The 54,782-nt window shown below is 63.6% G+C and carries 66 protein-coding genes and 1 tRNA gene (1 of these 67 running past the window's edge); 60 read left to right on the forward strand and 7 right to left on the reverse strand.

Annotated elements, in window-relative coordinates; genetic code table 11:
* From NN5_RS11065 to NN5_RS11080, 4 genes are all read left to right on the forward strand, one after another.
* Nucleotides 1-445: Ros/MucR family transcriptional regulator (locus NN5_RS11065; RefSeq protein ID WP_157081106.1), on the forward strand; the 445-nt coding region annotated here is incomplete at its 5' end.
* 52 nt (nt 446-497) lie between these two features.
* Nucleotides 498-773 carry an HU family DNA-binding protein gene (locus NN5_RS11070; RefSeq protein WP_013833533.1) on the forward strand — a complete coding sequence of 92 codons (276 nt, stop codon included), beginning with the start codon at nt 498-500 and terminating at the stop codon, nt 771-773.
* A gap of 423 nt (nt 774-1,196) precedes the next feature.
* Nucleotides 1,197-1,409 carry an excisionase family protein gene (gene xisR, locus NN5_RS11075; RefSeq protein WP_013833534.1) on the forward strand — a complete coding sequence of 71 codons (213 nt, stop codon included), beginning with the start codon at nt 1,197-1,199 and terminating at the stop codon, nt 1,407-1,409.
* A complete protein-coding gene (locus NN5_RS11080) occupies nt 1,379-2,539 on the forward strand; it encodes a tyrosine-type recombinase/integrase (RefSeq protein WP_013833535.1) in 1,161 nt (386 codons plus the stop codon). The genes xisR and NN5_RS11080 overlap by 31 nt, the downstream gene beginning before the upstream one ends.
* Nucleotides 2,540-2,588: 49 nt before the next feature.
* Here NN5_RS11080 and NN5_RS11085 read toward each other — a convergent pair.
* A tRNA-Glu gene (locus tag NN5_RS11085) sits at nt 2,589-2,663 on the reverse strand.
* A gap of 697 nt (nt 2,664-3,360) precedes the next feature.
* On the opposite strand from NN5_RS11085, the gene NN5_RS25825 reads away from it, so the two are divergent.
* The 11 genes from NN5_RS25825 to NN5_RS11140 all read left to right on the forward strand — a co-directional run bounded on the left by NN5_RS25825 (nt 3,361) and on the right by NN5_RS11140 (nt 11,354).
* Nucleotides 3,361-3,705 (forward strand): winged helix DNA-binding protein, encoded by a 345-nt coding sequence (locus tag NN5_RS25825; protein ID WP_157081107.1) that lies wholly within the window; start codon nt 3,361-3,363, stop codon nt 3,703-3,705.
* Between the two features lie 184 nt (nt 3,706-3,889).
* Nucleotides 3,890-4,870 (forward strand): DUF7146 domain-containing protein, encoded by a 981-nt coding sequence (locus NN5_RS11095; protein WP_021688198.1) that lies wholly within the window; start codon nt 3,890-3,892, stop codon nt 4,868-4,870.
* 36 nt (nt 4,871-4,906) lie between these two features.
* Nucleotides 4,907-6,544 carry a PRTRC system ParB family protein gene (locus NN5_RS11100; protein ID WP_021688197.1) on the forward strand — a complete coding sequence of 546 codons (1,638 nt, stop codon included), beginning with the start codon at nt 4,907-4,909 and terminating at the stop codon, nt 6,542-6,544.
* Between the two features lie 37 nt (nt 6,545-6,581).
* Nucleotides 6,582-7,019 (forward strand): PRTRC system protein E, encoded by a 438-nt coding sequence (locus tag NN5_RS11105; RefSeq protein ID WP_013846913.1) that lies wholly within the window; start codon nt 6,582-6,584, stop codon nt 7,017-7,019.
* A gap of 49 nt (nt 7,020-7,068) precedes the next feature.
* Entirely contained in the window at nt 7,069-7,275 is a 207-nt protein-coding gene (locus tag NN5_RS11110; RefSeq protein ID WP_013846912.1) for a PRTRC system protein C, read from the forward strand.
* 219 nt (nt 7,276-7,494) lie between these two features.
* On the forward strand, nt 7,495-8,442 hold the full coding sequence (locus NN5_RS11115) for a hypothetical protein (RefSeq protein ID WP_021688196.1): 948 nt from the start codon (nt 7,495-7,497) through the stop codon (nt 8,440-8,442).
* Nucleotides 8,443-8,450: 8 nt separating this feature from the next.
* Nucleotides 8,451-9,281 (forward strand): PRTRC system protein B, encoded by an 831-nt coding sequence (locus NN5_RS11120; protein ID WP_021688195.1) that lies wholly within the window; start codon nt 8,451-8,453, stop codon nt 9,279-9,281.
* Entirely contained in the window at nt 9,278-9,937 is a 660-nt protein-coding gene (locus tag NN5_RS11125) for a PRTRC system protein A (protein WP_021688194.1), read from the forward strand. Before NN5_RS11120 ends, NN5_RS11125 begins: the two co-directional genes overlap by 4 nt.
* On the forward strand, nt 9,927-10,685 hold the full coding sequence (locus NN5_RS11130) for a PRTRC system ThiF family protein (RefSeq protein ID WP_021688193.1): 759 nt from the start codon (nt 9,927-9,929) through the stop codon (nt 10,683-10,685). Before NN5_RS11125 ends, NN5_RS11130 begins: the two co-directional genes overlap by 11 nt.
* Before the next feature lie 112 nt (nt 10,686-10,797).
* Nucleotides 10,798-11,073, forward strand: a complete 276-nt coding sequence (locus NN5_RS11135) for a hypothetical protein (protein ID WP_013846907.1) — start codon at nt 10,798-10,800, stop codon at nt 11,071-11,073.
* Nucleotides 11,070-11,354, forward strand: a complete 285-nt coding sequence (locus tag NN5_RS11140) for a hypothetical protein (RefSeq protein WP_021688191.1) — start codon at nt 11,070-11,072, stop codon at nt 11,352-11,354. Before NN5_RS11135 ends, NN5_RS11140 begins: the two co-directional genes overlap by 4 nt.
* A 99-nt stretch (nt 11,355-11,453) precedes the next feature.
* Here the strand turns inward: NN5_RS11140 and NN5_RS26875 are convergent, their stop codons facing one another.
* A complete protein-coding gene (locus NN5_RS26875; protein WP_226949048.1) occupies nt 11,454-11,648 on the reverse strand; it encodes a hypothetical protein in 195 nt (64 codons plus the stop codon).
* 254 nt (nt 11,649-11,902) lie between these two features.
* Between NN5_RS26875 and NN5_RS11150 the strand changes: the two genes are divergently transcribed.
* From NN5_RS11150 to NN5_RS11295, 32 genes are all read left to right on the forward strand, one after another.
* On the forward strand, nt 11,903-13,141 hold the full coding sequence (locus tag NN5_RS11150) for a hypothetical protein (RefSeq protein WP_021688189.1): 1,239 nt from the start codon (nt 11,903-11,905) through the stop codon (nt 13,139-13,141).
* Nucleotides 13,142-13,261: 120 nt separating this feature from the next.
* Nucleotides 13,262-18,433, forward strand: a complete 5,172-nt coding sequence (locus tag NN5_RS11155; RefSeq protein ID WP_030090518.1) for a helicase-like domain-containing protein — start codon at nt 13,262-13,264, stop codon at nt 18,431-18,433.
* Nucleotides 18,434-18,660: 227 nt separating this feature from the next.
* On the forward strand, nt 18,661-18,939 hold the full coding sequence (locus NN5_RS11160) for a type II toxin-antitoxin system TacA family antitoxin (RefSeq protein WP_030090519.1): 279 nt from the start codon (nt 18,661-18,663) through the stop codon (nt 18,937-18,939).
* Complete coding sequence (locus tag NN5_RS11165; RefSeq protein ID WP_030090520.1) at nt 18,936-19,463, forward strand: hypothetical protein; 528 nt, start codon at nt 18,936-18,938, stop codon at nt 19,461-19,463. The genes NN5_RS11160 and NN5_RS11165 overlap by 4 nt, the downstream gene beginning before the upstream one ends.
* 335 nt (nt 19,464-19,798) lie before the next feature.
* Nucleotides 19,799-20,140, forward strand: a complete 342-nt coding sequence (locus tag NN5_RS11170; protein ID WP_021688185.1) for a sigma factor-like helix-turn-helix DNA-binding protein — start codon at nt 19,799-19,801, stop codon at nt 20,138-20,140.
* A gap of 427 nt (nt 20,141-20,567) precedes the next feature.
* A complete protein-coding gene (locus NN5_RS11175; RefSeq protein ID WP_021688184.1) occupies nt 20,568-21,788 on the forward strand; it encodes a hypothetical protein in 1,221 nt (406 codons plus the stop codon).
* Between the two features lie 9 nt (nt 21,789-21,797).
* Nucleotides 21,798-21,938 (forward strand): DUF5983 family protein, encoded by a 141-nt coding sequence (locus NN5_RS27415; protein ID WP_157034366.1) that lies wholly within the window; start codon nt 21,798-21,800, stop codon nt 21,936-21,938.
* A gap of 73 nt (nt 21,939-22,011) precedes the next feature.
* Nucleotides 22,012-22,659, forward strand: a complete 648-nt coding sequence (locus NN5_RS11180) for a hypothetical protein (RefSeq protein ID WP_021688183.1) — start codon at nt 22,012-22,014, stop codon at nt 22,657-22,659.
* Nucleotides 22,660-22,670: 11 nt separating this feature from the next.
* Entirely contained in the window at nt 22,671-23,132 is a 462-nt protein-coding gene (locus NN5_RS11185) for a hypothetical protein (RefSeq protein ID WP_021688182.1), read from the forward strand.
* A gap of 43 nt (nt 23,133-23,175) precedes the next feature.
* Nucleotides 23,176-23,931, forward strand: a complete 756-nt coding sequence (locus tag NN5_RS11190) for a hypothetical protein (protein WP_021688181.1) — start codon at nt 23,176-23,178, stop codon at nt 23,929-23,931.
* A 5-nt stretch (nt 23,932-23,936) separates the two neighbouring features.
* Complete coding sequence (locus tag NN5_RS11195; RefSeq protein ID WP_021688180.1) at nt 23,937-24,416, forward strand: hypothetical protein; 480 nt, start codon at nt 23,937-23,939, stop codon at nt 24,414-24,416.
* A gap of 108 nt (nt 24,417-24,524) precedes the next feature.
* A complete protein-coding gene (locus NN5_RS11200; RefSeq protein WP_021688179.1) occupies nt 24,525-24,926 on the forward strand; it encodes a hypothetical protein in 402 nt (133 codons plus the stop codon).
* Nucleotides 24,927-25,066: 140 nt separating this feature from the next.
* The gene (locus tag NN5_RS11205; RefSeq protein WP_021688178.1) at nt 25,067-25,261 is read left to right on the forward strand and encodes a hypothetical protein; all 195 of its coding nucleotides are present in this window, start codon (nt 25,067-25,069) and stop codon (nt 25,259-25,261) included.
* Between the two features lie 132 nt (nt 25,262-25,393).
* A complete protein-coding gene (locus tag NN5_RS11210; protein WP_021688177.1) occupies nt 25,394-26,878 on the forward strand; it encodes a DUF3560 domain-containing protein in 1,485 nt (494 codons plus the stop codon).
* Nucleotides 26,875-27,381, forward strand: coding sequence for a hypothetical protein (locus NN5_RS26530; RefSeq protein WP_021688176.1), 507 nt, complete (start codon nt 26,875-26,877; stop codon nt 27,379-27,381). Before NN5_RS11210 ends, NN5_RS26530 begins: the two co-directional genes overlap by 4 nt.
* Nucleotides 27,382-27,383: 2 nt before the next feature.
* Nucleotides 27,384-27,824: a hypothetical protein gene (locus NN5_RS11220; RefSeq protein WP_021688175.1), complete on the forward strand. Its 441-nt coding sequence runs from the start codon at nt 27,384-27,386 to the stop codon at nt 27,822-27,824.
* A 147-nt stretch (nt 27,825-27,971) separates the two neighbouring features.
* Nucleotides 27,972-29,672: an ATP-binding protein gene (locus NN5_RS11225; protein WP_021688174.1), complete on the forward strand. Its 1,701-nt coding sequence runs from the start codon at nt 27,972-27,974 to the stop codon at nt 29,670-29,672.
* 72 nt (nt 29,673-29,744) lie between these two features.
* Nucleotides 29,745-30,335: a DUF1419 domain-containing protein gene (locus NN5_RS11230; RefSeq protein ID WP_021688173.1), complete on the forward strand. Its 591-nt coding sequence runs from the start codon at nt 29,745-29,747 to the stop codon at nt 30,333-30,335.
* A gap of 44 nt (nt 30,336-30,379) precedes the next feature.
* Nucleotides 30,380-30,739, forward strand: a complete 360-nt coding sequence (locus NN5_RS11235) for a hypothetical protein (protein ID WP_040714537.1) — start codon at nt 30,380-30,382, stop codon at nt 30,737-30,739.
* Nucleotides 30,732-30,866 carry a hypothetical protein gene (locus NN5_RS27185; protein ID WP_257721801.1) on the forward strand — a complete coding sequence of 45 codons (135 nt, stop codon included), beginning with the start codon at nt 30,732-30,734 and terminating at the stop codon, nt 30,864-30,866. The genes NN5_RS11235 and NN5_RS27185 overlap by 8 nt, the downstream gene beginning before the upstream one ends.
* A gap of 138 nt (nt 30,867-31,004) precedes the next feature.
* A complete protein-coding gene (locus tag NN5_RS11240) occupies nt 31,005-31,544 on the forward strand; it encodes a hypothetical protein (RefSeq protein WP_021688171.1) in 540 nt (179 codons plus the stop codon).
* On the forward strand, nt 31,541-31,906 hold the full coding sequence (locus NN5_RS11245; protein WP_021688170.1) for a DUF6283 family protein: 366 nt from the start codon (nt 31,541-31,543) through the stop codon (nt 31,904-31,906). The genes NN5_RS11240 and NN5_RS11245 overlap by 4 nt, the downstream gene beginning before the upstream one ends.
* Before the next feature lie 83 nt (nt 31,907-31,989).
* Entirely contained in the window at nt 31,990-32,412 is a 423-nt protein-coding gene (locus NN5_RS11250) for a hypothetical protein (RefSeq protein WP_021688169.1), read from the forward strand.
* Nucleotides 32,409-32,609, forward strand: coding sequence for a hypothetical protein (locus tag NN5_RS11255; protein WP_021688168.1), 201 nt, complete (start codon nt 32,409-32,411; stop codon nt 32,607-32,609). Before NN5_RS11250 ends, NN5_RS11255 begins: the two co-directional genes overlap by 4 nt.
* A 64-nt stretch (nt 32,610-32,673) precedes the next feature.
* Complete coding sequence (locus NN5_RS11260; protein ID WP_021688167.1) at nt 32,674-32,862, forward strand: hypothetical protein; 189 nt, start codon at nt 32,674-32,676, stop codon at nt 32,860-32,862.
* Between the two features lie 28 nt (nt 32,863-32,890).
* On the forward strand, nt 32,891-33,085 hold the full coding sequence (locus tag NN5_RS11265) for a hypothetical protein (protein WP_021688166.1): 195 nt from the start codon (nt 32,891-32,893) through the stop codon (nt 33,083-33,085).
* Entirely contained in the window at nt 33,082-33,630 is a 549-nt protein-coding gene (locus tag NN5_RS11270) for a hypothetical protein (RefSeq protein ID WP_021688165.1), read from the forward strand. Before NN5_RS11265 ends, NN5_RS11270 begins: the two co-directional genes overlap by 4 nt.
* Nucleotides 33,631-33,705: 75 nt before the next feature.
* Nucleotides 33,706-34,221 (forward strand): hypothetical protein, encoded by a 516-nt coding sequence (locus tag NN5_RS11275; RefSeq protein WP_021688164.1) that lies wholly within the window; start codon nt 33,706-33,708, stop codon nt 34,219-34,221.
* Nucleotides 34,222-34,299: 78 nt separating this feature from the next.
* Nucleotides 34,300-34,701: a hypothetical protein gene (locus NN5_RS11280; protein WP_021688163.1), complete on the forward strand. Its 402-nt coding sequence runs from the start codon at nt 34,300-34,302 to the stop codon at nt 34,699-34,701.
* 270 nt (nt 34,702-34,971) lie between these two features.
* Nucleotides 34,972-35,424, forward strand: a complete 453-nt coding sequence (locus tag NN5_RS26535; protein ID WP_021688162.1) for a hypothetical protein — start codon at nt 34,972-34,974, stop codon at nt 35,422-35,424.
* A 117-nt stretch (nt 35,425-35,541) separates the two neighbouring features.
* The gene (locus NN5_RS11290) at nt 35,542-35,793 is read left to right on the forward strand and encodes a type II toxin-antitoxin system prevent-host-death family antitoxin (protein WP_030090526.1); all 252 of its coding nucleotides are present in this window, start codon (nt 35,542-35,544) and stop codon (nt 35,791-35,793) included.
* Complete coding sequence (locus NN5_RS11295) at nt 35,783-36,205, forward strand: putative toxin-antitoxin system toxin component, PIN family (RefSeq protein ID WP_021688160.1); 423 nt, start codon at nt 35,783-35,785, stop codon at nt 36,203-36,205. Before NN5_RS11290 ends, NN5_RS11295 begins: the two co-directional genes overlap by 11 nt.
* Nucleotides 36,206-36,231: 26 nt before the next feature.
* Here NN5_RS11295 and NN5_RS26310 read toward each other — a convergent pair whose 3' ends face one another.
* Both NN5_RS26310 and NN5_RS11300 read right to left on the reverse strand, forming a co-directional pair.
* Nucleotides 36,232-36,381 carry a hypothetical protein gene (locus NN5_RS26310; protein WP_021688159.1) on the reverse strand — a complete coding sequence of 50 codons (150 nt, stop codon included), beginning with the start codon at nt 36,379-36,381 and terminating at the stop codon, nt 36,232-36,234.
* Nucleotides 36,382-36,673: 292 nt separating this feature from the next.
* A complete protein-coding gene (locus NN5_RS11300) occupies nt 36,674-37,069 on the reverse strand; it encodes a hypothetical protein (RefSeq protein WP_021688158.1) in 396 nt (131 codons plus the stop codon).
* Nucleotides 37,070-37,155: 86 nt separating this feature from the next.
* Between NN5_RS11300 and NN5_RS11305 the strand changes: the two genes are divergently transcribed.
* The 3 genes from NN5_RS11305 (at nt 37,156) to NN5_RS11315 (ending at nt 39,571) form a co-directional block, all read left to right on the forward strand.
* Complete coding sequence (locus tag NN5_RS11305; protein WP_030090527.1) at nt 37,156-37,410, forward strand: DUF5818 domain-containing protein; 255 nt, start codon at nt 37,156-37,158, stop codon at nt 37,408-37,410.
* A 574-nt stretch (nt 37,411-37,984) separates the two neighbouring features.
* Nucleotides 37,985-38,464: a DUF736 domain-containing protein gene (locus NN5_RS11310; RefSeq protein ID WP_021688156.1), complete on the forward strand. Its 480-nt coding sequence runs from the start codon at nt 37,985-37,987 to the stop codon at nt 38,462-38,464.
* A gap of 81 nt (nt 38,465-38,545) precedes the next feature.
* The gene (locus NN5_RS11315; protein ID WP_021688155.1) at nt 38,546-39,571 is read left to right on the forward strand and encodes a DUF2493 domain-containing protein; all 1,026 of its coding nucleotides are present in this window, start codon (nt 38,546-38,548) and stop codon (nt 39,569-39,571) included.
* A 164-nt stretch (nt 39,572-39,735) separates the two neighbouring features.
* On the opposite strand, the gene NN5_RS11320 is transcribed toward NN5_RS11315, so the two are convergent.
* Nucleotides 39,736-40,059, reverse strand: a complete 324-nt coding sequence (locus NN5_RS11320; protein ID WP_021688154.1) for a hypothetical protein — start codon at nt 40,057-40,059, stop codon at nt 39,736-39,738.
* 465 nt (nt 40,060-40,524) lie between these two features.
* Here NN5_RS11320 and NN5_RS11325 point away from each other — a divergent pair, with 465 nt between their 5' ends.
* From NN5_RS11325 to NN5_RS11345, 5 genes are all read left to right on the forward strand, one after another.
* Entirely contained in the window at nt 40,525-40,824 is a 300-nt protein-coding gene (locus tag NN5_RS11325) for a ribbon-helix-helix domain-containing protein (RefSeq protein ID WP_013846862.1), read from the forward strand.
* Nucleotides 40,825-40,996: 172 nt separating this feature from the next.
* Complete coding sequence (locus NN5_RS11330; RefSeq protein ID WP_021243122.1) at nt 40,997-43,147, forward strand: type IV secretion system DNA-binding domain-containing protein; 2,151 nt, start codon at nt 40,997-40,999, stop codon at nt 43,145-43,147.
* The gene (gene mobF / locus NN5_RS11335) at nt 43,144-46,137 is read left to right on the forward strand and encodes a MobF family relaxase (RefSeq protein WP_021243121.1); all 2,994 of its coding nucleotides are present in this window, start codon (nt 43,144-43,146) and stop codon (nt 46,135-46,137) included. The genes NN5_RS11330 and mobF overlap by 4 nt, the downstream gene beginning before the upstream one ends.
* Before the next feature lie 9 nt (nt 46,138-46,146).
* The gene (locus NN5_RS11340) at nt 46,147-46,737 is read left to right on the forward strand and encodes a restriction endonuclease (RefSeq protein WP_021688151.1); all 591 of its coding nucleotides are present in this window, start codon (nt 46,147-46,149) and stop codon (nt 46,735-46,737) included.
* Complete coding sequence (locus NN5_RS11345) at nt 46,734-47,291, forward strand: lytic transglycosylase domain-containing protein (RefSeq protein ID WP_021688150.1); 558 nt, start codon at nt 46,734-46,736, stop codon at nt 47,289-47,291. The genes NN5_RS11340 and NN5_RS11345 overlap by 4 nt, the downstream gene beginning before the upstream one ends.
* A gap of 244 nt (nt 47,292-47,535) precedes the next feature.
* Here NN5_RS11345 and NN5_RS27280 read toward each other — a convergent pair whose 3' ends face one another.
* Nucleotides 47,536-48,099 (reverse strand): GTP-binding protein, encoded by a 564-nt coding sequence (locus NN5_RS27280; protein ID WP_171905943.1) that lies wholly within the window; start codon nt 48,097-48,099, stop codon nt 47,536-47,538.
* On the opposite strand from NN5_RS27280, the gene NN5_RS27285 reads away from it, so the two are divergent.
* The 5 genes from NN5_RS27285 (at nt 48,040) to NN5_RS11365 (ending at nt 54,405) form a co-directional block, all read left to right on the forward strand.
* Complete coding sequence (locus tag NN5_RS27285; RefSeq protein WP_373280335.1) at nt 48,040-48,609, forward strand: superoxide dismutase family protein; 570 nt, start codon at nt 48,040-48,042, stop codon at nt 48,607-48,609. The genes NN5_RS27280 and NN5_RS27285 overlap by 60 nt on opposite strands.
* Entirely contained in the window at nt 48,606-48,782 is a 177-nt protein-coding gene (locus tag NN5_RS25835; protein ID WP_021688148.1) for a hypothetical protein, read from the forward strand. The genes NN5_RS27285 and NN5_RS25835 overlap by 4 nt, the downstream gene beginning before the upstream one ends.
* Nucleotides 48,783-48,835: 53 nt before the next feature.
* Nucleotides 48,836-49,564, forward strand: coding sequence for a helix-turn-helix transcriptional regulator (locus NN5_RS11355; protein ID WP_021243116.1), 729 nt, complete (start codon nt 48,836-48,838; stop codon nt 49,562-49,564).
* Nucleotides 49,565-50,248: 684 nt separating this feature from the next.
* The gene (locus NN5_RS26605) at nt 50,249-53,101 is read left to right on the forward strand and encodes a DUF8426 domain-containing protein (RefSeq protein WP_021688147.1); all 2,853 of its coding nucleotides are present in this window, start codon (nt 50,249-50,251) and stop codon (nt 53,099-53,101) included.
* Nucleotides 53,098-54,405, forward strand: coding sequence for an McrC family protein (locus NN5_RS11365; protein ID WP_021243114.1), 1,308 nt, complete (start codon nt 53,098-53,100; stop codon nt 54,403-54,405). The genes NN5_RS26605 and NN5_RS11365 overlap by 4 nt, the downstream gene beginning before the upstream one ends.
* A gap of 280 nt (nt 54,406-54,685) precedes the next feature.
* Here the strand turns inward: NN5_RS11365 and NN5_RS11370 are convergent, their stop codons facing one another.
* On the reverse strand, nt 54,686-54,782 hold the final stretch of the coding sequence (locus NN5_RS11370; RefSeq protein ID WP_021243113.1) for an IS701 family transposase. The gene runs 1,160 nt beyond the window's last position; 97 of the gene's 1,257 nt are visible here — the last part of the coding sequence; its start codon lies off the right edge, out of view; the stop codon is at nt 54,686-54,688.

Here is a 54,782-nt window from a genome sequence, read left to right on the forward strand (position 1 = left end):
AACAGCCGATATCGTTTCCGCGCATGTTTCCAACAATAATTTGTCTATTGCCGATGTGCCGGCGTTGATTGTCAACGTTCATGCCTCGCTTGCTGGACTGGGTGCCGCGGATGAACCTGCAGCGGCTGAACAGGAGCCAGCGGTTTCGATCAGGCGATCGGTCAAGCCGGACTACATTGTCTGCCTCGAGGACGGCAAGAAACTGAAGATGCTCAAGCGCCATCTGATGACGCATTACCAGCTGACGCCTGACCAGTACCGCGCCAAGTGGAACCTGCCGACCGACTATCCCATGGTCGCGCCCGACTATGCCGAGCGGCGGCGCGCGCTGGCGAAGAAGATCGGCCTTGGCCGCAAGCCGGGTAAGGTTGCAGCGAAAGCACCGCCCGCGCCGATGGCGAAGGCACCCCGCAAGAAACTATCCGCTACTCCTTTTCAAGGCTGAGGAACGCTCGTCATTCCTGGGCCTCTGGATCACCACCGACTGGAGAAATTTGATGAACAATGCCGAACTCGCCGAACTGGTCGCCACCGCCAACGATCTTACCAAGGCGGATGCCCGCAAGATCGTCGATTCCGTGTTTGTCTCGATCGGCGAAGCCGCGGCGCGTGGTGAAGAGGTCGCTTTGAATGCGTTCGGGAAGTTCAAGGTGAAGCATACTCCGGCACGCGAAGGCCGTAACCCGGCCAATGGCGAGACAATAATGATCGCGGCCTCCAGGAAGCTGACCTTCTCGGCAGCGAAGGCGGTGAAGGACAAACTTAACGGATGATCCTTCGCACCGACTCTTGACCTTCGGCAACCGTCGTCGCGCAAGCAGCCTCCCGTCCCCGACGGGGGGCTGTCGTCATTTACGATTTCTATCGTCGCTGGCGCAATTTCCATTCTCGTAACGAGTTCGCCATCATAACGGCTGCGGCAATCGAGTGCGGCAAATCGTCCTTCACGCGGTCTGCCGATTTCCATATCATCAAAGTGCTTCATGGCCGTTCGGCAGGGTTTCGGAAGGAAACCTGTCGGTGCAACTGTCCGGCCAAATTTCTCCACATCGGTCGCCGCTTGCCAGTTCCATGGCCAATTTTTGGTCGCGGAACGCGGTTCCCGGATACGGGCTTTGTCTTGGTCCCGACCCCACGGAGGGAGGGGGAAAAGACATAGCGGCACGCTTCGGGTGTCTTCCTGGCGCGCCATCATCATGACCGCAGAGACTGGCGTCGTTCATGCCCGCTATGTTCGCATCAAGAAGTTCGCGGAATTGACCGGCTACACGGAGAAGGCGATCTACCACAAGATCGAGAACGGCACCTGGCTTCAGGGCCGTCACTATCGCCGTGCGCCCGACGGCCATATCTGCATAGACATGGAAGGATTCTACCGATGGGTAGAAGGGGCCGCGGGTCCGGTGTAGAGCCGTTGAAATCCTGCATACGCGTTACATTCGTCTGGCTTGGCAGGCGCTGCCGGGAAACGCTCGACCTTCAGCCTACGCCCGCCAACATCAAGGCCGCAGAGCGGTTGATGGCGAAGGTGTTCCAGGAGATCGAACTCGGGGTCTTCGACTACGAAACCACATTCCCGAAATCTGCTCAGACGGCCGGGGTGCGGGGGTTCACGACCATTGCCAGGGAGTGGCTCGAAACCGTGACGGCGGAAAAATCGACCATGCAAGGCTACACGGCGGCAATCGAGAAGATTTGGGGGCCGGCATTCGGCGAGCGCCAGTTGGCCAGCATCAAGCCCAGCGAGATCAAGCGAGAAATCGCCAAGCTGGCCAAGCGTGTCAGCGGAAAGACCGTCAACAACAACCTTATTCCTTTGCGCGCCATTTTTGCCACTGCGGTCGACGATGGGATTATCGACCGATCTCCCCTCGAGCGGATTCGTAACCTCAGCCATCAGGCGCCGATGCCCGATCCATTCGACCGCGAGGAGATGGAGCGGATCCTTGTCTACCTACGCGACTACTTCGACCAGCAAGTCTGGAACTGGTACGAATTCGCCTTCGGAACGGGTATGCGACCGAGTGAACAGATAGTCGTCCAGTGGAGCGACATCGACTGGAAACGCCGGACCATCCGCGTTCAGCGAGCCCGCGTACGTCACGTCCTCAAGTCGACCAAGACCCGAAGCGCTCGAGATGTCGATCTCACCAGCCGTATGATCGCCGTGCTCCAACGGCAGAAAGTACACAGCTTCATGCGGGGTGCGGATACACCGGTCTTCATCAATCCGGTGACGAACACGCCGTGGCCGGACGTACAGGATCAGCGCAAACTTTATTTTCATCCCGCCCTGCGGGCATTGGGCATCCGGAGCCGCGATGCCTATCAGACGCGTCATACTTACGCGACGACGGCGCTCATGGCGGGCGTGAACCCTGCCTACATCTCACGGCAATTAGGTCATCGCAGCGCGGCCATGCTGTTCAAGCATTATTCGAAGTGGATCGACGGTGCTGACGGCGGGCGAGAAGCAGCGAAACTCGAGGTTCTCTACAGCAGCGATGAAGGTGGCTCGGCAAGGGCCGAACAGGCGTAAGCCGCGCCGAATTGGGTGTCGCTGCCGGTGGTATTGCGACGTGCTTTGGTGGTGACCCCTACGAGAATCGAACTCGTGTTTCAGCCGTGAGAGGGCCGCGTCCTAACCGCTAGACGAAGGGGCCAAATGCCGCAAAATTCTATTGCAAAAAACGCAATACTCCCACGACGCTCCCACGGAGCAAGTACATATGCAGCGAAATCAGCCACATAAGTGGTGACCCCTACGGGACTCGAACCGGGCCTTCGGGGTAATACAGGGTAACGCAGGGGAAGCAAGCCCTTGATTTGCGGTGCGCCAATTGCCCTCCACTCCCCTCCATTACCCTAAATGTGCCACGAAATGTGCCACGGTAATGCTGCTGGATGGGTTCCTCACGCTTCTTGCCTTTCAGGCGCAGACCGCACGCTAATGTGTCGACTTTGGCTTCGCGTTCGCTTCACGATCCGCCAGTTGCCCGCGCGTCGATGCTGGGCAGGCAATGTGGGAATATCCCGCAATGTTAACCAATTCGGTATCGAAATTCCCCTCCAAAAGGCACCTTGCCGGACAGGAGGATTCGAGCATCATGCCTGTTGGACTACTTTGTTCAGGATAGCGGGGGGCAACCAGACGTTGGGGCATCGGCACGGTTCGCCATGATGCTACCCAAATGGGATGGAGAGCAAATGCCCATGCGACACGATGCCCGAATTGACCCCATGCTGGACGACACAGGCCGTCCGGCTGTTTTCGCACCTCTATGCAGGTCGATCATTAGCGCAAGAGCGGCGTCGGCCACCATGTTCGGCTCTCTCTGCGCCGACCCAGGATGCGAAATGTTGCTCGATCTCTACTGGCGCGACAGCCAGGGATTGAAGACTTCTCTGACCAGCTTCTGCCTCGCGTCGAAAGCATCGGAGATGACCGGTCGGCGATGCCTTGGCGAGATGGAGGCGCAAGGCATAGTCGAGCGCTTCCCTGATCCCTTCGATAAACGCCGGATATATGTCCAGCTGACCGCCGCCGGGCGGGATAAGATGGATGCGTGTTTCCAGACCTTGCTGTCCGGATATGCGCAAACCTGTCACGACTGCGCCCGCAAATGCGGCGACGTTCCAGACGGGACCCGGCAGGAAGTCCCGTTCTGCATTGCGATAGACGGCGTCCGGCGGTTCCGACGGTAGAAGTTCAGCGTCGGTATCAGTGGTCAGCAAATAGGCCAGCGTAGCGTGCAGCACTGCGCCGGTGAAACGGGGACGCGCTGCCCGTTGATCCGACCTGAGATCACATTGGCAGCGAGCGTCGGCCGCGGCCTGAAGAGAAGGAGGAGTGGGGCGAGGGAGTTTTCCCTATGCTGGAGTTCCTCCCATGGCCCTGTCGCGCACGAGCGCCGATCCTCGTCTCCATGCCGCTGCCGCCAGCATCGTCAAATCACTCGGTGGAACATGGAAGCCATCGGGCGCGATGTGCCGTTGCCCGGCGCATGACGACCATCGCCCGAGCCTTTCGGTCCGGGTCGGCGAGCATAGCATATTGTTCAAATGCTTTGCCGGCTGTTCCACGATCGATGTCATTCGCGCGCTGCGCAGCGACAGGCGCCCTATACCGACGGCCGATGCTGAAACGGAATTCGCACGCGCGGATGGCAGCGAGCGACGGTTGGCCGGCCGGATCCGTTCGCTCTGGAAGGAAGCGCGTGCCGTTACCGATACGCCGGCGGGCGTCTATATGGCGACGCGTGGTTTCAACGAGCCGCATCCGGCGCTGCGCTACCATGATCATGTGCCGCTCGGCCGGGGCGCCGACGTCCGTTTCCGTCCGGCGCTGCTCGCCGCCGTTGAAGCCGACACCGGCGTCATAGCACTCGAACGGCTGTTCCTCGACCCCCGGACCGGATTGCCGGCCACTGATCTCGATCCGCCCAAACTGATGCTGGGTCGCCCGCACGGTGGCACCGTCCGTTTCGGGGCCGCCACCGATGTGCTGGGGCTGGCTGAGGGCTGGGAGACCGCCTGGTCCGCTCATTTGCTGCTCGGCATCCCTGTCTGGGCCGCGCTTGGTGCCGACCGCTTCCCCCTGGTCACTGTGCCTGAGCGGGTCGAACGCCTCTTCCTCCTTCACGACAACGACCTTTCCGGTCGGCGCGGCGCGGCGCGGGCGAAACAGGCGCATGCGCGAGACGGCCGGTCGATCGAGCCGCTGCCTCCACCGCCGGGCTTCAATGACTGGAACGACCTCTACCGGGCGAGGGGAAGGGGGAGGGAGATGGTTGCGGAATGCAGACTGATGATCAGCCGCGTCCCGCACATTCCGACACGCGCAGCGGCATGGGCGTCCAGCCAACCCTGAACGCGAGCCTGCTACAATCCACACAGGAGACGAGCCTTGACCTCGCTACAACCGAGCTATCCCTCCACGCTGCCGCTCGCCAGTATCGTGAAGGGCGACAATCCCCGCCGGTATTTCGACCGGAAGAAGCACGAGGAGATGGTGGCTTCCATCCGGCAGCGCGGCATACTCCAGCCCATATTGCTCCGGCCGAAGGACGACGTCTATGCCATCGTCGCCGGCGAGCGCCGGTACAGGGCAGGGCTGGAAGTCTATGGGCTCGACGGCGAAGTGCCGGTCATCATCCGCGTGATGACGGACCAGGAAGCGCTCGATGCCGCGATCGCCGAGAATGACGACCGTGACGATCCGTCGGAGACCGAGCAGGCCGATGCCGCCGTCCGCTACCTCGCGGCATGCAACGGCGACCGCGCCGAGGCCGCACGGCGACTGGCCTGGTCCCGCGCCAAGCTTGATCGCCGCCTGGCGCTCGCTGAACTCACCGACGCCGCTAAGACCGCCCTCGATGAGCGCCGGATCAAGGTTGGTCACGCCGAACTGCTCGCCGTCATCCCCAAGGACAAGCAGGACACGGCCCTCGACACGATCCTGCGCCTGAATCTTGACGTGAACGATACGCGCAAGGAACTGATGCGCATCACGCATAGCCTCGCGAGCGCCTGTTTCGACAAGACCGAGTGCGCCACCTGTCCGTTCAACTCGGCGGCGCAGCAAGTCCTTTTCGAAACCCATGTCGATGATGGCCATTGCACCAATCCGGGATGCTTCAAGCTCAAGACCGAAGCCGCCGAGGTGATCCGTTTCGAGGAAAAGGAGCGCGCCGCGAAGGCGGCCAGGAGAGCGATGCCTCCTGCTGCCGATGATGCCGACGCTGATGCGCAGGACGATGTCACCGTCGAACCCGCGCCATCGATGGATCTCCAGCCGCAGCCGGAACGCGGCGCCATATCATCCAGTGCTGTCGAAAACCGCGAGCCTCCCCCGCCACGCACTGCCGAGACCGTGCCGGCCGCGTCGACGGCGCATAAGCCGACCGTCACGGCCAGGTCGATCGCGACCCGAACCGCCGAGCTTCGCGAGGCGACATGGCGAACCGCGCTTGCCCGTGCGCTCGCGGGCAATGCTGTCCACGCCCGGACCACGATCCTTGTGGCGGCGATGTCGGGCACGCTTTCGCAGATCAAGCCCGACACGCTGACGTCCCGCGCTGGCATCCTCGTCGGCGCCTCGTTCCCGGACCTCGACTTCAAGGGCAAGATCGCGGAAATCCGGGCGCTTGCCGATGCGCGGGCCGCCAATGTGCTGGCCGTCATCGGCGGCGCTTACGCCAAGGATGTGCTCAGCTTCGATCATGTCGCGGACCTTGCGAGAGTGTTCGAGGTCGACTTGCGCGAGACGTGGCAGGTCGATCAGACCTTTCTCGAGCGCTACACAAAGGAAGAGCTCAAGTTCATCGCCCAGGAATGCGGCCTGATCGCGCATGTCGGCGAGAAACGGTTCGCCAAGCTGCTCGCATCGAAAAAGACCGAGCTTGTCACCAGCATGCTCAATCGCATCGGGTTCGATTGGGCGGGACGTCTGCCGGGCTGCATGACGCTCGATGGCGCCTATGGACCGCCCCCGGATCGTGCTGCCCAGCCGGCCGACGCTCCCATCTCGCAAATCGCCGCCTGACCGACACCCTCACCCTTCCAGACAAGGACCAACGCCCATGTTGATTGCCAACCTGCTGCCGCTTCTCGCCAACTATTCGCTCGGTTTCGATCTTGTCGCCGGCCCCGACGATACCGTCACGCTGACCGTCATTCCCCGCAAGGCGGAAGGCGCGAAGCACGGTCTCGAATCCGGCGAGACCCGCCCGATCTCGATCACCGCAACCGCCGTGGAGATCGATGCGGAACTTGGCCGTGGATCGGACGGCGCACTCGGCCAGCTCATCGCTACGCGCAAGACCCTTGCCGACCAGATCGCCGATCAGCGCCAGGCGGCCGAGGACGCAAGGATCGCCGCAGCGGAGGCCGCGAAGGCCAAGGCCGCCACGAAGGCCGCGACAGCAAAGACGACGGTGCCTGTGAGTCCTCCGAAGCTCCAGCACGCGGTCACCCCGCCGGTCGACGCCAAACCGGACCAACCCGCCACCTTGTTCTGACCGGACTCCGCTCAAATCTCGCCACGACCCAAGCCGGGAGTTTTACCTCATGCAGATCAACCATCTCACCCGCGCGTACCGCTATGACGGCATCGACCTTCCGGTTCCGCCGCATCTCGCCAACGATCCCGACGGTCTGCGTGCCTACCATGCCACGCTCTACCCCGCGGTTCTCAACGCCGAGATGGTCGACGCCGGCGTGTCGGGCGGCGCTCACGTCACCGAATACCGGCGCGCCGTCGGCACCAAGGGCTGACCGTGGCGCGCGGCAGCAGCGCGGCGATCCCGTCCGCAGTTCGTAAAACGCTCATCGAATGGATCGAGCCCGGCAATGGCGACACATCCGAATTCACCCAGCCAATCTGCAGCGAGCAAACCCAGGCGCTCCACGCGTGCATCCTTCTCGCGTCCGGGGACGGCGGGAGCAAGGCTCCCAGGCCGCTCCCGCCGCCACCGGGCCTGCGCCTTCCACCCCTTGGCTGACCTCGCGGGGCGGGCCGTTGCACTGTCCGGCGACATTCCCGCCCTCTTCGATGCTCCACTGGCGTCCCATCACAAGCTGATAGGCCGCTGGGCCACGTCTCGGGAAACGACGGCTAAACGCTATACTCGCGACCAGGCGCGCCAGCGCATCGAACGACTGTTCGACAAGGCGGTGCTCGACATTCTGGGCTCCGTCGAATTCGCGGACTTCAGGGTCGCGGTTCTTCACGGGAACGAAGGTTATCCGCCGGCTATCGCGGTGATCTGCGACAGCATGGGGCAACTCGACCTCGGATGGATCGAAGACAGCGATGCGCCCATTCCCTGGCGCGCCGCAGCCTACAAGGCCCTCGACGATATGCTGGGCCGCGCCCTTCCGATCTTCGGCTACCAGGACCTCTTCGATGAAATCTCTATGTACTATTGGGACGGCGCGACCGATGATGAAACCGCGCGGCAGTGGATCGTCGAATATCAGGGCATGGATCCTGACGATATCGAGGAACTCACTCTGCCATCCAACATGGAGTCTCGCCGGCCCGATTGGATGATCGCGGCAAACGCGGGGGCATCGGCGGAACTTCCGAACGGCTTACACCGGAAACTGGAGGAACTCCGCAAGGCGTACGCCGCTCTCGGGAAACTCCGACCGGAGCGCAGCGCCTGGCAATTCGATATCGAGATTGCCCAAGAGTATCTCCCCGGCATCGAGGAATGCTCGACATTGCCCCCGCTGACGCTCGTTCCGGTCGAGCAGTTCGCACGCGAGGTCGATGACGTCGGACGCCACGGGATGGAATACGGCTTCATGGACATCGCCGGCTTCTGCCCTTTGCCAGATTCAGTCCCGATCGACGACTGGTTCGCGTCCTTGCGTGTCGGCGCGCGGTTCCTGCTCGCCGCGCAGGACCTGATCCAGCTCGATCCAGCCAACCTTTGAGGTTCCTTATGTCCGACCACCGCACCCAGTTCGAAGCGACCGCCGGCGGCCTCGCGCTGACCAACGCCATTCTCCTTTACCGCAGCCAGCCGATCCGCAACGCCAGTCCCTATGCCACCGCTCGCGCGGGCGCCGCCGCATTCGCCAGCATCCATGCGATCGAGCATGACGATGAGGGAAAGCCGATCATCGGCGCGGGCACATCGCTGTCGCGCGCGCATCTGCGTCAATGGACCGAGGCCCTGGGCCGGACCGTTCTTCCCGAATTCCTGCCTGACAATGTGCTGGTCGCTCATCCCGACATGCTCGCATGGTGGATCCCGACCCAGGTTCGCCCGGCCTATTTCGCTCTCACGGATCCGCCCGCCGGCCTGCAGGTGCTCGCCGCGCGAACCACTATGCCGGTCCCGTATCCGCCGCATCTGTTCATCGCGACCCGATCGGGGTTCGGCGTTTACGCCTTGCCGGCAAACGAACGCCCCGGCATCGATACCCCGGTGCTGCACTCGCCGGTGCTCAATGTCTATCTCGACGGGCAACTTTGCTGGGGCAACATTCCGAAGCCAAAAACGCTGACGACAGCCTCCATCCCGGAATTCGAGCGCGGGGTGTTCGATAGCTGGTCCACCCACCCCAATCCCGGACAGGAACTGACCATCACCGGCAAAGGTGGTCTGGTTCGGCTCTGGGACGACCTCGCCGCGCGCAAGGCGAAGCGCTTTCCGGTCAGGCGTCTCAGGCCATTCGATCCCGGTCGGACACGACAGGCCTCCCGGCGAGCAACCCGGACCGATCAGATGACTCTCGGAAAGCTCCTTGCGAGAGGGGCGAACCAATGACCGTGCTTGCTGACGATCCCACTGCGGCCGCGGTCCTTGCCGCCGTGCCCTGTTATCCGGTCCCGCCACAGGGACGCTCGCCCGCCCTCGCTATGCTGCGCGCCGCCCGCGCCGGACGCGGCCTTGCGATCGGGATAGACGGCGTCATGCTCATCCTGCGCCGGCCCTGGCTGGAACTGGATTTCCCGATCACGCCGCCGCTTTCCCTCCATATGCCCTATGGCAGCACGGGCGCCTGTCGCGCCGAACTGCGCTGCGGGCTCATTCCACGCGAGCATCTCGATCATATTCTCGATCATTTTCGCGCAGCCTTGCCCAATGAAGCCGCGGCGTTCGTCCTCTGGAACGAAGCGACCCGGGAATTCGCGGTGGACCTTCCTGTCATCGACGAAGCCACACCCTCGCGCCTCGTCTATCGCACGCCGATTCCGCAGCCCGATTGGCATGTTGTCTGCGATTTTCACAGCCACGGGGTCGGTCCCGCCTTCTTCAGCACCACCGACGATGCCGATGACGCCCATGCGACGAAGATCGCGATCGTCGTCGGCCGGCTCGACGATCCCTGTGGTCCGGCGATGCTCGCGCGCCTTTGCGCCGACGGCATGTTCCTGCCGTTACCACGGAGCCCGTTTTCAGGAGACCGTCATGCCGACTGACCTCACGGATCGTCATTATCTGCCCGCCGGGTTCGATAATCGCACGATCAACATCCTGCTGGTCGGTTGCGGCGGAAACGGCGGGCAGATGCTGATGGGACTCGCCTCGCTCGACACCGCGCTGCGCGCGATCTCCTCGCGATCGCTGCATGTCGTCGTGATTGACGACGACATCGTGACCGAAGCCAATCTCGGCAGGCAGCCATATTACCGGGGCGACGTCGGCAGTTCCAAGGCCCGCACGCTCACCGAACGGATCAACCTCGCACACGGCCTGGCCTGGCAGGCAGTGCACGGCCGCGCCCCTGAAGCCATTAGTATGGATGGCGCCGACATCGTCATCACCTGTGTCGACACGGCATCGGCCCGCCGCGCGATCGGTGCCGCGCTCGCCGAATGCGGGACCGTTCCCGCCTATTGGATGGATCTCGGCAATCGCGCGAGCGACGGGCAATATCTCATAGGCTCCCCGGAGCACTGTTCCAACAAGCACCGCCATCGCCTGCCGACCGTGCTTGAATATTTCCCCGAACTCGCCGACGAAAACCTGCCCGACGACGATGCCCCTTCCTGCTCGGTCGCCGAAGCGCTCGAACGCCAGTCGCTGTTCGTCAACCGCGTCGTTGCGAGCCATGCCCTGGCGTTGTTGTTCGACCTTCTCGGACGCGGCTCCATCGGTCACGCCGGCGCATTCCTCAACCTCGCCAGCGGTCAGGCCGTCCCGATCCCGTTGCCGCGCGGCGACTGAACCTACCCGCATCACCCCGTGTCAGTCGGCCTGCACCGGCCGGAACCGCACGCCAGTCCGGCGGAGCGGCGGGAGAATCGCGCCTTCGCAAATTCACACAAGGAGACCAAACATGGCGTCACTTTCCCAGAGGGGCTGGACCCTTCATTATACCATTGGCCGGGTGCTGGCCGCCAAGGTCAGGCCGGGGGATATCGTCCCCATGCCGGGTGGGGCCAACGATTTGATGGTGCTCGGCGGACGCGCCCCGCAGCGTGCCAACGACCGCGGCAGCGTGTTCGTGCGCGATCCCCTCGCTGAGACCAGTGATTGCATGGAAATGCCGCTCCGGGCGCTCGGAATGGTTTGGATCAGCGACGCCGGTGGCTGGTCGGAGCTCCCGGCATGAGAGGGTTTCACGTCCATGTCTATACGACGATCAGGGTCAAGGTCGCGGTGACCGCCGAGGATCATGCGGGCGCGATGTTGCGGGCTGACGCGATCGTCGGACGCGGGATATTCCCCGTTCGTCTCCTTCCGAACGCCGCTGGTGTGCTGGAGGCGGAGCCGGCTGAAGAGGTCACCGGCTATCTGGTCGATGAAACCGACGATCCCGAATTCGAGAACAGCTGCTCTTACGATGCCGAATACCGGCCTTGCGGCGCGGGCGACAGTCCGGGCTGCGCCTAGAAAGGGGGAGAGGGAACAGGGGAGGGTGCTCCGCATGATGGAGCAGTCTGGAGAATCCCCATGCAAATCGAACTACGGCGTATCTCCTACAGCGCCGCGCTATCGCAGGAAACCGCGGCTTTCTCGGCGGAAGTCTGGATCGAAGGCGAACTCGCCTTTCATGCCCGAAACCAGGGAACGGGCGGAGCGGACTTCTATCACCAGGTTGGCCGGTGGACCGTGGCCGAGGTCGATGCCTGGCTCAAGGCCAACCGGCCGGTGCGCACCCTGGATGAAAATCTCGGCTGCGACCATGATCTCGAGATCGAGGTAGCCGACCTTCTCGCGCGCGAACTCGAGTCCCGGCGCCTAAAGCGCCTTTTACGCACTAACCTTCTCACAATCGAGAGTGGCCGGATATTGCAATATCCGCTCCGCAAGCGGTCGCCCGCGCCGTGCGCGCCACCAATCCCGCCGCGGTCATCGTCAACGACGCTGGCGACGAGGTGTTCGCGCGCGCGCTCGACCTGCTTCTCGCCAGCCGCTGACATTCCAGGCCGGAGATCGTCATGACCGACAGTTTCGATCCCGCCGATGCGGGATGCTGGATGGCGCGCGGCCGTCCGGCTCATCACGCCCATGCGTTGGCCGATGCCTGGCGCCGTTTCCCCGACCTGCCGAACGATGCGCCCCTCGACGCCCGCATGGCGCGTTCCCGCGAGCGGGTTCAGGCGCTTCGTCCCCTCAACGAAGCGATCGCCCAGGAAACCGAGCGCCAGCGCGTGGCCGCGAACTTTGCCTGCATCGAGCGCCAGATCGCCCAGGGCAGCACCGACAGCCGAAACCCCGCGATCCTCCATGGTCGTGACGTGCATGGCTATGGCTGGGATGCTGCCGTTGCCTACGCCGACGGACTCTACGCTGCCCGGGCGGGATGGGAATCCAGGCCGCCGTCACCGCCACGACTGGGTGATCCCGATGTCCGGCGACCTGCCTACCGCCAGGGATTTTTGGATGGCGGCGGCCAACCCGACGACATTTTCGACGTCGCCCGTCGAGCTTTCGCTGCCACACCCTCCGAGCCCAATCGCACCGAGAATGCGCAGCCGGGACGGCCGCTCCCCAGCGAGTGGTCGTACCCCACCGACGTCCCGGCACCGGCATCCTGGCATCGCCGCGTCCTTCTGCTCGGCGCGACTGAACTCGCGACGGGCACAATCGGCATCCTGGCCATGCTACGCGAACGATCCGGACACGAAGCTATCGCGCTTTATGCCGTCAGCGCCGAAACCGGGCTCCGCCCCTTTTCGCTCTCGTCCGGGCCCGCGCCGGCCGACGCGACGGTGACGCGCCAGGCTCTGCGCCAAGGCGACTATTCCGATATTCTCGTCGTCGTGGACCCCACTGAACTCGAACGGCTCGATGCGGACGCCGATATCCTCCCGCTCGCACGAACGATGGAGCGCACGCGCAATTCGGTGCTGCAACAGCGAGCCCAGTTCCGCCTCTGGCTCGCACGAGGCCGAGCGCCCGGCGATCAATTTGCCGCCGGACATATCCGATGGTCCAGGATGGCCGCCGGGCTGTCGGGCCGCCTCGGGGATTTCACCGCGCGCTATGCCGGCCCGGCGCTGCCCCGCGGCCATCGTATAGTCGTTGAGGACATAAGCGGCAGGTTGGCGCTCGGATACCGCACGCCGCTCGGCCGCGAACTCCAGCCCGAGATCGTGATCGGCAACAAGGCGCATGCCCGAACCGCGATGGCCGATCTGCTGCGCCAATATGCCGCTTCGCTTCGCCTCGGATGACCTGAGGCCTGAGACGAGGTCAGATCCAGGGCTCCCCGTCACACCCTGATCTTCGACCAGCCTGACAAGCTTGTGGGCCGCCGCGCTGCGCCCGCGAACCCATCAAAAAGGAAGCATTCCATGCGAAACAGTGCATCCGCGCTGGCTCTCCAGCTATGCCTCGACTTCGATCAGCCGGTCAGGCCGCCCGACCCGGCGCCCGCTGTCGCGCCCGATGCAGCGATCATCTCCCAGCATTGCGAGCCTACGCTCTTCTCGCTGGCGCCGGCGGAGGTGCTTGCCGGTCAGCCCCCGGTCGAACCCATCGATTTCTCCTTCGCCGCCGGGCGGATGCTGGCGTCCTCGTGGAAGGGCCGCGCGCAAGACAATGTCGAGGCGATCCGGCTGCTGAACCTGCTGGACCGCGAACAACGAGGAGCAACGCCGGCCGAGCAGGAGGCCATCGCGAAGTTCATCGGCTTCGGCGCCTCCGAGCTTGCGAACAACATCTTCGCCGATCGCGCGGGCACATTCCGCGATGGCTGGGAGGAACTGGGGCACGGCCTTGCCGCCGAAACGACCGATGCCGAACTTCAGTCGCTCAAGCGCGCGACGCAATATGCTCACTATACGCCCGAATATATCGTCCGCGCCATGTGGGACGCCGCCCGCATCCTCGGCTTCACCGGGGGCCAGGTTCTGGAACCCGGATGCGGCAGCGGTCTCTTCATGGGGCTGCGGCCCGACTGGCTGGCCAGTGACACGCTGTTCGTCGGTATCGAGAACGATCCCGTCACCGCCCGCGTCGCGAGCGCGCTCTATCCGGGTCAGATCATCCGCTGCATCGATTTCGACAAGGCGTCGCTGCCGCGCGACTTCGACCTCGCTATCGGCAATCCCCCATTCTCGAACCTCAGCATCCAGAACAAGACCAGCCTCGGCCGGCTCGGGCTGTCGCTCCACGATTTCTTCATCGCGAAATCGCTGGAGCACCTTCGGCCGGGCGGCGTCGCCCTGTTCGTGACCTCGCGCTATTCGCTCGACAAGAGCGATCCCAAGGCCCGCGGCCATATCGACGGCATCGCGGATTTCCTGGGTGCGGTGCGCCTTCCCGGCCGGGCCATGCGGCAGGAAGCGGGCACCGACGTCGTCGTCGATATCCTGCTCTTCCGCAAGCGCGAGCCTGATCTCCTCCGGCCCGGACACAATTGGATCGATCTGGCCGATGTTCCCGATAGCGACGAGGGTGAGGGACCGCTGCGGATCAACCGCTATTTCCTCGACAATCCCGCTCATGTGCTTGGGGCTCATGAATGGAAAAGCGGCCAGTTCGGCATGGACTATACCTGCGCCGCCGAGCCGGGTGTCGACATCGGGCAAGCTCTCACGACCACCCTGTCGGCAATCGCATCCCGATACGAAGGCGCCTGCCGCCCCGTCCATCGCACGACGTCGCTGCGTGACCGGGTCGACGTGTCGCTCGACATTGAGATCGGGACCGCTGCCGATGAAGCCGAGTTCAAGGAAGGCAGCTATCTCGTTTCCGGCGGTGTCCTGCACCAGATCGTCGACGGGATGCCGGCCATCGTCGACGTCAAATCGGGGCGTGGCACCACTGGCCTGTTTGTCAAGCACGCGAGCATCATCAAGGCGCTGATCCCGATCCGCGATGCGGTGCGCGCGATCCTGCGGGCGCAGCTGAACGACCAGCCCTATGCCGCGTCCCAGGAAAAGCTGCTCACGCACTACAGGCAGTTCACCAGGAAGTACGGCCCGATCAACCGGACGATCACCAGCATCCGCACGGATCCCGACACCGGCGCCGAGAAGGAATATCAGCGTCGCCCGAACCTCCAGCCCTTCCTCGACGATCCCGACGTCTGGCTGGTCGCGTCGATCGAGGCCTATGACGAGGCGAGCGATACCGGCACGCCGGGCGCGATCTTCACCGAACGTGTCGTCAAGCCGCCGGTCGCCCATGAAATCCGCTCGGCGCAGGATGCGCTGGCGGTGTCGCTCCACGAGCGCGGCCGCGTCGATCTCCCGTTGATCGCCGGCCTGCTCGGCGTCGCGCAAGCCGAGGCGCTCGCGGACCTTGCCGACGATATCTATCTGGACCCCGTCCGCACCACGCCCCACTTCGACCACTGGGTCACCGCGGACGAGGCCCTTTCAGGCCCCGTGCGGACCAAGCTCGCCCTTGCCCGCGAGAAGGCCGAAACCGATCCGCGCTTTCATGCCGTCGCCATCGCGCTCGAAGCGGTCCAGCCGGTCGACCTCAAACCCAGCGAGATCACTGCGCGTCTCGGCGCGCCCTGGATTCCTACCAGGGTCATCGAAACCTTCGTCGTGGAAATCATGGAGGTCGAGACCACCATCTTTCATACCGTCGATATTGCGAGCTGGACTGTCGACAAGGCCCCGTTCGCGGGACATGTCAGTTCCACCTCGACCTGGGGCACGGCGCGCCGAGGCGCGGCCGACCTGCTCGAAGATGCCCTCAATTCTCATATCCCCAAGATCTACGATGTTCACCGCGAAGCTGACGGTTCGGAGCGCCGCGAGCTCAATGTCACCGACACCGAAGCCGCGAAAGAGAAGCTTGCGAAGATCAAGTCGACCTTCGAGACCTGGGTCTGGCAGGACAGCGAACGCGCTGATCGCCTGGTCCGCATCTACAACGACGCCTATAACAACCTCGTTCCCCGGACCTTCAACGGCAAGCATCTGACGCTGCCCGGCGCGTCGACCGCCATCCAGATGCGCGATCACCAGAAGCGCGTCGTCTGGCGGATCGTCGCCGCAGGCTCGACCTATGTCGCCCATAGCGTCGGCGCGGGCAAAACCTTCAGCCTGTGCGCCGCCGTGATGGAGCAACGCCGTCTCGGCCTTGCCAACAAGCCGATGATGGCGGTGCCCAATCATTGCCTCGCGCAGATCGCGCGTGAGTTCCTGATGCTCTATCCCACCGCGCGCATCCTGGTCGCCGACGACACGAACTTCATCAAGGAGAAGCGGCGGCGGTTCCTGGCCCGCGCGGCGACCGGCAACTGGGATGCGATCATCATCACCCATGATGCGTTCAAGTTCATCCCCACCCCGGCAGCCTTCGAAAAGCAGCTGATCGAAGACCAACTCGCCAGCTACGAGGGGCTGATCGCGGGCATCGACAATGACGATCGCGTCTCGCGCAAGCGGGTCGAGCGCCTCAAGGAGGGGCTCCAGCGGCGGCTTGAGAATCTGCAGTCCCGCAAGGACGACCTTGTCCATATCGGCGAGATCGGCATCGACCAGATCCTGGTCGACGAGGCCCAGCAGTTTCGCAAGCTCACCTTTGCGACCAATCTTGGCGACCTCAAGGGCGTCGACCCGGCCGGCTCGCAGCGGGCATGGGATCTGTTCGTCAAGGGTCGATACCTTGCCGGCATCAATCCCGGCCGCGAACTGATCCTGTCGTCGGGCACGCCCATTACCAACACGCTGGGCGAAATGTATACGCTGCAGCGCTTCATGCAGCCCGATGAGCTACAGGCCAAGGGCTTGCATGAGTTCGACGCCTGGGCCGCGAACTTCGGCGACACACGCACCGAACTCGAACTCCAGCCGAGCGGCAGCTACAAGCCGGTCACGCGCTTCTGCGAATTCGTCAACGTCGCCGACTTGATGGCGATGTATCGTAGCGTCGCCGACGTCGTGCTCAAGGACGATTTGCGCCAATATGTCCGGCTGCCCACCATCAAGGGCGGCAAGCGCAAGATCATCGTCGCCCAGTCCGGGGCGCCCTTCAAGGCCTATCAGAAGGTGCTCGCCGGACGCATCAAGGCGATCGAGAACCGCAGCGGGCGCCCCCAGAAGGGCGATGATATCCTCCTTTCGGTGATTACCGACGGGCGGCATTCGGCGATCGATCTCCGCTTCGTCGATCCCATGATGGGGAACGAGGAGGGCAACAAGCTCAATCTCCTGATCGAGAATGTCTACAGTATCTGGCGCGATACGAGCGGCAATCGCTACACCGATCCGGAAACCGGGCGACCTTATCCGCTGCCCGGCGCCGTGCAGATGATCTTCTCCGATCTCGGCACCGAGAACGCCATCGAGACACGCGGCTTCTCCGCCTATGTCTGGATCCGCGAGCAGCTGATCGAGATGGGCATACCGGCCGATCAGATCGCCTTCATGCAGCATTACAAGAAGAACAGCGCGAAGCAGCGCCTGTTCAACGACCTCAATCAGGGGCGCAAGCGCATCCTCATCGGGTCCACGCCCACCATGGGAACGGGCGTCAACGCGCAGCAACGCCTCAAGGCCCTGCATCATCTCGATGTTCCCTGGATACCCTCCGATATCGAGCAGCGCGAAGGCCGGATCGAGCGCCAGGGCAACCAGAACGACGAAATCGAGCTATACGGCTACGCGACCAGTGGCTCGATGGACGCGACCAACTGGCAGATGCTCGAAAGAAAAGCCCGCTTCATCAACATGGCGATGTCGGGTGATCGCTCCATTCGCCGGATCGAGGATGTCGGCTCCAACGTCAATCAGTTCGCGCTCGCAAAGGCGCTGGCGTCCGGCGACGATCGCCTGATGCGCAAGGCTGGGCTCGATGCCGAGGTCGCAAGGCTCGAGCGCCTGCGCGACGCGCATATCGACGACCAGTATAATATCCGCAGGACCATCAAGCGAACCGCGGACGCCATCATCGACGGCTCCAGTCTGATCGCGAAGCTGGAAGCCGATATCGCGCGCCGGGTTCTTCCGCGTCACGACGAGGTTCTGTTCGATTGCGGCGGCACCATGGTCACCGACCGCAAGGCCGCCGGCGAACGCATCCTGCGGCAGGCCTTCGAGTTGCGGCTGCACGGCGGCCGGGCACGCCAGTTGCTCGGCACCGTCAACGGCATCGATGTGGAGCTCTCAGGCTACGAGGCTGTCGACGATGATGGCGAGCGCGGTATCCGCACGTCCGTCGCGGCACTGCACCACGGCGAGCGCAATGCGTTCGAAGTATCCGACAGGACGCGATGGACCACGGCGTTGGGCCGGCTCGAATCCTCCATTCTCAATCTCGACGCTGATCTTGCGGCCGTCCAGGCCGATCTCGAAGCGAACGAGCGGCGCCTTCCGGCTTTCGAGGCGCGTCTCGGCCAGGAATTTCCCGATGCAGCCTTGCTGGAAGACAAGCTGCGGGAACTCGCGGAACTGGAGGCCGATCTGGCGACGACGAAGGGCGAATTCGAGCCGGGGAATGACGAGGACGCAACCTTGGCACCGCCTTTCGGCAACGAAAGTGCGGTTCCGCAAGCGGCATGACGGTCTCGACCATTGGACGGGACGATTCCGCGCGCACTCCTGGCGACGTTGGCAATGCGACAATAGCGGTCGTGTCGGTCGGCACCAGCTGCTTGAGCCATGGAAAGGGATTGAGATGGGCTCACCCTGGGCTGGCCAATTTCCATTGTGCGCTTTCAAGGCGTACATTCTTGACGGGGCACTATTCGATCATGTACTAATTGAAACTGTACAAACGGAGGCGTGCAATGCCGCGAGCTGTGGTGGAAGACAATAGGCGCATGAGCCTGCGCATACGACCGGAGCAAAAGGCTTTGCTCGCCCGGGCGGCGGCGCTCAGACATACCGATCTGACGACCTTTGTCACCGGTTCGGCGCTGCGCGAGGCCGAGAGCGTAATCGAAGAGGCGGAGCGGACCAAGCTGAGCGAACGGGACAGCCTGCTCGTTCTCGATCTGCTCGAAAATCCCCCTCCGGCGAATGCAAAATTGCGCGCTGCCATCGCCGCGATGCCCAAGCTCGCATGAGACTTCCGTCCTGGCACGAGGACGCGATCGCAAAAGCGCATGACCGAGCTTCCTTCGACTGCGGTGACAATGATCTGAACATCTTCTTGCGGCGCTATGCCCGGCAAAGCCATGAGCTGGGCGGGGCCAAGACGTTCCTTGCCGTCGACGACACCGACAACAAGACGATTCTCGGTTTCTACAGCATCGCTCCTGGCAGCATGGACCATGCCGACACGCCCGAACTTGCGAGGCGGGGCCTCGCCAGGCATGAAGTGCCCGGTTTCCGGCTCGCGCGGCTTGCAACCGATATTCGGGTGCAGGGGAACGGGCTTGGGGGGCAACTTCTTGGCGCCATCGGCCGCAGATGCATTCGCGTCGCGGCAGAAGTCGGCGGGGTGATGCTGATCATCGACGCCAAGAACGAGCGGGCTGCCGCATGGTATGCCAGCTATGGCGCCATAACACTGCACGACAAACCGCTGACCCTCATATTGCCTTTTGCGACACTTGAACGTGAATTGAGATCAGCGGGTCAATTGTAGGCGCCTGGTGCGCGATACACCGGTCAATTGCATTCGCGTTCGACGTGAATGCCGCATCGGGGCCATTCGTATGATGACATCCGAGCCGAGGCCCCGGAAATTTGAGATACGCCCCACGTTCGTTCACGAACCGGGAATACATGGCGCGGGCTTGACAGATAGGCGGCAAGCGATCCGTTCAGATCATTCGCTTAAAATGTCCGATGAGGAGGCGCTGTCCGCACAAGCCTCTGGTAAGAAAATTCCCAAGATAGTTTGCGATTTGAAAACAGTTGCACGTGCGGACATGTTATAGGCGACCTATGCTGCTGGCCTCTGGCACCTGGAGGTGAATCATGCGGCATTCGAACATCATCGCAGCCGGCCCGGAGCGGGATCGCGCGTTGGAAATGATGGAGCAGGTGCTGGCCATCATGGTCGCGCACCATGACGACGAAGGCGCGATCGCACTGCAGGCAATCATGGAAAGGACGATGGGCACGCACGCCGATCCGGAGCAGGACGGCGAGATATGGGATATGATCGAGACGCTGCCCCATTTCACCGAGCGCGTGCTCTATCTCCATCGGCTGAACGGCCTCACCATCAGCCAGATTGCTCGCAGGCTCGGGCTGAACCGGAAGGAGGTAGCGGAGCGGCTGTCCCTGGATTTGCAACTCGTTCGAGGCGCGCCGTAAACGCTTGGGCTTTCCGTCCGTCCTCGGTTTGGCGATGCGGCGGCACAGTCTCCTGCCGGTTTCAGAAAACCGCCATCCGCGTTCCCACTATCCGAAATCTTTTCCTGAAATCCATGTGAGGAAAGGGGAGATTGCCATCGCGACACTGGCTTACCCGGCCATTGCTCGACCAGGTTTCCAGGGGATGGCGGTCGCAAGGTAAAACCGCACGGAGATGCCGACAGCCTTTCGCGCAAGGTGGCCGCTCAGGGCGATGGCGAACATCGCGACGGCGAACGCGGCCGAGCAATCTCCCCCGCCCCGTGCGGCCATAGGGAGTGAAGGGGGAAGTAGGGAAGGGAGCAGGCGCGTGTGTCCAAATGGGCCACGGACCACCACACCCCGGTTTTGCGCGGCGTGGGCTCTCCCTTCTTCGGAGACGTTCCCCATGACCACTCCCAGATCCGCGCCATGGACGGCGCAGGAAATCGCTACGCTGCGCGCCTGGTATCCGGCCGAAGGGCATAGCGTTGCGCAGCGGCTGCCGGGCCGAAGCATCCATGCCTTGCAGGTCAAGGCCCACAAGCTCGGCCTGAAGACAGCCCATAGAAATGCCGCGCCCAGACCGCGCCTTGGTGGCGGGGATCTCGACGAAGCCATCCGACTGCGCGAGGTCGAGAACTGGTCGTTCAGCGCCATCGGCAAACATTTCGGTATCTGCGAAGCCAGCGCCTGCAATGCGGTGACGATCGCCCTTTGTGTCCGGCGTGGATATCGTCCCGCAGAGCGCGATCAGCATGGCCGCCTGACGGCCGAGGGCATCGAGCGGCTGCGCTATGCCTTGAAGAAGGGTTACAAGGGCATCGACATCCAGTTGCGTCTTGGCGTGTCGGCGGCCTGCGTATCCGAGCAGCGCCGCCGGTATAACCGTGAACTGCTTGCCCGCGGCAAGGCACCGCTGCCGCCGCCGGGCGGCGGTCAGGCCTATAGTGGCGTGAAGCTGTCGCCGGCGAAGCGCAGAAAGGTCGAGGACCTCTTCCTGCAGGGGCTTGGCACTCAGAAGATCGCCGATCGCACCGGCGTGTCGCGGACGAGCTGCACGCGCATCAGGGCCCGGCTTTTGCGGCGCCTGCGCCGCAAGGGAGAAACGCTCCCCGGATGCGATGCCGCCGGGGTCCGGCATGTTCATGCCCAGAGCGCCCGTTTCGTCACCGATGAGCAGAAAGACCTTCTGCGCGCGATGCTGCTCGATCACGTGCCCGTCCAGCGCGCCGCGCGCGAACTCGTGATCGGCGCATCGAGCGCCTATCGTCTTCGGGATGCATTTGCCGCCGAACTGGCGGGCGAAGGACAAGTGTTGCCGCCCCCCAGACGCCCCGGCCGGGCTCGCCATGCGCCGGTGCGTAGCTCGTCATGGCCTCCAGCTTCGCCTCGGGAGATCTATGCGTTCCGGCGTCTGCTCGGCACGATGGCCTTCGACGAGGCGAAAGCGCACTGGGAGGAAACGCGGCGAGCAGAGGCAAGGGCGGCACGCGATGCCGCCGCGACCCGCAAGCTCACGTTCGAAGAGCAGCTTGCCAAGGTTGCGTCCGGCGAACTGGGCATCACACGCGGCTTCGTTCGCAACCATCTCGAACCGCGGCGTCCCCTGCAGGTGACCATCGCGTGATCGCGACCGGTGTCGGCGCGCCCGTGCCGCCGGCATCTCCCGGCCGATCTTGTCAGTGCGCTGGCGTTCGCGCGCGGACTGGGCTGCAATTATCTGATCCTGGACCGCGACGCGTCCACGACCGATCGGCTCGCCTGCTACGAATGGTGACGGCCTGATCGAGGGGAGGGGGAAGGAGTGAGGCGGGCGTGATGATGCGCTCAGGTCTCAGGAGCAGAACCCCATGTCCTATGACGCCGCGTTTCGCTTTCAGCAGGCGCTCGACCCTTCCGCGCTGACCACGCTTGCCGGAGGGCTGAATGTCCTGATCCAGGCAATCGACGAGTGCCATCGCAACCATATTGACGTGGAGCGTGATCCGGCCGTCCTGTTGCTGGTGCGCCATCTCGGCAACATAGCAACCGAGAACCGTCCGCCCCAGACCGAGTTGCGCCGTGCCTGCGTCGAAGCCGTCGGCGCCGCCGAACGCACGCCTATCCTGGTGACGCTTGCACGGCGCGGGGTCGACTATGACAGCGAGGCGAAGGCCATTTTTCACCAGGAGGGCCGCGCCGCACTGCGACGGCTCGCCGAGGCGCTCGGCCTCCAACGGAACGAATTTCAGATTCGTTCAAATATGGCTGGGGGCGCCTGCTCGGGTGAAATTATTCTTCACGCCGCCCATCTCTATATCCAGCTCGATCTGGGCTGCATGGGCCCCGGCCACGAGGTGATGTTTCGTAGCTGCAAAGGCCGCGAGGATTATGTCGGCGGCCGCAATCACTTCGCTTCCGTGGCGGAGCTGATCGAGCCCGCTAGGCTCGCCGAACGTATCCGCCGCGACCTCGATCTTCCCCAACCGGACGCCGCTGCAACCCGGCTCTTCGCCTGAGGACAATCATCATGGAAATCATCGTCACCCGTTCCCGCATCGCGGGGACGCTGCCGCACTATGTCTATCGCGCGCTGGTCCCTGCCGACAAGGTCGCGGCCGAACGCCGGGCATTGACCGGCACGGTTGTCGGGCCGAAACATGTCGGGCGTCTCCCGTGCGTTCGCATCTCTCCGTTGCTGGCGCCCGATCGCTATTACGCGATGCCGCATGCCGAGCGGGCCGCGCTTGCCTCCCGCATCGCCGCTCTGGGACGCCGGATCGAAACCTTGATCATCCAGGCCAGCTTCCCGGAGATGACCGCGGCCTTCACACCCATCGTCTTCCAGCTCGATGCCGATCCCGGTGACGCCTTCACCTGGATCGACATCGATGATCTGACGGCTGCTTTCGACCGCCTCGAGCCGCGGTTCGCCGACCTCACCGCCTTTGATCTCGGCCTTTCCCAGGACGCTGCCCGCTGCGCCGCCTGATGCCCGCACCGATCCCGCATCCTCACTATCCGGAGAATTCGACATGGATATTTTCGTCGCCAACGGAACGCATTTCTCGCAACCGTCCAAAATCACGAGCTATCACACCAGCGAACGCGAAGCCCGGATTGCCGCGACCCGGTTGGTGAACCAGCTTCGCGCCGACCTCGATTCCGAGGCCCTGCCGCCGATCGACGTCGGCAGCTGGGAGATGGGGCTGATCGCGGCGCAATGCCGTCACCTCGCCGCGCTCGGCATCGACATCAGCGACATGGACCATGACGACCTCGCGGATGCGGCCGGCTGCGATGTGTGGATCGAAAAGGCCGACCTCCAGGGGGTAACGGTTCTCGCACTCAACGATCGGGAACTCTCGACCGTGCTTGCGGCATTGCGTGACCACCAGCGATGCCACTGTGGGGCCGACCTTGACGATGTCGCCAGCAATCTCGGTCGGCATGAGCCGCTGACTTCGGATGAGATCGATGGCCTCTGCATGCGGATCAACGGCGGTGAACTGACTCCACAGGAAGCCAATGTCGTGATCGAACTCGATGGCGGTCTTGTCCAGGGCATCATCGCCGACAGGCCGATCACGGTGCGTGTCGTCGATTATGATGTCGAGGGCGCCGATCCCGATGATCTCCTGCTGGTCTCACGCGACAATGGCGATCCCGTCCCTGCCTCCATCAGCAGTTGGGCCGTGGAGGACGCCTGCATCGATCCGGATTGGATAGCCCGCCTCGATGCAGCCAGTGCCTCGGACGGCCGAGCCACGGCACAAATGGCAGCGGAGTGACCGCCATGGGCGTTATCGGACATAACTACATTCGCAAGGTCGAGAACTTCGACGGCTATGAGGTTCTCGCGCACCCGCTTGCCCATCGCGACGATCGCGTCTTCCATCGCGGTGAAGCCGAAACCTCCCGCGTCTCGATCACCTATGCATCGCATGATGTGCAGATAGCGCGACCGACAGGTATCGGAAGCAGGGGTCGCATTGCTATCCTGATGCACAGCGGTCTGGGTTGCCGCGTGCTCGAGTTCTACGAGAGCGCCTTGCCGATCGCCACAATATTGCTCTCCCTTCCGGAGCGCGAACAATATGCCCTTGCCTATGCGCTCTTCGAGCAGGCCGATGAATGCGCTGGCGGCGCTCGTGCGGCCGAAGCGCAACGATGGGCCGATGCGTTCGTGGACGGACGCATTCGCAAACGCCGCAGCGGCGGCAGGCGCTATGTCCATATCGAGACGCCAGACGAGAAAGCGCTTCGGCGTTCCTAGCCGCGGTTGGGGATACCGTCTGCACGACTGCCGGGTCCCGGCCGATTTCTGCGCTCATCATCCCGGCGGTGAGCCGGTGTATTCACCCGTTCCGAAAGGCCATATTCCATGGACAAACCATCTTCGTCGACGAGCATGTCGCAACTGCCGATCATGACCCGTGCCGATGCGGAAAGCATCGGCTTCGCGACCTTCAACCATGTTCCGACCTTGCCGGTCGATATTCCGGACGGCGGCTTCACCATCAGCGCGAAAACCAGCGAGGGGCTGCGCGTCACCTTCTATTTCGGGCCATACCACACAGGCGGGCCGCCGCGCTTCATCGACATCCAATATCGAGATTCGGCGATGACCGTACCCGGAGGCGACGGATCGCCGGTGCCGGTGTTCGATATGCTGACGATCGCGGAGAAGGGGATTCACCGCTACGACAGCCGCAAGGCCGATACTTCCGAAAAGCCGTCGATCGCTGTCGTGCTGCTCGAAACGCCGGAAACCCGCGGTGAATGAGGTCGTCGTCGAATTCGCCTGAAAAGGCGCCTGAAGCTGCCCATCCCGAAATCCTGGCGCGAATGGTTGGGCGCGCCGGTCGTGCCGCCCGCGCCGCGGGCCATCCCTTGCCACCCACCATTTCCACAAGGAGCATCTGCATGACGACTACCGACATCGATACCGCGACCGCCGAGCAACTCGCGCCCATCCTCTACGCAGCCATTCAGCGCCTCGGCCAGCTCGGCCGCACCGGGGCGGTCGCGCTCGCCGCGTTGGTCGAAGACGACGACGCTGATTTTGAGGAAGCCTCGAGCTGGATTGGCGACATAGCCGCAGGAGACCTGCGCGAATAGCCCATCCGACACCAACATTCCCCGTTTTCCACGAAGCCCGGCCATCGCGCCGGGCTTCGTGATTCCGGGGAGCGCAGATGCACCGCCTTGCCCCGAAACCTGATGATCGCGGACCGCTCGAAAAAACGATCGATGACCAGCTTTACCGCAACCTACAGCCCCGAGGACAACAAGATCCGCATTTACGCATCATCGCGCCTTGATGCCGAGACCTATGCACAGGTCAAGGAGGCCGGGTTCAAATGGGCTCCGAAACAGGAGCTGTTCGTCGCGCCCAGGTGGACGCCGCAACGCGAGGACCTGGCCATCGAACTGGCTGGCGAGATCGAGGCGGAAGAGATGACCCTGGCCGAGCGCGCCGCGATGAAGGCCGAACGGCTCGAGGGCCTTGCAGACAAGCGCCACGCCCAAGCCAACGCCTTTGCGCGCCGCGCGGACGAACTGTCGCAGGCCTTCTATATGGGCCAGCCGATCCTTGTCGGTCATCATAGCGAGCGCGGTGCGCGCAAGACCCAGGAACGCATGCACTCCGCCATGACAGCGGCCGTGAAGGCCGAGAAGGCCGCGGGCTACTGGCTCGGCCGCGCGAGCAGCGCCGAGCATTACGCCAGCAGGAAGAGTGATCCGCGCGTCCGCGCCAACCGGATCAAGATGCTGCTGGCGGAACTGCGCGACCTTCAGCGCGGCATCAACAGGGCCCATGCGGCGCTGGCGATCTGGGAGGAGATCACGACCGACGAACAGATCCGCCATGCGCTCGGCAACAGGGATTCCCGCGAACTCTGGTCAGGCTATGATCTCTACTACAAGGTCGACAAGGGCGAGATCACGCCTGCCGACGCACGGCAGCAATGCATCGACGGGGCAACGCTCGCCGTCAACGGCCCCAACCGCGGCCGCTGGATCGAGCACGTCCTGCACCGGCTCGCATTCGAGCGTTCCATGCTGGGCGACGTGCCGCGCTATGATGGCGAACTGACCCCGGTCATCATCCAGGCCTTCGCTCGTGAGCATGGCGCGGAAAGCCCCAAATGCACCGCGATCGCGGCGGCAGTCTTCCGGCTCGAAAGCCCGGTCCCGCTTCCGGCGCATATCGCGTCGGCATCCACCCTTGAATTGAGCGAGAGCGACTGGCGCGACCTGATGCAGGGGTGCGGCTACACGGTGCCCGAGAAAAAGACGCGGCGTGCTTCGCGTAAGCCGGATGCCGTGCCGCTGATCAATCCGTCCGCCGAACAGGCCCGGCAATTGCAGGCCGTCTGGAATCTGCGGATGGTCGCGGCCTGCAAGGGCAAGTATGGCGCAGCCAAACCCGCGGAAATCTATACGACGACGCAGGCGATCTATTCGGAAAACTCCAAAGGGGACTATGCCCTCTTCAAGACCGTCGAGATAGCCGCCGATGGCCGCCGCGTCCGGATGGATTGGCAAGGACATGAGCGCGTGCGGTCTGGCGAGCCGGTGGCCCGCATTCGTATCTCGACGATCGGCAGCGAGTTCTACAAGCCGGATTCAGTGGTGGTGATCACCGACAAGCCGGGCAAGCCGCTACCGATCGACCTCGATGCTCTGGAAGCCGACGCCCGCCATGCCGCGGCCGAGGAGACCGCAGCATGAAAACCGGCGTCTCTTCCCGGCCCGCGGAGCCATCACGGATCGCTGTCCGGCCGCGCAGCGTCTGCGCAAAGGCTGAGATCGCGCCCGCTGCGGAAAACCGAAGCCGCGCGATGCTGATGGATAGTCTCGAAACCGCTGCCTGCCTCTGGGAGGCCGTGCTGACATTGCGCGATCATCCCAGTTCCGATCCCGACGCTATCGCCCTGGCGCTGGCCATCCGCCAAACCTGCAATGCGGTCGGCACGGCTGACCTGCGCTTGACCGTCGTGGGCTGGGCCAGCGCGGTCGAGGCGGCCTGGAGCGTTGTCGCCAACAGCTACGACCTGTGTTTCGACTGGGACTTCGTGCCGGACTGGATCGTCGATCATATCGACTGGTCCGATCCTTTCCATCCCACAATAAAGCCGGAACCCGTGCCGCAAGATCCGGGTCGTGCTGCGGCCGATGAACCTGTCGCCGCCCAGCCGCCCGCCTGGCGGCCGTCTGCCGACGAAAGGAACTGACCATGGGACGCTCGGTATCCCATCCCGGCGGAGCGCATGTCGCGTTCTCGCAGTGGGACGCGGGCTGGATCGAGGATGACGACGATTCCGGCACCCGCCATTTCGATGAATTTGCCGCACAGGATGACTGGGACTTCATCGTCGCGGATTTTCGGGAACAGGTGCTCGCACTCTATCCTTCGGCATGGGCGCATGACGGCTGGATCGATCGTGAAGACCGGATTGTCGCCATGAACGGCTATGCCCGCTTCGGCCTCTCGGAATATTGCGGTTGCATAGCCTATTGGGTGGTCTTGCGGGACGATATCGATGTCGGCCAGGAAGGGCTGGCACAGCGATGGTTCGACCGGATCGGGCCAAAATTCGAGCAGCGTTTCGCGACCCTTGTCCGCCTGGGCAGCTTCTCGAACGGCGAGTCCGTCTATCGGCGCATCGCCGCCTGACCGCCCGACTCGCCGATCCATTTTTCGTCCATTCCGCGCTCGCGGTGCCCCATCGGGGTGCTGCATCCCAATCGCGCAATCGCGCCGCGAAGGGGAGGGGGCGGGATTTGGGGGCGATGATGAGGTCGCAGAAATCCGGAGGCTCCCATGACCTTTCCCACGACAATCAATACGATGGTCAGTCCGTCGCTGCTCACCAAAATCAGCCGCTTCAGTGATGGTGGGGTGCTGGCCGCCCTCCTCGAAATTATCCAGAACGCACGTCGAGCTGGCGCGAAGCGCATCGATATCACCCAGGTTAAGGCCGATCAGGGACTTGTGCTGCGCATCCGCGACGACGGGTGCGGTATCGCCGATCCGGTCAAGTTTCTGGCGCTCGGCGATTCCGGCTGGGATGAGAAGATCGCGCGATCGGAGGATCCCGCGGGCATGGGTGTGTTCAGTCTTGCCGGCCATCATGTGACCGTGCGCTCCCATCCCGCCGCGATCGGCGCGGCCTGGCAAGTGTCGATCCCTCCGCACGCATGGGAAAGCGGCCAGGCGCTCGACGTCATCCCTTCCTCGCTCGACCAGGGCACGGAAATCGAGATCGACCTGCCCGAGGCGTGGGCGCAGCAATTGGAACAGTCCGTCAAGAGCGCGGCTCGTTTCTGCCCGGTGTCGATCTGGTTCGATGGCAACCGGCAACCGTACGAGAATTTCCTTCATGGCGCCGTGCGGATCGAGGAATGGGAAGGCTGCCGCATCGGCGTCTTCACCGATAAATATGATCTCCATCGCGAACAGCCCAGGATCAACTTCCACGGGCTTACCGTGTGCTGCCGGCTGCCGTTCGTCAGCGACGCCGATGGCGGCCGGGGCTGGTATGCCAAGGTCGATATCGTCGACACCTGCCCAATTCGGTTTGTCCTGCCAGCGCGCAAGGAAATTTTGCAGGGGGCCGCGCTCGAGGCGCTGCGCGAAGCCTGTGAGGCGGCGATCTTCCGCACCATCGCCCGCAAAGGCCACCATCGGCTTTCCTTTGCCCATTGGCAGCGCGCCAGGGCACTCGGCATATCCCTGCCGGAAGCAGCCCCCTGGCTCCATGAATGGACGCCGCGCACGGCGGAAACCGATGGCGTTCCGATCGGCGAACGGGTGGCGGGCGAGCCGATGATCCTGATGCCGGCGGACCAGACCCACATCGAGCAAGCCGTGAACCGCGCGGTTGCTTCAGGACGGCCGCTCGGCGCGGCGCTGGTACGTCCGATCGACGATTTCGCGGGATATGTCTGGTATAATGCCATCCCGCGGGTGCTCGGCTGTTCCTTCCGTATCGAGCGGGGTGAAGGCGACATCTGCGACTACGGTGCGGACATGGAACCGCCATCCGATTTTCGCTCCGGGCGGGTCGAGGCAATCTCCCTCGAAATCGCCGTGCAGGGGCAGGACGTTCCCACCGAAAACGTCGATGTGATCGTGCTTCCCGCCGATGTCCTGATCATGCCACCCGATCGCTGGACCGATCTTGAGGAGGTCATCATCCTGCTCGGAGCCGACAGCGCGATCACGCCCTGCGAACTTGCCTCGCTGATCGAAGCTGCCTGTTTCTATCCCGATGAGGATTGCGATGCCGACAGCTATCATACCCAGCAGGCGGCGTTCGAGATGCAGGCGCGCTTCGTCGCGAACATGTTGCTGCTCGGTGAGGATGCCGCGGTCCTCGAACGCGTCCGCGAGGCGATGCGCGAGCATGTCGCCTGGCTGATCCCCAAGGACCGGGCGATCAGGATGCAGGCTGTCAACCATCGGGTCGAGGCCAGCTTCGCGGACAATGACGACATGTCCGTGCTCAGCGCCGTCGAATAGCCCCTTCCCATACCAGCCTGCCAGGCGTGCTGTCGCGCGCCGCGGCGGGCCATGTCCATGAGGAACCGCCCCATGACCCAAGCTCCGCCATTCAGGAAGATTTTCGACGGCGTCGCGACGCGCGAGCAGATGTTCGAGCTGTTCAACCGCGTCCCAGACTGCCCCTGTGAGGATCGTATTTCGGGAAAGGCCTTTGAGAATAGCTGGTTTGAAATCGAGAGCACCTCCTACGAATACATGCTCGAGATGCTGCCGCCATTGTTCATGCGCGCCGGGATGTTCGCGATGTCCGAACTCAAGGCCGGTTTCGTCGGCTCTGTCTTTTTCGAGATCGTGATCGGACGCACCCGCTGGTTCACCGGCTATTGCAACCTTGGTCACCGCCATAGCCCTGACGCGATGCGCGCGGCGATTGTCGAGCATGAGACAACGGGCACCGCCGGCCTGTCGCGCGACGCAAAGCTCGACCTGATATGGGCGCGCACGCCTGCCGACTATCGCGGTCTTGCCGGGGAGGCCGCTCCCGATTCCTGGCCTCCCGAACACCGCGGCAAGCGTGTCATCCTTGTCCATCAACCCGGCGTCGGCACGGTCCAGAAGCTTCTCGAAGATCTTACGGACGACGAGATCAGCGCCCGGCTGCCCATAGATCCGATGATCTAGCCGGTCGGCAACCATGCGGACCAACATCCCCAAAGGAATTTGCCATGACAATGCAACGCAAGGTGCTGGTCGTGATGCGATCCAGCCATCTCCACACCGAGCTGGTCGAGGTGACCGCGAAGGTGAACGTGATCGGCGACGCCATGAACCCCAAGGTCGAAGCAGACCTAGCGGTGATCGAAGGTCTCGCGCGCAAGGCTATGCGACAGCAAGAGCCGCTGTCCGGCCAGGAGCAACCCGGCTTCGGCCCTTTCGGCGACCCAGAGGCCGCCTTCGATCTCGATTTCGTCCTGTGCGCTCTGATCGACGCCGCGATGAACCGGGGCCGGATCGTGCCGGTCAAGCAGGTCGCGACGGAGACCGTCGAGCGGTGGGGCAGGGGATCGGAGACGAACGATGCCTAGATATTCCGTCGACGTGAAAGCGTTCATCTCCGTCATCGTCGATGCGGATGACGCCACCGAGGCGCGGGAACGGGCCGATCATTTTGTGGAATGGCTGTCCCCGACAATCGAGCAAATCGACGACTAAAGCGCCAACCATGATCCGATCGATACCGATACCGGCCCGTTCGATATCGATGGCGAAAGCTGCGTCGAGGCGATCGGCGACTGAGCCGGCTTCGTGCTCTCGACCTCCATTCTGTCCTTTTCATCGAGGAGCCCGAAAATGGCCAATCACTATCTGCAAACGGCGTTCGCCATTCCGGTGACGCCGGCGGAAGCGTTGCTGCTCAAGGAATGCTTCGCCGTGTCGGCGCAGCTGTCCAGCGACTTCGCAGAACTCTCGTCTGACAGCCTGCAAGCGGTGAAGACCTGTTACGCGTCGCTCAGCGAAGCCTTCAGGAACACCTTCCCGAAAAAGCCGGAAGAGGAAGATCCATTCGCGGACTTTCTCGATCTCTGGTCCGACCCGGGCTTCCCCGAGTTCGACGCCGACCTCATTATTCAAGGTGACCCGGAGGCCAGGACACAGTTCGCGTTCATCAGCGGCCATGAGGTCGACGTTCCGGCTCTCGCATCACTGATCCAGAAGGTCTGCAAATCCGCGCTGCCCTTCGGTTTTCAATGGGCGGAGGTGGCTGACAAGGACATCGCCGGCGCTTTCGGCGGCGGCTATTATGTCGTCACCGATACGGAAATATTCGGCGGCTCGACCCGGTGGCTCATGGCGGAGACGCTGCAAACCGCGCGGGCGGGCGCGACATGAAGCCGCTGCTCACGCGGCCGTGCAACGAATGCCCCTGGCGCCGCGATCATCCCGCCGGTTGGCTGGGCGGCTACCGGCCGGAGGATTTCACGCAGCAGATCCAGTTCGACGGGCCGCCGCTGCCTTGCCACAAGACCATTCCGGGCGACGGCAGCGATGCCCGCGCCATGTGCGCCGGCGCGCTCATCTTCATGCGCAACAGCTGCAAAGGCGCGCACCATCCCGATTATGGCGACGCGCTCGATACGGTCGAGCCGGATACCGAGACGGTATTCGCGTGGTCGCAGGAATTTCTAGAGCATCATAACAACCCGGCACAATGGATCGAGAGCGTCCGGGCCAGGATGATGCAGCGGCCCTGAGACCGCCAATAGCCTTCCATCCCCGATACAAGACCGGGCGCCTCGTGCGCCGCGTCCGGTCGAATCCGCCAGGGAGACATCCGATGAACGACGATCATTTCGACGGGCTGGTCAATGACGCGACCCATGCGGTCACCAACCTCATTCCCGACACCGTGCTGGACGGTCTTCGCGATAGGGAAAGGTCGGACCTGCTTTTCCAGATCAATGACGCGCTGACACCGATCCTGCGCGATGTGATCGACAGGACCGACACCGACAATCCGACCCGCGCCAGCACGGTTGCTGCCCTGATCTCCGAGTTGCTGGAGACCCATGCCCAAAAGTGCGACGAGGGCGGCGATTGCGAGGATGACCGTCCGCCGCACGTGATTTCGGAAATCCACGGCACCAGTGCCAATATCGACAGCATCGCGAGCTGCGACATGGAGACGGGGACGCAGATCTACCTCGTGCTGGACGATCGCACCTCGTTCCGCATCACCGTGGAAGCGATTGCCGCATGATCGAGATGCACATGGCGCTTCGCGCGCTCAGGCAGATCGCACTCGCTTCCACCCAGAGCGAACTCGATGTCGCCAGGATGGATGCCGCCGATATCCTCGACGAGGCCGGTTGGGAGAAGTCGGCGCGCACCGTCATCGACAGTATTGGCCTTCCGGTCGCCTCCGACGATGCGGAAGGCACACAGCAACAAGGCTGATCCCGCTGCCTATGCCCGCCTGCCGGGCACAAAGTTTCCTCACCGCAACATCATGGAGGATATCATGGCCCAACTGTCTCCCCTTCGTGGGGTCTTAGCAAGCGCGGAGCACGCATATGCCTGCGCGATTCAGCGCCGCAGCGCCACCGGCCGCAATCAGTATGTCATCCGCACCGGCAGTTCGATCCAGCCGTTCCGTGTGACGGAGACGCGTCCGGCGAAGGACGAGAATCTCGTCCTGCACGTCGCCTGACGGAATTCCCATCATCGAGGAGGCGCCAATGAACACTGCCGATCGATACCCGATTGCGCCTGGCATGTGGATCAGGACCGAGGAGAACGAGAAGCTCCTGTTCCTGCGATATTCCTCGACCGGCCACTGGGGCTTCTTTTCCGAGGACGGCCATCACACCGCGCGGGAATACAAGCTGCCGCTCGCGGGCCTCAAACCCTGGTACAAGGAACGCCGCCCATGAAAACGCACGCGCTGGCGAGCGGCCTTCGGGTCACTCTCAACAAGACCGAACTGCAGGCCTTGCTAGCGCTCGCGCGATATGGCGCCGAACAGATCGCGGCCGCACACCACTCCTATATCCTGCCCAGGCGGGGGGAAGCCGTGGCGGCGGACGTCATCCAGGGCCTCGAACAGGGGCTGTCGTCGGTCCGTTGGAAACAGGCAGAGGCCAAGGCACGACGCGATGCACCCAAGCGCGAAGCCGCGCGGCGCGCAGCACGCGAGCATTATGCCGTGATTGATGGATATAACGTGTGGGGCATGTTGGGAGACTGGACCGATCTCGCGGACGATCCCGACCGGCGCCAGTGGGCGGACCTGTTTAATCCTCTCACCGAAGCCCGTGAGCAGGCAGAAGTTCGCCGTAATGTCTGGCGGATATATATCAGCAAAGGCAGCGCGGCGGCGGACGATCTCATCGTCTATCCGGGCGATTGCACGCAGACCGCCGATCGGGGGGAAATCGGCGAACTCGCCCGACGTATCATCGCGCAACATCGGGAATGACGGCATCGGCCGTTCCGAAATGGCTCGCATGGAGAAAGGGGGAAGGGTGGCGGTGAACTTCCCTGGGAGCTTGCCATGACCGCCAGCGATTTTGCTACATACCATCGACCGGCTACGCCGCCTGTATTCATTTCCGGATCGCTTTCCATCCGGCAGCTTCCAGCCTGCGTGATGAAGCGGCTTGGCGTGATCATCGACCAGGAACTGCCTGTCGTGATCGGTGATGCCCCCGGCGCGGATGCTGCTATCCAGCACTTTCTTGCCGAGTGCGGCGTGCGTCACGTCACGATCTTCTGCGGTGGTTCCGTTCCCCGTCACAATATCGGCATATGGCCGGTCCGGCAGATCCGGGCCGATGCTCCTGCGGGCACACGCGCGTTCCATAGTGCGAAAGATCGGGAAATGGCCTGCCTCGCCGGCGCCGGGTTCGTCATATGGGACGGAGCAAGCCATGGCAGCCGCGCCAACATTCGGCGCCTGTGCGAGCGCGGGCGGTATGTCGTCGTCTATCTTCGCCCTGAAGACCGGTTCGTCACCCTCGCCAGCGATGCGGAACGGACGGCGTTCCTGGCGTCCGGCCGTCTCGGTTGACATTGCCGCGGCATAAGGGGCGCGGGGCTTCGCCATAAACCGCCTCACTCTTGAACTACCCTGACAGGAATAACGCCAATGACCGAAACCATCCGATTGTCCGCCGGAGATATCCGGCGACTACGAGAGATCGCCGAACGCATTGCTCGCCGTGACAGTTCGGCTGCCCGCTTTGCGATCGAGATTGCCGAGCGCGTCAGCCTCGTGACGGGCGATGCCGCCCTCAACATCCTCGCAATCAGCCAGGACCCGGATTGGGCGGACACCGATCTCAATCAGACATTCCCCTGGTCGCGCATCCGCGAGCGCCATATGCTTGTAAACGCCCGGGCGCTCTTCGACCTCTATATCTATGAACGGCCCGGCATCGGCGAGACCGGCGATCTTGTCTGCTGTGTCCAGGCCGAACTGGATGGACAGGGCCTCGTTGCCGTCCACGCCGACAGCGCCAGGGATGTCTGGCGCCGGTCGGATCTGTAGACTGTCCTCGGGCCCATTCGATACGATGAGTGCGATCGCGCACAGCAACCATGTCTTCGGGAACCCCGCCATGCGCCTATTCGGACTCTATGCCGGAAGCCGCGATGGCAGTTCGGTCTGGCTTGGGGCGGGGGCCTGCGACGCCGACGCCCGCGCGTTGGTGATCCGCTTGCAATGATGCGCCAATCCATCGGCCCAAGTGACTGATCGGCGATGATGAGATGCCGTCTCGCGGTCAGGAGTGGAGGGAGGGGGCGATAGTGATCCAAAATGGAGAACATCGCCATGTCCACCAGCGAAGAATCCTCGAAGGCTGTCGGAATCGTCGTGACCATCCGTGTGATCACGACCACTTCTGATATCGACATCGCAACACCGGAGCAGCTTGCACCCGTGCTCCATGCGGCAATTCAGCGCCTTGGGCAGCTCGGGCGGACGGGATCACTCGCGCTCGCCGCACTGGTCGATAGCGAAGACGACGATTACAATCATGGTTCCTTCTGGATCGACAGCATCGCCGAAGGCGTCAGCCACAGCTATTTCGAACGTCGAAAGGGACGTGCGATGTGGAAATTGCGATACTTCGCGAACGCAACCCGCCTGCTGTTCAAGGGCAATATCCGGTGGGTCATCTACCGCAAAGCTTTGCGCGAATGGCCTGTTGCCGTGGCCGGTAAGGACGGCGCCTATCAACTGGATCCCGATTTTTCGGCCCGCTGGTAGCGCCTGCATCCACGGCGCGCGCGCAAGCGCTGGCGCACAGACCGCTTGAAAGACAGGCTTCTCCTTCTTAGATAGTGAATCGAACGATTCGACCAATTCGGTCGAATGGAGGCAGCCATGCAGACCATCACCGCCAATGAAGCCAAGACCCGCTTCGGCGAACTGATCGACCGTGTACAGCGCGAGCCGGTGCGCGTGACCCGCCGCAATCGGGTTGTGGGTGTGATGGTTTCCCCGGAAGACTATGCAGCCATGCGGGCGTTCTACGCGGACAGGCTCGCCAGCACGCTACGCGAAACCGCCAACGAGGCCGCGCAGAAGGGCCTTACCGATAGCGAACTGGAGCGTCTGCTGTCCGATGAAGGGTGACAGGTTCGTTCTCGATACGAATGTCCTCATCAGCGCCGCGCTTTCAGCGGATTCGACCCCCGCAAGGGTGACGCTCTGGGTGATCGCCCATGCCCGGCTGATCTTCGCCGAGGCCACTTTCGAAGAATTCCGTTCCCGTCTTTGGCGTCCGAAATTCGACAGATATCTGACCATCGAGCGTCGAAATCAGATTCTACACGATTTCAGCGCAATCGCCGACTGGGTGGAGCTGAATGACGATGCTCTTCCGGTCAGCAGCCGAGATCCCGATGATGATATGTTCATCCGCGCCGCCATGGCCGGCTCGGCTCGCTGGCTGGTGAGTGGCCACAAGGATTTGCTGGACGTTCAGGGATTGCCGGCGATTACGATCCTGACGCCGGCGGACATGCTGAAGCGGATTTCCGCATAGCTCTGCCGACAAGGCGCTGGCGGCGGTCAGGCTCCTTCGAGCAGCCGCTCTCGTGCGAGATCAAGCGCGTGCGACAATCGCATCGCCACCACCTGATCCTTGGGGCCGGTCAGGCATTCGAGGGCCGCCTCCATCAGCTCGATGGCTTTTTTCAAACCTGGCTTTTCGTTTGTCATGTCTGCTTCTCCGTCCCGTCGCGCTCAGTCGGCGGGCACCCTCCCCGAAGGAGGATGCCGGCCCCTGAGCCGGACGGTAGAAAGACGCGAACAATAGAACGCGCGCCTGATCTTTAGCCGGAGCCTGGACATAATCAGGCAATCCGGCCGCAAGGCATGCGCCGACTCTATTGTTCGGAGTTTCTACTCTCCGGCCCACCACCGGCGGACACGCTCCTCTAAACCAATCGGGCAGCAACTGCCAATCGGTTCCGGGCGAAATTACCGGATGCCGCAGGTGGGGGCAGGATATTCAGCGTGTCGATAGACGCGCCGCTTCGACCGGCCGATACATATCCGCGCGATCACGCATCAGCTCCGTAAGCCAGACGAGATGGCTCGCCGCGTCCGCCAGCGGCAACGTGGCCACCGCATCGAACAAGCAGCGCTGATAAGGTGAACCGCGATCAAGAATATCGGCAAGGCGCTCGCGAGCGGGGCTATGGAGATCGCTGATCCCGGCATTGGCTTCGCGGGCCGCCTCCAGAAAGGCTTCGGCCAGCTCCTGCGTCTCGTAATATCCGGAATCCAGACCTTCCCCGAGGGCGAGGGCGGCGATCTCGCTGCGCACATCCGCGATGTCGGGATCGTTGACCGCATCGATCAGGGGCAGGCTGAAATCGAACCCGGTGAGATAGTCCGCAATCATGGGAAATCCTTTCTTCCAGGATTGGAACATAGGTCGAACATGTTTACAATCGGAATGATGCCCCGCAATAGGATCGTCGTGATCATATGCTTTTCCTCTTCCGCATGGGCCGCCTCGACCGGCGGATATCCCGCGCCGTGACCGCGGCGGCCGTTCCCCTGCGCCTTCAGGGACGTCTGCGCCGATCCGAGCGCGGTTTCCTCCTCGAGATGGAGGATGGCCACGTCTGGCGCCTCGAGGGCGCGCAGGATTTCCCGCCGCTGGTGGACGCGACCGTCATCGTCGAGGGACGCAAGGCGAGCCCCAGCCTCCTCGACGTTCTCTGGCTCGGGCCGGCGTAGCATCCCCAGAGGCACGCTCTGTTTCCTTCCTCAAGCGTCGCGCTCGCGGCACCGTTGCCGCGGACCTCGGCGAGGACGCCTCGGCCCGCAATCAGCGTCGCACGCGGTCTGTCATCCCACCCTGCGCCGCCTCGCAGGGTCTCGGCGTGCCAGGGCTGGTCCGGGCAAGCAAGGGCTGCCTCCGCCCAAGCTGCGGTAGAAGAAAATGGGCCTGCCGACGGGATTGCCTGATCCAAAGGTGTCGGCAGGCCCATTTTCTTCAACCTCCACTAGGGCGCAGCGCGACGTCCCTTGCTCACCCGGACCAGCCCTGACCCTTGAGCCCCGGCGAAGGCGGCTCCGGATGGGATGACAGACAGGCCCCGTCGCGTCCAACGCTGATCAGGAAGGAATGGCTTCGCCATGCTTTTCTTTGTTCGGGACGCTGCCGCGTCCGTTTTTCTTGGCTCAGGCTCACCAAATAGGATGAAAATCTGTCAAGAAAACAATGGCATATACTCGAAAAGGGGGAGGGGGTATAAGTATAGGTGCGGATGGGGATTGGCCCCGGAAGCATTTTTCAGGAGTATAGGTCATGAATATCGGTGAGTTCAATTTGAAGAAGGGCCGCCTGATTGGTTCGATTGCTACCCGTGCAATCGACCTGCCCAAGCTGGCCTTGCGTCCCGTCGAGAGCGACAACGAACTGGCCCCGGCTTATGAGATCGTCGCGCCCAATGTCGGGGGCCGCGTGGTGCAGATCGGCGCGCTTTGGGAAGCCACGGCCAAGCGGACCGGCGAAGTGTTCCTGCAAGGGAATATCGACGATCCGTCCATGTCCGAACCGCTCCCCATCGCGCTTTTCGGCACGGTCGAGGAAGGCTATCGCGTGGCATGGCGCAGGCAGGACCAGCGCGACGATTTCGGCCCTGCCGTCCGCTCCCCGCGCGACAATGCACCGTCCGGTTCCGGGCGCGGCGATGACTACGGGTTCGGGGACAGCACCGCCGATGCAAACGGCGGATTGTCGAGCCAAGGCGCCGCCGCCGATCTGGACGATGAAGTCGCGTTCTAGGCGCTGAACCAAGACGGGCCGGGGGAGTGGTGGAACACTTTCCCGGACCCTGACCGATCATCGAGCATCAGGAGCCATACCATGAGCAAGCAATCAGCTAAGGTAGCCGTTAGCACATTCGCCGACCTGCCGGAACTCTACGCCGAAGCCATCGCGACGAACCCGTTGGAAGCATCCTTTGGCGATCCGTTGCCGCTGTCGATCATCGAACCGGGCGACGAGCCGGGGGAATATGAGATGCCCGAACCCTTCGCGGCGCAGAAGGTTTGCGGCGAACTCATGACTTCGCTGCATGGCCTGCTGCACGACACGCGGCTTGACCCGCTCGCCCCGCAAATCGCTTGGGGTATCGTCAACAGCTTCCATTTCGTTGCGGGAACGCTGGAGCGTCAGGAGGATCGGCTTGCCGACAAGATCCGCGACATGACCCGGCGCATGGAACCGGGGGAGGTGTTCAACAAAGACCTTGAGGATACCCAGTTGCTTTGCCAGTCGCTCACCGAACAGCGCGCCGCTATCGAGGCGATGCGGGATTATGCCGCCGCGCTGTATCGCGCTTGCTGGCGCAAGGCATGGGCACCGACCAAGGGCAGCAAGGCTTCATCCGTCACCACCGCAAGCTATGTGAACGCGTTGGATTTCTTGCAGGAGCGCGCCCTTGCCAAGCGCGAGAAGCACCAGCCGCAAGGCCCTGTCGTCATCCTGTCCGGCCCCGCCATGTGGGAGGAATGGGAGCCGCTTTGGGCCAAGCTGGACGAGATCAAGGCGCGCGTGCCGCATATGACGCTTGTCACCACCGGGCAGCGCAAGGGCGTTGACGCCATCGCGGCGGCATGGGCGGCAAGGCAGGGCGTGCCCGTCGTCGCGTTCGGCCTCTACGGGGGAGGGAAGAAGCCCGCCTTCACCCGCAACAAGAAGCTGGCCGAGCTTGGCGCGGTGGAAGCCGTCCTTTGCGAGGGATCGGGCATTCAGGCCAATCTCTACCAGACCTTGCGCAAACAGGGCGTTCCCATTCACGCCTTCCGCAAGCCCAAGGATGCCCCTGCATCCCGCAAGCCGCAGGACGGCGAAGGCGATACATTCAGGCGCGCACGGCGCAGCGCCTGACAGCAGACAGCGCGGCGCTTCCCCCAAAGCGCCGCGCCGCTGACAGGACAACAGACCGGCCAAGGCTGGCGCGCATCCTTGCGCGCTGGCCTTTTGTCGTGCCGCCGGCCGCCGCCGCGCCTGACGGCGCGGCGGCGGGGAAGAAAAGGGAAGGGCCGACAGCTTCATGCCCCCGCCAAGGGCGTGGACGTGGCACCATCATTCCCCCTTGCGGGCGCCGGCGCGGCTGGCGCTTTCCCCGAACGGGAGACCTCGGGCGCGACCGACGCCCCCTTGAGCGCCGCCAGCGCACCCGCGCCGCCCAGCCGCAGCACATGGCCCAGCACGTCCCGGAACTCGCGTTCCGTCAGTTGCTCGATCGGCAGCGCTGTCACGATTGCCGCATAGCGATCGCGCAGCTTCTGGCGCGTGGCGGCAATCTCGCCCGCAATGCGTTTCTCGCGCGCTTCCAGATCAGCGAGCTTATCGCGTTCAGACATTTTCGGCATGACCAGTTTCCTTGTTCAGGCTGGCCCGCTCGTCACGCGATCCTTGTCGCACAGGCGCATCCGCGCCACAAGCGACCCCGCCGCATAGCGCGGCCTATCTCCCCTGATCGACCACCACCGCCATGGGTGCGCCCGGCAGCGGTAGGGATGACGCAGCGACGCTGTCGCTGCGGGCAAGCGACGCACGCGCTGCGCGGTTTGTAATGCACCGTACGCACGGGTGCTGTGGCCTGAAACTGCCCTATAATCAATGGTTTCCGTTGGCAGACGCGTCAGCCAGATTTCACGTTATTTGGCTGACGCGTCTGCCGCCTCAGTACTATTGCCCGAAAAAGCCCCGCAATTCCGTCGTTTCCGGCTGGCAGACACGTCCGCCACGCTGATTTTATTGTGATCGTCGCTTGTCTGCGCTATAGTTGCTGTGCGTCGTGACCTCCTTGTCGAAGCTCCAGTCGGAGCATCACCTTGGCAAGGGTCACAATCCGGATCGACGATGCCCTTTACGAGCGGCTGCAGCGCCGTGCCCGTAAAGTCGGCGTCAGCGTCGCCGAACTCCTCCGCCCCGCGATCGACCAGACCGCCGATCCCCGCGGCGGCTACGTCTACACGACGCAGGACGAAATCCTCTCCTGCGTCCTGCAGACGCTCTCTATCCTCGCGGCATCGGTGCGACGCCGGTCGCCCGAGACGCTCGAACAGGGCATGGCCGACGCCAGGGCGCTGCTCCTCGAAAAGGGGCTGCTCTCACCGGACGAACAGCCATGACCCGGCGCGCGGATCCCCACCTCACGGACACATGCCCGGCCTCGCGTTCCCCCTCGGCGGGCTTCCCGTCCGGCCGCGCGATTGCCTGCGATTATTCCCTGCCGGTCAGGGCCATCCCAAATCGGGGGGCATGCCGTAGCGCACCGCCAGCCGTTCGGGGGAGGGGCCGGCCATGAGCATCTTCCGCAACGACACGTTGGGGAGCTGGACGCGGGGCGGGCAGGCGATCGTCCACAATGTCCGCATGACCACCCAGGTCTTTTTCCAGACCGTGCTGGCCGGGCTGATCCTCTGGTTGATGGGGACCGGCTGGTATGCGTTCGAAAAGTCGACCGACTATCAGCGCTTCGTCCTCGCCAAGCTGGTGGAGGCGACCATCAAGGCGGATGCGGCGCCGGGGACCAATGACCCGGTGCTGTTCCGCACCCCCGACGGGCGCCAATACTGGACCTCGGCCGACACCCTCGCCGACTCCGGTGTCGCGAAGCAGGCGCTCCACAAGCTCGAAAAGGACCTCATCCACGGGGCGGCCATTGCCGGTGTGGTCGCCCTCTTCGGACTGGTCAGTGCCTGGTTCTATTTTACCCGAACCGGGAAGGGGCTCGGCTCCAACGAATATCTGCGCGGCGCCCGCTTCGGGACGGCCTCGGAAGTGCGGCGCGCGCTCCGAGGGCAGAAGAAGGGGGCGCTCACAATCGGCGGCGTCGCCGTGCCGGAAGCCTTCGAGCCCGAACATATCCTGCTGGTCGGCGCGCCCGGCACGGGCAAGACCAACCTCATCACCACCATGCTCGAAGGCATCCGCAAGCAGGGTAAGCGGGCGATCGTCTATGACACGGCCGGGAGCTTCGTCGAGAAATTCTATCGCCCCGGCAGGGACATCCTGCTCAACCCGCTCGACAAGCGCACCGACATCTGGAGTCCCTGGGTCGATGTTCCGCGGGAGTATCATTACGACCAGATCGCGGAATCCACGATCCCCGACAAACATGGCGATCCGTTCTGGAGCAAGGCCGCGCGCGGCACGCTGGTCGCGGTCCTGCGCAAGCTCGCGCGGCAGAAGCACACGCTCATCTCGGTCCTGCTTGATCGGGTGCTGCGTTCCCCGCTCGCCGATCTTGCCGCCTATGTGAAGGGCACCGATGCCGCCGCTTTCATCTCCGCCGAGGGGGAGCGCACCTCGGCCGGCGTCCAGGCCGAGCTTGCCTCGGTCATGCGCAGCTTCGCCTATCTCGACGATACCGAGGACGGCTTCTCGATCCGGCGTTGGGTCGAGGACGAGAAGGACGACAGCTGGCTGTTCGTCACCGTCAAGGCCGACCAGCTTCCTTCGCTGCGCCCCCTGATCACGGTCTGGCTCGACATCGCGATCAGCGCGATCATGAGCCTCACGCCCGACCGCGACCGGCGGCTCTATTGCGTCATTGACGAATTGCCGACGCTCCAGAAGCTCCCCAGCCTATCCGACTTCCTCGCCCGTGCGCGCAAATATGGCGGCTGCGGCATATTGGGGTTCCAGTCCTATCCCCAGCTGACCGCGACCTACGGCAAGGAGGATGCGGCGGCCATCACCGGCTACTGCTCGACCTGGGTCGCGCTCCGGGCGAACGATAGCGACACCTCGGAACTTATCTCCAAAAACCTTGGCCGGGTCGAGCAGGTCGAAGCCAACGAGGGGATGAGCTACGGCGTCAATGACATGCGCGACGGGGTGAACCTCAGTCGCATGCAGGTGACCCGCCCGCTGGTTCTGGACACCGAGGTCACCCATCTGCCGAACCTTTCGGGTTTCCTCCGTTTCGGGCGCAATCTCCCCGTCGTCCGTTTCACCGATCGCTTCAATCCGCTGCCTTCGATCGCGGCCGCGTTCGTTGAACGCACCGAGCCCCCCAAAAGGCTGCCGCTCGGCAAGGCCATCATCTCCCAGGCGTGGGCAGAGCGCCGCGCGCGCCAGGCGCGGGAGGAGGCCGCGAGGCGAGGGCAGGGTCCGGGACATCCGGACACGCCGCCGTCTCCCGGAACGGGGCAAGGCGATCTTTTTACCGGCGAGGCCAATCCCCCGCCGGCGCGGGAGCCGACCCAGGAGCCGCCCAGCCTGCCGGATCCCCAGGACGCCGTGCCGCAGGATGAGGTGTTCGGACCCACCGACCACAGCGATTCCGGCATGACGGACGAGGGAGCGCCGATCGACGATCATCCCGACGAGGAGAACAGGGTTGCCACCCCCATCCCCTTGTTGGGGGCGACGCGCGGCACGATCCGTGTGCGGCTCGACAGCCATGGCCGTTCCGAAGGCCCGCGTGAGAAGGCGAAGCCGGCATGATCCATCCTCGCCGCCTCAAGGGGACACCCGCCAATATCGGCCGCTACTATACAATCGGCGACTATTATACCAAGGGCGGCAACGAACCCTCCGAATGGGGCGGCAAGCTCGCCGCCAGCCTCGGCCTGTCCGGGCCTGTCGACCCCAAGCAGTTCGAGGAACTGCTCGCCGGCAAGGTCGGCGACCAGCAGCTCGGTCGCCGGCGCAAGGAAGGCATCCAGCATCATCCCGGCTGGGATTTCACGATCAGCGCGCCCAAGTCGATCTCGATCCTGGCGCTGGTCACGGGCGACGAGCGCATCCTTGCCGCGCACGAGCGGGCGGTCGGGGTTGCGCTTGCCTATGCCGAGGAACATGCCGAGCTGCGCCGCCGGGTGGACGGCGAGATCGTCCACGAGACGACGGGCCGGCTGCTGTTCGCGCGTTTCACCGAATATGCCAGCCGCGAGCACGACCCGCAGCTCCATACCCATGTCGTCATTCTCAACATGACCAACCATCTCAATGGCGACCGCATGTCGAGTCTCGAGACGCGCTCGATGTATGCCGAGCAGCTCGTCATGGGTCAGATCTATCGCAACGAGATTGCCCGCGACGTGCGCGCGCTGGGGCATGAGATCGTGTTCGATCCGCGTAAGGGGCTGTTCGAGGTCGAAGGCATGCCCGGCCAGCTTATCCGTGACTATTCGCAGCGCGCCGAGCAGATCAACGAGCATGCCGCGGAGCACGGGCTTGAGGGACAGGCCCAGCGCCGGATCTCCTTCTTCGCGACCCGAAAGGCCAAGGAGACGATCGGCCTCGATGACCTGCGCGAGCAATGGCGCGTGCGTGCTGAACCCTATCGTGAAGATCTCGACAGGCTCCAGGCCGCGGCGCAGGAGCGGGGTGAACGAACCATCGAGACCGATCCGCGCGTTGCCCGCCGCGCCGCTCTGTTCGGCATCCGCCAGAATGAAACGCGCGAGGCGGTCAACAATATAGGCCGTCTCTATCGCACCGCGCTCGCATCGCATGTCGGTGAGGTCCGCCTGGGCGACGTGCGGCCGCTCTACGATGCGCAGGAGAACAAGGGCAAGCTGCTGGTCACGGTGCGCCAGACCGGCGACCAGCCGCTTCCGCGCGGCCGGACATCGCGCCGGACCGCCAAACTCGAACTCGCACTGTCCGAGCATCTGTCTCTGGCCATGGGCGATGCGAAGCCGGTTGCCACCCGTGAACGGCTGGAAGAGGCTGCGACGGCCGCCAGGCTGAAGCCCGAACAGGCGGCCGCGCTGATCGCCATCGGCAGCGGCACAAACCGGGCGGTCGGCGTGCATGGTGTCGGCGGCGCAGGCAAATCCACCCTGGTCGCCGCGTTGGTCGATGCGACCCGCGACGACTATACCACCGTGGCGCTCGCACCGACCTCTTCGGCGGCGGCGGAACTCGGGCACAAGGCGGGCATCGAATCCCGCACGCTCGCCTCGCTGCTCGCGAGCGGCGGTTATGGCATTACCGACAGGCATATTCTCGCGCTCGACGAGGCGGGCCAGCTCGGCAACCGCCAGGCGCTGCGCGTGCTGGAGATCAGCCGCGCGACCGGCGCGCGTCTCATATTCCTCGGCGACAATAAGCAGACGGGCGCGATCGAGCAGGGCAAGGCCTATTGGCTGCTCCAGCAACTCGGGCTGCCGACTAGCCAGCTCAAGGAGTCGCGGCGCCACCTGACCGACGCGACGCAGGAGGCCGCGGACATGGCGCGCAAGGGCGACTATGCCGCGTCGCTCGCCGCGCTGGATCGCGTGACCACCGGCGACACCGCGGAGAACCTCGCCAAGGCGATGGTCGCCGATTGGACCCGGCTCAAACCGGAGACACGCGACGAAACCAATATCCTGGTCCTCGACAACGCGACCCGTCTGATCGTCAACAGCCATATCCGCGAAGTCCTGAAACGCGAGGGCACCGTCGCGGCCGAAGACCATCGGCTCGAAGTGCTGACCCCGTCCGGCCTGACCGACCAGGAAAAGCAGATGGCGCGCTTCTACAGCGCGGGCCAGGTGCTCAAGTTCACGCGCGACAATCCCGGGCTGGGGATCGCGCGCGACGCCGACTATCGCGTCGTCGGGGTCGGCCGGAACAATCATGGCCGCCAGGTCGTGCGCCTGGTTGACGAGCATGGCCGCCAGATCGAATGGCGTCCGGGCCTCGGCAAGGCGGCGCATGTCAATGTGTTCCTGCCTGAGAAGCGCGACCTTGCCCAGGGCGACCGCATCCAGTGGCGGCTGGTTAACAAGGAACTCGAGGTCAAGAATGCCGAACGCGGCACCGTTCTGGCGCTCGAGGGCAATATCGCGACGATCAGATGGGACCGCGGCGAGCGCGTCCAGCAGGTCGATCTCTCGGCCCACCGGACCTGGGATCATGGGTATTCGGAAACCGTCTATTCGTCGCAGTCCAAGACCTATGACCGCGTCTATGCGCTAGCGCCTGTGGAATCCGGCCTCGTCAACGGTCAGAACTATTACACCGCCATCACTCGCGCCGCCTATGGCGTGAAGCTCTGGACCGAGAGCCAGCAACGTCTCGCGGAAAAGCTCGCCTCGCGATCGGGCGAGAAGACCTCGTCGCTCGAAGGGCTCGGCCGGATCAGGGCCGACAGCCACAAGATGCGGGGACTTCGCCACAAGGACCGGCACGACCGCTCCCGCGAGGAGAATGCCCGCGAGCGCGACGCCCGCAAGGCCGAGCGGGAGCAGCGCGAGCGGAAACGGCAGGGCCGCTCCGAACCCCGCCCGAACAGTCTTGCCGAGATACTCGCCGGCCGCGCGCAGGAGGCTGCTTCGCTGGTCGACCGCTTCCTGCGCGGCACGATCGAACGAGACCGTCAGCACGCACCGGCGGAGCCCGATCGCGGCGGCGCTCGCGAACCTGCCCAACAGTCAGAGGCTAGGCCAGATCCCCAACCGCAGCATGATCATGGCGGTCATGGTGGTGGACATGACCGATAGGAGAGAATGATGGAACAGCTGCTAATCGCGATATTCGGTGCCGCTCTGCTTACCCTGATATACCGCAGCTATCGCATACCGATCACCCATCGCTGGCGACGGCGACAGGCGCGCACGATGTGCGAGCAGTTATGCGGACGCGATCGCGACCAGCCCGCCGCGCTGCATTATGCACGGCTTCGCGCGATGGACCCGCTGGCGTTCGAGGAATTGCTGCTGGAGGCCTTCGAGCGGCGCGGGCACCGCGTGATCCGCAATCGTCGCTATACCGGGGACGGCGGGGTCGATGGCGAAGTCATCATCGATGGCCAGCGCTGGCTGATCCAGGCGAAGCGCTATCGCGACGCCATCAAGCCCGAGCATGTGCGTGAGTTCGCTATGCTCTGCGCCACCCGGAAACGGCGCGGCATGTTTGTCCACACCGGCCGCACCGGCGGGATGAGCCGCACAGTCTGTTCCGGCGCGGACGGCATCGAGATCGTGTCGGGACAGCGATTGCTGGCGCTTCTAACTGGCGGGCCCTTCGAACCCGGCCGCTTCTCGCCGCGGGATCGCGTCGGACGCACACCGTCCAGCTATCGTGATCGGACGCCGCTATGAGCGGTCGTCGACGAGGCCCGAACCGCCAGTCGATGTTCGGCACGGTGCTCGCGGCGATTGCGTTCCTGCCCGCCGCGCTGACGCCCGCGCCTGCGCTGGCGAAACCGGGCGCGCCTGGCGAGGCGGCTGAGATCGCTCGCTGCATTCGCGTCGCCGCGCGCGGCTATGGCTGGCTCGAAAAGACGCTCTGGGGCCTGCGCGAGCAAGAGGCGGGCTGGATCGGCGCAGAGGTCGCCAATACCAACGGAACGCACGATCTCGGGCCACTCCAGATCAACACATGGTGGGTGCCGCGCCTAGCTCGAGTAATCGATAGGCCCGAGCATCAGGTCCGACACTGGCTGCGCTACGACGCCTGCTTCAACGCCGAAGCCGCACGCTGGATTTTCCTCTCCGGGCTGGAGGCGACTGGCAATTATTGGGCGGCGGTCGGCATCTACCACAGTCCCACTGCGTGGCGGCAGCGCAGTTATGCCTCCAAGGTCGCCACCCACATGCGCAAGTTATACGGCAGAGATGTGTTCGCGCCCCGTAGTTCGGAACGAAAGAGGTAGAGTGGATGAGGCCGTGAGCGCGGTCGGCAGTGGCGCCGGACCGGATCGTACACGGCTCCACTGTGCGGCTATGAATGCCCTCGATCCTCCAATGGGCTCGTCCGGCAATCGGGAGGCGTAGAAATAATCAGCATCAGGGCGGGCAGGCTCATGTCACTTTGGTCAGCAACGGGCGCGGACTAGCATATGTTCCTGCCATCCAGCACGGCACCCTGGCCTCCGGCCCGGCCCAAGGGCGCCTGTGTCAGGCGGCCTCGGCCTCGGCGGGCGTCCATGACGGGAATGGATCCCTCAGGCCCATCCAGAGTTCCGGGGTGAACGTGCGGACCGGCATCAGGCATTCATCGAGCCGGGGCCGGATGCGGGCTTCGTCCATGCCGATCCCGATGAACACCAGTTCTTGCCGCCGGTCGCCCCACACATTGTCCCAGTGGGCCGCGACAAACCGCTCGAAGCGATCATCATCGGGCCATTGGTTTTTGGGAATGCTCGCCCACCAGCACCCCATGCGCGAGGTCATCGTCTGCGAGCCAGCAACGGCCAGCTCGCCCACCCACTCGGGCCGCGTCGCCAGCCAGAAATGCCCCTTGGCGCGCACGACATTGTCGAGACCATCCGTAACCAGGAATGCATGGAGCTTCGCTGGGTCAAAGGGTGCGCGCGCACGGTAGACGAAGCTTTCGATGCCATATTCCTCGGTCTCCGGCTGATGGCTGGCGTAGCCGTAGAGCTCCTTGGCCCAGAGCGGATGCTGCGCGGCCTTCTCTTCATCGAACAGCCCGGTGTCGAGAATGGCGTCGAGCGGCACGCGGCCGTGATCGCAGGTCAGGATGCGCGCATCCGCATTGAGCGAGGCGATCAGTTTCTTGACGGTCGCAAGCTGATCCGCGGACACGGCGCTCGCCTTACCGATGCGTCCAAAGGCGCGTTGCTTCGGATCGAGGCGCGCGGCTTGCCGCCGGGTTGGCACGGCGTCCATTTCCACGAGAAGGCGGATTGCGGAGACGCGGCTTTCCAGGGCGCCGGTGGTCATGTCCATTCGGAAAAGCCGATCGTGCATGGATTCCGGGTCGAGGGTGCAAACGATGCCGGCGACCTGCCCAATATCCATGTGCAGGAAGACGGCAGTGTCACGGTCGAGCTCTACTCCACGCTGGTTTCGGCCAGTGGTGCCGATGGTCGACCTGCGCTCAAAGATGCGGACGGGTCGGCGCCGGTAATCCACGCCAATCCTGATGACTATAGGACGCAACCGATCGGGGGGCGCCGGCGAGCGAATCGCCTGTGCGGTCATTCCATAATCATCTTTGTTCAATGACCCGTACCCGCCAGTTCTATGCCGACGCCATGCTGACGATTATCGCCGCTCATTGCCTCGGGACGCTCGATGCGTTTCGCGCCCATCTGGCATCCTTGGCGCAGATTACAGTGCGTTTGCTTTCACCGCTCACATCCGACGCTACCGTCTCGGAGAACCCATTGCACGACTAGTTTCAGGAACGGGTGAGCGGACAAAGAGCCACGCGCCCGACGAGGAGGAAGCCATGTATGTCGGACCGCACCTGCGCAAAGCGCTCTCACGCCTCAACAGGGCATCCTCGATCGAGGCACTGCGCGACGGACTAGCCGATGCCGCGCGGCAGATGGGCTTCCCCTTTGTTGCGCTCGTTCAGCATGGCGGTCTTCCACGGCTGGTCGAGCGTTCTATGGTTGTCACTAACTATCCTGCGGAATTCGTCCAATCCTACATCGAGAACCACTATTTCATCATCGATCCGGTATATGAGGTAAGCTATCAACTCGACCGACCGTTCGGCTGGGACGAGATCACCAACTACGTCGAGCTTGCCGATCACCAGCATGCCCTTTTCGAGGAAGCGCAGGGCTACGGGATCATTCACGGCATCACTGTGCCGCTGCACATACCGAGCGAGACATACGCATCCTGTACCTTTTCCCGCCCGACGCCGATCGCGATCACACCGTCTTTGATGACCACGCTCCAGATCGTCGCAGGCTTCGCGTTCAAGACTGGCCTTTATCTTCATCACGCCATGCAAGGCCGCAATGTTCCTCGGCTTACGCGCCGCGAGGCCGAATGCACTGCGCTGATCGCGCTCGGCAAGACCGACTGGGAGATCGGCGAGATCCTCGGAATTGCTCAGACCTCGGTGCGGTATTTCATATCCAGAGCCAAGCAACGCTACGGTGTTTTCCGGCGCTCCGAGCTCGTCGCTCGCGCTATTGTTGACGCCCAGATACCGATGAACTGACTTATTATCGTTGACCCTATGCGAAGAAGGTCGCAAACCACATGCGTCGGCGGTTTGGTCCGGACGTGTTTGCGGCAAGCTGCGGGAACTTGGTGAAGTAGTTTTGGGCGATGAATACAAGCGGTTGAATAGCTTTCAATGCTGGCCTCCAAGGCTGGGCAGGCAGCCCGTTCGCTGCATCTGCCCTCCGAGGTCAACCCTTTTCAGCGAACACTGGGATCGTACCTAAGGTTGTGCGCTGGCCACCTGCGCTTTGCAGCTTCCACCCCAATTCAGCGATGCATCGTTCGCCGTCCTCCAGCGCCTGCGCGGAAGTGTGGACGGAGTAGTAGCCTGGATGCAGCTTGTGCGGAGACGCAGGCTGCCAGGGTGGCGCCTGAGGCTTGAAACGCGGCTGCCGCGGCGTGAATGATCCGTGAGATACTGACAATGGGCGACCCAAGTGATCGCGGCGCATCCGCGGACGACAAACGCCCTGCTGCTCGCTGGCGCGAGAAATCGTTAGTATCCATCTGCGAGGGGCGCGGTGCCCGCAAAAGAGGTCGGGCGTTTGGTGAACCCTGGGTCAGCGGACTGGTTTCGGCCGCCATTGCGGCACCACATTCGTGGGCGCTTTACGGAATGTGAACAGACGATGCTTAATGGATCGTTGCGGCGTGACAGTCGGGTCTGGCCGGAGGAACAGTGAGAGAGAACGAATTTCGAGCGTGGCTGATGGCCAAGGGCTATGCCGAGCATTCGGTAACCAGCGACATCAGCCGGATGCGCCGGGTCGAGGCGGCGATGCCCGACTATGGCTTGGTCGACCGGGATCTGGACCAGGCCTATGAACGCGACGCGATGGAGGCGCTGCTCGCGGCGCTGCGGCAATCGATCGACGATCTGCCGCACAATACGCCGCCTGCCGTGCTGGTTCCGCGTTCGAACAATTATGATGAGCGGTTGCGAACGGCCTTGCGGGGTGCGGAGGCCTATCGGGAATTTTGCCGGGGCGAGGCGGGGGAAGAGCAGGGAGACGCCGACCGGGTTCGCCGGCATGCGATGGAGCATTATTTTGCGCCGGCGCGCGGGGCGGGCGAGGCCATTGTGGAGATCCCCGTCCGCGAGATCAACGCCGCGCTCGAGCTCAAGAACCACTACAAGAATATCTGCCAGGCCCTTGCCGGTCCCAAGATGCAGGCGCTCGCCGATGTTCCGCCGCCGGTGCGGACGGGCAAGAACGACAGCCCGTTCACGATTTTCCGCTACACGCTGACCCGCTTCGACCGAAGCATGCTTGAGCGCCTGCGGAAGCTGTTCGTCGAGAAGCATCCCGACTTTCGGGATTTCGGCGACAGTGCAAGCTATGCATCGGCCGAGGATAACTACAAGCGCGCGCTTCTCATTCGCGCCGAAGAAATGATGGAGGAACATCGCTCGTCCGACGATGCGGTGCTTGGCGCTGCTCTGCTCGATCTCGCGTCGGGCAAGGCCGGGCTTGAGAGCAACCTGCTCGACTGGCGCGTGGCCAGGATGGTCGCCGATATCCGCGCGAGCGACCCGGGCGTGATGGAAGAGTCCGCTGGCAAGCTGGCGCGCGCGCCCGATGCGATCGCTGCGGTGACCGAATGCGCCGAGCGCATCTGGCCTCATCTCTGCGAGAAATGGACGACAAGCCGGCCTCTGGCGGAAAGCCGCACGATCCCCACGATGATCCGGGCCCTGGTCGATCCACGGGCGATGCTCGGCATTCGCTCGAGACCCACCGACAATGCCGCGCGGATGCTGATGGGCTCCCCCGCTTTTGGCGCCCAGCCTCTCGGTGCGGCGGAACTGGCGGCGGTGCTGGATCTGGCGAGGCGCATCTTCGCGATCATGGAGGAGGAATGGGGCTGGAGGCCGCGCGACCTGTGGGACGTGCAGGGCTTCATCTGGGAAACCTGCCAGGAGCGTTTGCCGCCCGTCGAGGAGAAACCGGCCGATCGGGCTGGAACGAGAAAGAGAATGACCATGCCGACCAACCTCATCCTCTACGGCCCTCCGGGGACGGGCAAGACCTATGAGACTGCGCGGGAGGCCGTGCGCCTGTGCGGTGAGGCGGTCCCGGAGGACCGTGACGAGCTGATGTCGCTTTATCGCGCACTGAGCCAGAAGGGCCGCATCGAGTTCGTCACCTTCCATCAGAATTTCAGCTACGAGGATTTCGTCGAAGGCCTGCGTCCCGTGTCGGGCGAGGGCGAGGATGGCGCCGATGCGCCCGCCGGCTTCAGCCTTCAGCCCCAGGACGGGATCTTCAAGCGGATCGCCGATGTTGCCGGGAGCAACCGCGGCAAGGTGGGGCAGGGCGACCGGGCCGTAATCGATCGCAGCCGCAAGGTGTTCAAGATGTCGCTCGGCCGGAGCTGGTCGTCACGTGACGACCTCATCTACCAGGAAGCCATTCGCGAGGGCTATGTGGTCCTCGGCTGGGGCGGCGACGTCGACTGGTCCGATCCGCGCTACGATCAATGGGACGCGATCAAGGAGCGGTGGCGGCAGGATCATCCCGACGCCAGCGGCAACGACCCGAACATGTCGCAGATGTTCACCTTCCGCATCAACATGGAGATCGGATCGCTGGTCGTCGTCTCCGACGGCAACCGCAAGTTCCGTGCGATCGGCGAAGTCACCGGACCCTATCGGTTCGTGCCCGGCGTGAACGGCGAATACAACCATCGCCGGGCGGTTCGCTGGCTCTGGCACAGCGACGAAAGCCTGCCCCGCGAGCAGGTCTACAATAAGGAGCTGAGCCAGGTCTCGGTCTACCAGATGGACAGCCGTCATGTGAATTGGGACGGTCTTGAACAGACGGTGGCGACCGGCGACGACGGGAGCGGGACGGGGACGCCCGAAGGCCATGTCCTGATCATCGACGAGATCAACCGCGCCAACATCTCCAAGGTGTTCGGAGAGCTGATCACGCTGATCGAACCCGACAAGCGGCTCGGCATGGGCAATGGCCTGACCGTCCGCCTGCCTTACTCCAAGGCCCCGTTCGGGGTGCCGGCCAACCTGCACATCCTTGGCACGATGAACACGGCGGACCGGTCCATCGCCTTGCTCGACACCGCGCTGCGTCGGCGCTTCACCTTCCGGGAGGTCGCGCCAGACCCCGAACTGCTCGTGGACGCGGAGGGGCGTTCCGCCGTGCCGCTTCGGGAGGCTCTCGAAACCATCAACGAGCGGATCGAATATCTGGTCGATCGCGAGCATCGCATCGGCCACGCCTTCTTCATGCATTGCGCGTCGCGCACCGATGTCGACGCGGTCATGCGCGACAAGATCATTCCATTGCTCCAGGAGTATTTCTTCGAGGACTGGGGACGGATCCATGCGGTGCTCGGGAGTGGCTTCATCGGTCAGCGCGTGCTGAAGGCGCCGCCGGGAATCGACGGGCTGGAGCGCAAGAGCTGGTTCGTGCGCGTGCCCTTCGCAGACGATGCCTATGAGGCGCTGGTCGGGAAGGTTGCCGCGGCACAGGACGGCGTGGCCGATAATCCGGCACCGCAAACGGCGTGACGCATCTTGCGGTTCCCGAATGGGGCCGGGCGCCGGTTGGCCCGCAAGGTTTCTCCGTCGCGCAGGCCGAGGCGCTTGTCGCCGCGGCGAGGGGGCATCCGCTTGGCGGCGCGGATGGATCGGGGATCGTCTCCGACCATCGTCATTACCTGCAGGCCCGCCAGATGGTCGGAGTGCTTGCCGCGCCGGGATGCAGCCTCGAAATCCTGCCCAAGGTCGATCCCGACGCGCCGCACGAGGACATGCCCACGGTCCGCCGGCGGCTGGTCGCGCTCCTCGACCTCGCCCTGGGTCTCGACATCGGCGCCGGCGCCGCGACGGCGATGGGGTGGGGGGCCGGGAATCTGCTCGAGATTCTCATCAGGATATTCGCCGACCGGCTCCTTGTCGAAACCCGGCGAGGCCTCCCGCGGCGCTATCTGCCGCATGAGGACGATCTGTCGGCGTTGCGGGGGCGTCTCGATGTCACCCGGCAGTTCACGCATCATGCGGTCCGGCCCGATCGGCTCGCCTGCCGGTACGATCAGCTCTCGAGCGATCTTCCGCTGCTGCAGGTCATGAAAGCGGCCGTGCTTGCGCTGCGCCGGCTGAGCCGCGCGCCCGACACCCAGCGGCTGCTGGATGAGCTTCGTTTCGTGCTCGCCGGCGTCTCCGATATCCCCCTGTCGTCATTGCCGTGGGATCGGGTCAGTATAGATCGGACCAACCGGCGCTGGGAGAGCCTGTTCGCCCTCGCCCGTCTGCTTGTGAGGCGCGACTGGCAATCGACCTCGGCGAGCGCCGGCGGCGGGGAGGGTGTTGCGCTGCTGTTCGCGATGAACGACCTGTTCGAAGCTGCGGTCGCCGCGCTGCTTCGCCAGGATCTTGCCGGCAGCGGCATCGATGTCGTCGCGCAGGGCGGCCTGCGCTATTGCCTGGGCGACTGGCGTGGGGACGAGGATTGCACGGGGCACCTGTTCCAGACGCGGCCCGACATCCTGCTGCGCCGGGACGGCGAGGTGGTGGCCATCGTCGATACCAAGTGGAAGTCTCTGAGCGGAGATCCGCTCGATCGCCGCAAGGGCGTCGGCCAGGCCGATGTCTACCAGATGATGGCCTATGCGCGGCTCTACCGCTGCGACCGCCTGATGCTCCTCTATCCCGCGCGTCCGGGATCGGGAGGCGCCGTGGTGCGGGAGTTCGGTATGGATGGCGGCAGGGAATTACTCGTGTTGGGGCAGGTCGATATGTCGGGCAGCCTGGATGACGCACGAACCGGGCTTTCCGGGTTGGTTGCTGGGATGCTTTCGCCTTTGGCGACGTGACCATCGGCGCCGTCACAAATCTGGTCGGGCTTGCGTCAGTGTACTCCTTCGATGGGGCTGGCGGACTTGCACAGCTTGGCAGGCTTGGTGGACGGCCTGTGATCTGCTGATCGGTGAAACTGACGACAGGCAGGCAATGGCGCGATAGGGTGGCCACGAGGAGGGACAATGTTTCATGGAAATGTCAGCCTAGCACTACTTTGGCAGAATTGCAGGATGTGCAGTTGCCAGGCATCCTCCGCAATGAGGGCAATGGCGCGGCGGCGCGCGCGATAAGCGGTCAAGGATAGCTTGGCGTACAGCCGGTAGGCTCGGCTGAGGGGGCGGACCGGAGACTCTTTTTTTTCCGCCCCGTCTGAGCGAGCCTTCGTGTTTGC

It is taken from the genome of Novosphingobium naphthalenivorans NBRC 102051, assembly GCF_001590985.1.
In the GTDB taxonomy this organism is placed as follows: Bacteria; Pseudomonadota; Alphaproteobacteria; order Sphingomonadales; family Sphingomonadaceae; genus Novosphingobium; species Novosphingobium naphthalenivorans.

Excerpts from the sequence above, each read along its gene's own strand:
- NN5_RS11105 (WP_013846913.1), top strand. The coding sequence starts at position 6,582 with ATGTTGATTGCCAACCTGCTGCCGCTTCTCGCCAACTATTCGCTCGGT.
- NN5_RS11225 (WP_021688174.1), top strand. The coding sequence starts at position 27,972 with ATGACCTTTCCCACGACAATCAATACGATGGTCAGTCCGTCGCTGCTC.
- NN5_RS11095 (WP_021688198.1), top strand. The coding sequence starts at position 3,890 with ATGGCCCTGTCGCGCACGAGCGCCGATCCTCGTCTCCATGCCGCTGCC.
- NN5_RS11130 (WP_021688193.1), top strand. The coding sequence starts at position 9,927 with ATGCCGACTGACCTCACGGATCGTCATTATCTGCCCGCCGGGTTCGAT.
- NN5_RS11135 (WP_013846907.1), top strand. The coding sequence starts at position 10,798 with ATGGCGTCACTTTCCCAGAGGGGCTGGACCCTTCATTATACCATTGGC.
- NN5_RS11275 (WP_021688164.1), top strand. The coding sequence starts at position 33,706 with ATGACCGCCAGCGATTTTGCTACATACCATCGACCGGCTACGCCGCCT.
- NN5_RS26875 (WP_226949048.1), bottom strand. The coding sequence starts at position 11,648 with ATGGTCGCAGCCGAGATTTTCATCCAGGGTGCGCACCGGCCGGTTGGC.
- NN5_RS11300 (WP_021688158.1), bottom strand. The coding sequence starts at position 37,069 with ATGATTGCGGACTATCTCACCGGGTTCGATTTCAGCCTGCCCCTGATC.
- NN5_RS11170 (WP_021688185.1), top strand. The coding sequence starts at position 19,799 with ATGCGGCATTCGAACATCATCGCAGCCGGCCCGGAGCGGGATCGCGCG.
- NN5_RS11190 (WP_021688181.1), top strand. The coding sequence starts at position 23,176 with ATGGATATTTTCGTCGCCAACGGAACGCATTTCTCGCAACCGTCCAAA.
- NN5_RS11120 (WP_021688195.1), top strand. The coding sequence starts at position 8,451 with ATGTCCGACCACCGCACCCAGTTCGAAGCGACCGCCGGCGGCCTCGCG.
- NN5_RS11220 (WP_021688175.1), top strand. The coding sequence starts at position 27,384 with ATGGGACGCTCGGTATCCCATCCCGGCGGAGCGCATGTCGCGTTCTCG.
- NN5_RS11240 (WP_021688171.1), top strand. The coding sequence starts at position 31,005 with ATGGCCAATCACTATCTGCAAACGGCGTTCGCCATTCCGGTGACGCCG.
- NN5_RS27185 (WP_257721801.1), top strand. The coding sequence starts at position 30,732 with ATGCCTAGATATTCCGTCGACGTGAAAGCGTTCATCTCCGTCATCGTC.
- NN5_RS11140 (WP_021688191.1), top strand. The coding sequence starts at position 11,070 with ATGAGAGGGTTTCACGTCCATGTCTATACGACGATCAGGGTCAAGGTC.
- NN5_RS11290 (WP_030090526.1), top strand. The coding sequence starts at position 35,542 with ATGCAGACCATCACCGCCAATGAAGCCAAGACCCGCTTCGGCGAACTG.
- NN5_RS11180 (WP_021688183.1), top strand. The coding sequence starts at position 22,012 with ATGTCCTATGACGCCGCGTTTCGCTTTCAGCAGGCGCTCGACCCTTCC.
- NN5_RS26310 (WP_021688159.1), bottom strand. The coding sequence starts at position 36,381 with ATGACAAACGAAAAGCCAGGTTTGAAAAAAGCCATCGAGCTGATGGAG.
- NN5_RS11265 (WP_021688166.1), top strand. The coding sequence starts at position 32,891 with ATGAACACTGCCGATCGATACCCGATTGCGCCTGGCATGTGGATCAGG.
- NN5_RS11205 (WP_021688178.1), top strand. The coding sequence starts at position 25,067 with ATGACGACTACCGACATCGATACCGCGACCGCCGAGCAACTCGCGCCC.
- NN5_RS11080 (WP_013833535.1), top strand. The coding sequence starts at position 1,379 with ATGGGTAGAAGGGGCCGCGGGTCCGGTGTAGAGCCGTTGAAATCCTGC.
- NN5_RS11195 (WP_021688180.1), top strand. The coding sequence starts at position 23,937 with ATGGGCGTTATCGGACATAACTACATTCGCAAGGTCGAGAACTTCGAC.
- NN5_RS26535 (WP_021688162.1), top strand. The coding sequence starts at position 34,972 with ATGGAGAACATCGCCATGTCCACCAGCGAAGAATCCTCGAAGGCTGTC.
- NN5_RS11245 (WP_021688170.1), top strand. The coding sequence starts at position 31,541 with ATGAAGCCGCTGCTCACGCGGCCGTGCAACGAATGCCCCTGGCGCCGC.
- NN5_RS11320 (WP_021688154.1), bottom strand. The coding sequence starts at position 40,059 with ATGCCGAAAATGTCTGAACGCGATAAGCTCGCTGATCTGGAAGCGCGC.
- NN5_RS11200 (WP_021688179.1), top strand. The coding sequence starts at position 24,525 with ATGGACAAACCATCTTCGTCGACGAGCATGTCGCAACTGCCGATCATG.
- NN5_RS11255 (WP_021688168.1), top strand. The coding sequence starts at position 32,409 with ATGATCGAGATGCACATGGCGCTTCGCGCGCTCAGGCAGATCGCACTC.
- NN5_RS11235 (WP_040714537.1), top strand. The coding sequence starts at position 30,380 with ATGACAATGCAACGCAAGGTGCTGGTCGTGATGCGATCCAGCCATCTC.
- NN5_RS11110 (WP_013846912.1), top strand. The coding sequence starts at position 7,069 with ATGCAGATCAACCATCTCACCCGCGCGTACCGCTATGACGGCATCGAC.
- NN5_RS11355 (WP_021243116.1), top strand. The coding sequence starts at position 48,836 with ATGTATGTCGGACCGCACCTGCGCAAAGCGCTCTCACGCCTCAACAGG.
- NN5_RS25835 (WP_021688148.1), top strand. The coding sequence starts at position 48,606 with ATGACCCGTACCCGCCAGTTCTATGCCGACGCCATGCTGACGATTATC.
- NN5_RS11160 (WP_030090519.1), top strand. The coding sequence starts at position 18,661 with ATGCCGCGAGCTGTGGTGGAAGACAATAGGCGCATGAGCCTGCGCATA.
- NN5_RS26530 (WP_021688176.1), top strand. The coding sequence starts at position 26,875 with ATGAAAACCGGCGTCTCTTCCCGGCCCGCGGAGCCATCACGGATCGCT.
- NN5_RS11340 (WP_021688151.1), top strand. The coding sequence starts at position 46,147 with ATGGAACAGCTGCTAATCGCGATATTCGGTGCCGCTCTGCTTACCCTG.
- NN5_RS11305 (WP_030090527.1), top strand. The coding sequence starts at position 37,156 with ATGCTTTTCCTCTTCCGCATGGGCCGCCTCGACCGGCGGATATCCCGC.
- NN5_RS11250 (WP_021688169.1), top strand. The coding sequence starts at position 31,990 with ATGAACGACGATCATTTCGACGGGCTGGTCAATGACGCGACCCATGCG.
- NN5_RS11315 (WP_021688155.1), top strand. The coding sequence starts at position 38,546 with ATGAGCAAGCAATCAGCTAAGGTAGCCGTTAGCACATTCGCCGACCTG.
- NN5_RS11070 (WP_013833533.1), top strand. The coding sequence starts at position 498 with ATGAACAATGCCGAACTCGCCGAACTGGTCGCCACCGCCAACGATCTT.
- NN5_RS11345 (WP_021688150.1), top strand. The coding sequence starts at position 46,734 with ATGAGCGGTCGTCGACGAGGCCCGAACCGCCAGTCGATGTTCGGCACG.
- mobF (WP_021243121.1), top strand. The coding sequence starts at position 43,144 with ATGATCCATCCTCGCCGCCTCAAGGGGACACCCGCCAATATCGGCCGC.
- NN5_RS11165 (WP_030090520.1), top strand. The coding sequence starts at position 18,936 with ATGAGACTTCCGTCCTGGCACGAGGACGCGATCGCAAAAGCGCATGAC.
- NN5_RS11310 (WP_021688156.1), top strand. The coding sequence starts at position 37,985 with ATGAATATCGGTGAGTTCAATTTGAAGAAGGGCCGCCTGATTGGTTCG.
- NN5_RS11295 (WP_021688160.1), top strand. The coding sequence starts at position 35,783 with ATGAAGGGTGACAGGTTCGTTCTCGATACGAATGTCCTCATCAGCGCC.
- NN5_RS11125 (WP_021688194.1), top strand. The coding sequence starts at position 9,278 with ATGACCGTGCTTGCTGACGATCCCACTGCGGCCGCGGTCCTTGCCGCC.
- NN5_RS11185 (WP_021688182.1), top strand. The coding sequence starts at position 22,671 with ATGGAAATCATCGTCACCCGTTCCCGCATCGCGGGGACGCTGCCGCAC.
- NN5_RS11230 (WP_021688173.1), top strand. The coding sequence starts at position 29,745 with ATGACCCAAGCTCCGCCATTCAGGAAGATTTTCGACGGCGTCGCGACG.
- NN5_RS11175 (WP_021688184.1), top strand. The coding sequence starts at position 20,568 with ATGACCACTCCCAGATCCGCGCCATGGACGGCGCAGGAAATCGCTACG.
- NN5_RS27285 (WP_373280335.1), top strand. The coding sequence starts at position 48,040 with ATGCTGCGCGGCCTTCTCTTCATCGAACAGCCCGGTGTCGAGAATGGC.
- NN5_RS11280 (WP_021688163.1), top strand. The coding sequence starts at position 34,300 with ATGACCGAAACCATCCGATTGTCCGCCGGAGATATCCGGCGACTACGA.
- xisR (WP_013833534.1), top strand. The coding sequence starts at position 1,197 with ATGACCGCAGAGACTGGCGTCGTTCATGCCCGCTATGTTCGCATCAAG.
- NN5_RS11150 (WP_021688189.1), top strand. The coding sequence starts at position 11,903 with ATGACCGACAGTTTCGATCCCGCCGATGCGGGATGCTGGATGGCGCGC.
- NN5_RS11330 (WP_021243122.1), top strand. The coding sequence starts at position 40,997 with ATGAGCATCTTCCGCAACGACACGTTGGGGAGCTGGACGCGGGGCGGG.
- NN5_RS11210 (WP_021688177.1), top strand. The coding sequence starts at position 25,394 with ATGACCAGCTTTACCGCAACCTACAGCCCCGAGGACAACAAGATCCGC.
- NN5_RS11270 (WP_021688165.1), top strand. The coding sequence starts at position 33,082 with ATGAAAACGCACGCGCTGGCGAGCGGCCTTCGGGTCACTCTCAACAAG.
- NN5_RS11260 (WP_021688167.1), top strand. The coding sequence starts at position 32,674 with ATGGCCCAACTGTCTCCCCTTCGTGGGGTCTTAGCAAGCGCGGAGCAC.
- NN5_RS11155 (WP_030090518.1), top strand. The coding sequence starts at position 13,262 with ATGCGAAACAGTGCATCCGCGCTGGCTCTCCAGCTATGCCTCGACTTC.